The organism is Pseudarthrobacter kochi (assembly GCF_055412805.1).
On sequence record NZ_JBVAYV010000009.1, the window covers coordinates 54,758 to 105,729 of the forward strand.

The following is a 50,972-nucleotide window of genomic DNA, read 5'->3' on the forward strand; positions in this document are numbered from 1 at the left end:
AGGAAGACCAGCAGCCCCGGCAGCTGGGCGCCCGGCGCGCGCCGACCGGCCGCGGGTTCCCGGTTTCCGGATCCTGCGGTTACTGGTTGCTGATCGGGCGGCATGCTTCCAGCCTAACCGGTCTGTTCCGGGCGGCAGCATGGGCCCGGGCGGATAGACTTGAACCTGCATGTCCGCATGCCGCCGACGCTCGTACCGCAATGATTGGATGCCGCACCCTTGCGTGAATTCACCGCCCGTTTTGCCTCTGCCGAAGAGATCGCCAACTGGGACACCCACGTTACTGCGAACCCCAATGGCGGCAATCTCCTGCAATCGGAGGCCTTTGCCGGGGTCAAGCAGCACTTTGGCTGGAAGCCCCTGCACCTCGTGTACGAGACCGCCGACTACACGAGCTACAACCTTGTCCTGGAGAAGTCCTTCCCGCTGCTCGGCAAGCTCTGGTACCTGATCAAGGGCCCGGATGTGGCCGCTGTCGAGGATATCCCCGGCATCGCCGCAGCCAACGCCGAGTTCGTGAAGCGTGCCCGGCTGGGGGTCTTCGCCATCAAAATCGAGCCGGACATCGTGCGCTCCGAGACAGCCCGTCAGGTGATCGAAGGAGCCGGTCTGGTCAAGACCCACAACCTGCAGCCCAACGACTCGACGGCCTTGCTGGACATCTCCCCGGACGAGAACCAGCTGTTGCGCAACCTGCACTCGCGCGGCCGCAATGCCGTCCGCCGCGCCATCCGCGAGGGCGTGGAGGTCCACAACGTGGAACCCACAGACGAGAACTTCCATGCCATGTACGCGCTCATGACCAACACCGTGGAAGCCAAGTCCCAGGTCCGGGTCCGCGAATATGAGTACTACCGCCAGTTCTGGACCAACTTCATTAAGCGCGACCAGGGACGGCTGCTGTTCGTCTACGAGGACGGCGTGCCGTCAGTGGGTGCCTTTGTCATCAACTACGGCCGCAAGGGAACGTACAAGGACGGCGGCTCGCTGCAGAAGCGCAACCAGTACGGCGACTCCCACCTGGTGCAGTGGACGGCCATCAACCAGTTCAAGGAACTCGGATGCACCGAATACGATTTCTGCGGCACGCCCCCCAGCGACCAGCTCAAGGACACCTCCAACCCGTTCCACGGCCTGGGCCTGTTCAAGACCAGCTTCAGCAAGACCGTGACCGATTTTGTCGGCTGCTACGACCAGGTGCTGAGCCCACTGAAGTACAAGGCCTGGATGTCCGCCGGGGAGCGCGTCGCGCGCCAGCTCTACACCCGCCGCACGGGCCAGCAGTTTTACTAAACCGGCTGCCACGGAGATTTTGAGGACGCCGGAATGACCAAGGAAACCGACGGCCGCCGACGGCCGCACACCGACGGATTGCCCAAGACCGAGCCGATGTCTGCCTCGCAGGTGCGCCAGAATGCCGCCGGCAAGCGGATGCTGCGCCGTCTGGTCCAGGGGGAGAACCCGCCGACCGCTCCAATGAGCATCGTGGACCGCCTGGCGGGCAGCCCGTATGCCAACCCGATGATCCAGGTGGGCGGGGTGGACACTTCCGCCCGCAAGACCATCGACTTCGCGCTGCACCTGGCCGAGTCCATGTTCCGGTACGGTGCCGGCGCCCTCGAAGTGGAAACCAGCATCATCGCCATCACCGCCGCCCTGGGGCTGAAGAACATCGAGGTGGACATCACCAACCAGTCGGTGGCCATCAACTATGCCCCGAAGGACCAGACGCCCATCACTCTGCTACGCGTCGTGCGGTCGTGGACCAACAACTACGCCGGTCTCTCCCAGGTGCACCAGCTGGTCACCGAAATCGTGGCCGGCGGGGTGGGGCGTGAGGAGGCCGTGCGCCGGCTGGAGGAGATCACCCGCAGCGCCAAGCCCTTCCCGCGCTGGATGGTCACAGTGGCGTTCGGCGTCTTTTCCGCTGCCTTTGTCGGCGTGCTGGGCGGCGGACCCGGTGCGTCCGTGGTTGCTTTCCTGTCCAACCTGCTGGTCAGCCTGCTGGCCCGGCAGCTGGGCCGCTGGCGTACCCCGGACTTCTTCATCACGGCGGCCTGCTCGTTCCTGGTCACGTTTATCGCCCTGCTGCTGTGGCGGTTCGGCGGTCTGGTGGGGTTCCAGATCGCCCCCGAAATCGTGGTGGTCGGCGGCATCCTGCTGCTCCTGCCGACCGGCCGGCTGGTTTCCTCGGTGCAGGACGCGATTAACGGCTTCCCGGTCACGGCCGCCGGCCGGTTCGTCTCCACGATGTTGACTTTCGGCGCGCTCGTCGCGGGCATCGCCGTAGGATTCGTGGTGGGGGACATGATGGCGATGGAACCCATCGACGTCACCAAGACATTCCCGCCGGCGTATGACTTATGGGTGGTGGTCATTCTGATCGCCGTCGCAGTCCTGATGATCGGCATCACCGAACAGACCAGCTGGACCCTGCTCCTGCCGACCGCGGCCGTGGGCGTGGTGGGTTATCTGGTCCTGATCGGGGCTGACGCCCTGGGCATCGGGATGCGTTTTTCGCCCGCACTGGCAGCTGTGGTCATCGGGCTCACGGCCCGGGTGGTGGCACTCCGGATGGGCGCACCGCAGCTGGTCGTCGCTGTTCCCGCCGCCCTGATCCTGTTGCCGGGCCTCACTATATTCCGGTCCATGTATGTATTGACGATTGAGGAATCGGAGATCCTGCTGGGTGCGGGGGGCATGCTCAATGCCGGCGCCATCGTGATGGGCGTCGCGGCCGGCATCGTGCTCGGTGACACCCTGGCCCGGCCCCTGACCCGCAGCCTGGCCAGCAACGAACGACGCCGGGCGCGGCGCCGCTAGGTCCCGACGGCGTGGCGGCGGGCCTCGGCGTCGTGATGGCAAACGTGGGGAAAGTCCGCGGCGCCGTCAGATCTTCCCGATGGGGAGCTTCTTCTCGGCCTGGAAGTCGTCCTCCACCCTGCCCTTCGCCCAATAGCCGGACAGCGAAACCTGGGAGCGCTCCAGAGCCCGCTGGGCGTAGAACACGTCCCGCAGGATCTTCATGTAGCCGCGCTCCCCGTGCGCAAAGACCTGCACCCGGCCTTCAGGCCAGACGGAATCCCGCACGGCAGTGACCAGCAGGTCACTGGCGCCGGCAGGCACGCCGCCGCGCATAAGCCAGTGCAGCTCGACGCCGACCGGCGCGGCAATGTCCTGGATATCGGCGCCGCCATCCACCTCGAGGAAGGCAAGGCCACGGGCATCCGCCGGAAGCGATTCGATGGAGGCAGCGATGGCCGGCAGGGCGGATTCGTCGCCCGCGAACAGGTACCAGTCCACGGCCGGATCCGGGTTGTAGCCGCCCCCCGGGCCGGTGAAGACCAGGGCGTCGCCGGGCCGGGCGGACGCCGCCCACGGACCGGCGAGGCCTTCGTCGCCGTGGATCACGAAGTCGATGGCGATTTCCCCGGCCGCCTCGTCGACCCAGCGGACGGTGTAGGTCCTGGTGTGCGGCCACTGGTCGCGAGGCAAGGTCTCCCGGATCGCCCAGAGGTCCAGTGGCTCCGGGTACTCGACCCCGGGCTGCGGAAACACGATCTTGATGTACCGGTCCACGTAGGCGTTGTTCACGTAGCCGGCGAAACCCGGACCCCCGGCAATGATCCGGACCATGTGCGGCGAGAGCTGCTCGCGGCGCAGGACGGTGAGATTGGTCTGCGGGCGGGAATTCCGGGTGGCCGAGGTGGCGGCGGGGACTGAGGTCATGGGTCAAGCCTAGCTAAAGTGCCTGTGCGGAACCCTGACTGTTAAGCGGGCCAGGGGAGCGGCGGGAGTTCCCAATCCACAGTGCCATCGCCTTGTTCCTGGAGCAGGGTGTTGGTGTGGCTGAACGGCCGGGAGCCGAAGAAGCCCCGTGAGGCTGAGAGCGGACTCGGGTGGGCGCTGGCGAGCACCGGTGTGGGACCCAGCAGCGGCCGGACGGTCCCGGCGTCCCTGCCCCAGAGGATCGCCACGAGTGGCGCGCGGGAGCCGCCGGCTGTGACACGGTTGGCCACGGCACTGATCGCCGCTGCTGTGATGGCTTCCCAACCCTTGTTCCGGTGCGATCCTGCTGCCCCTGACCGGACGCTGAGGACCCTGTTGAGGAGCAGCACACCCTGTTCCGCCCAGCCACTGAGGTCACCGTGGATCCGCGGCGGCAGCCCCAGGTCGGCGTCGAGCTCTCTGTAAATGTTGGCAAGGCTGCGCGGGATGGGCCGGGTGGCGCCGTCCACAGCGAAGGACAGCCCGACGGCATGGCCGGGGGTCGGATACGGGTCCTGGCCCACTATCAAGACCCGGACGCCCGCCAGAGGCTGCCGGAACGCCCGCAAAACGTTCGACGGCGCCGGCAGGACATCGTGGCCCCCGGCAACTTCCCGGCCCAGGAAAGCCAGGACGTCGCGCAACTGCCCCTCGACCGGGGCCAGCGCCTCGGCCCAGCCGGCGGCCACGAGTTCATACAAGGGCAGGCTGGCCATCTCCTCGAAGCTGACGGACTGGCTCGACGCCGGCTCCAGCTCGAAAAGGGCATCGGAATCAGGCGAGTCGGAGTTAGGCACAGGGCCCATTCTCGCAGGGTGGCAAATGACAACCCTGTTATTCGCCCGTAGCATGGGGGAAGACTTTTCACCGGATCCAGCCGTAACGGAACAAGCAGGGAGTGTGTCATGGCCGAGCAAGCGCAAGAGCACCTGTCGACGGCGGAATCGCCTGCCGCCGGGACCAGCCCCGAGTCGCCGCTGAGCAGCCGGGACCAGCAGATGCTGGCGCTGGAACGGCAATGGTGGAAGTACGCCGGCGCCAAGGAACAAGCCATCCGCGAGCTCTTCGACCTCTCCGCCACGCACTACTACCAGATCCTCAATGCCCTCATCGACACCGAGGATGCACTGGCCCACGATCCCATGTTGGTGAAGAGATTGCGTAGACTACGTACGTCACGCCAACGTGCGCGGACTGCTCGCCGCTTAGGCTCAGACGCGTAAAAGCACAGCCGAATGCGCGGATTCCCGCGCGGAAGCCGGCGTGGTCAATTCGTCAGAAATCAGCAAGGACATCGTTTCACCATGACCAAATACGCTCGGGATGAATTTGATCGGGTCCCGGAGACCTCCGCACGTCAGGGTGTCCACCGGGCAGTTGCCGAATCCCGCCACCGCCGCCGTTTGGTTCCCATCCTGGCCGTCGGCGCCGCAGCCCTGGCCATCGGCCTCGTGGCCTTCCTGTTCATGCCGAAACTCGGCTTCACCTCGGCCGGAGACACCCTGGCGGTTTCGGCTGAGCAGAGCGGCAGCAGCGCCGCCGCGTCCCCCGCTCCCACGGCGTCCAGCGAGGCCCCCGCGAGCCAGACGGCCAGCGAGACGCCGTCCGCGCCTGCTGCGCCCCCCGCTACCCCCTCGGCGGTTGCCGCCATCGACAAGACCCAGCCGGTAGCAGTCTTCAACGGCACCACGACCGCCGGACTGGCGAACCGCGTGGGCAGTACGGTCTCCACCGCCGGCTGGACCCTCGGCACACTCGGAAACTGGGGCGGGGTGCCCCAGCAGCGCTCCGTGATCTTCTACAGCGGCGCCGCGCAGAAGGGCAATGCCCAGGCCCTCGGCCAGCTCCTCGGCATCCCCAGCATGGTGGACTCGGCCGAATTCCAACTGCCGCTCGTCGTCGTCCTGGCGCCCGGTTTCAAGTAATTCCTTCCGGTGACGCCTGAATACTATTGGCTGCCGGACCCGTCCCCGTTCTGCGCCACTGCCTGAGCCTGTGGGTACAGTATTTGCATTCCGCCGCCCACAATGTGGTGGGGCGCCCGCCAGCCGACTGAAAGTGTGATCACCATGGCATTGGGAACCGTCAAATGGTTCAACGCCGAAAAGGGCTACGGCTTCATCACCGTGGACGGCTCCGGGGCCGACGTCTTCGTGCACTGGTCAGCCATAGCGGGGGACGGCTACCGTGCCCTGGACGAGGGCCAACGCGTGGAACTCGAAGTCGGCGAGGGCGAAAAAGGGCCGCAGGCCGAAAGCGTCCGGCCCGCCCCGTGACCTTCACCGCCGCGTCGCACGGGCCGCAGGACCCTGCCGAAAAAGCCACCGCCCGAAAGGCCGCCGGCAGCACTGTCCGACGCCGGGCTGTGGCACTGCGGCTGGGCCGTGCCGCCGCCGTGGCAACAGCGGCCGCGCTGACCACCACCGCCTGCCTGGGGCCGACAGGCGGCGCCCGCGTGGAGCAGGCAGACGCGAGCGGTGACGGCACCCTGCGGATCGGGCTGATCCTTGACAACACCGGCCCGCAGAATTTCCTCAACGCCCCCCAGCTGGCCGCCGCGAAACTTGCGGTCAAGGAAATCAACGCTGGCGGCGGTCACAAGGGCAAGCCGGTGGAGTTGCTGCCGACAACCATCAGCGGGGACACCGCAGCGCAGGCAAAGGCGCTGGCTGCGGCCAAAGCCGACGTCGTCATCGGTCCGACGGACTCCAGCCGGGCGCCCGCCGCCATCGATGTCCTGGCCAATGCCAGGATCGCCATGATTTCGCCCGCGAACTCCGCCAGCGGGCTCAGCGGCTATGAGAGCAAGGGCTACTACTTCCGCACCTCGGCGGCCGACATCGCGCAGGCACCAGTCCTGGTCAAGCTCGCCAAGGACGGCGGCGCGGCAAGTATTGCCGTCGTGTACGAGGAAGGCAGCTACGGCAAGGACGTGTCCAACGCAGTGGCCGCCGCTGCCAAACAGTCCGGCCTCGGGACCGTCGCCGTCACCGCGTTCGCCCCGGGCCATGCGCAGCAGGCGGCCGCTGCCGCAAAAGCCGCGGCTCCCGACGCCGTCGTGCTTGTCGCCCGTGCAGGGGCCCAGGGCGCGATCGCCGAACTGAACAACGCCGGGGTTGCCGGGAAGAAACTCATTCTCAGCGACGGGGCGGTCAACCAGTACGGTTCCGGCCTCGGCTCCAGTGCCCTCGACGGTACGCGCGGGATCCTTCCGGGGACCTTTGCCTCCGCACACTTCCAGGGCGAACTGGTGTCCGTGGATCCGCAGCTGCAGGACATGACCTTCGCCGCGGAGACCTACGACGCCGTCAACCTCGCCGCCGTCGCGGCCGCCGCGGCGCAGGACGACGCCGGAGCCTCCATTGCGGCCGGCCTGATCGCTGTCTCGGGCGGCAAGGTCCAGACCTCCGGCAGCGGACCCTCCGGCGACGCCGCGGTGTGCAAGAACTACCAGGAGTGCCTCGACCTTCTCCGGGCCGGCAAGCGCCCCGACTACGATGGGGAATCCGGGCGGATCGGCTTCGATGCCCACGGTGACGTCAGCTCCGCAAACTACGTGGTCTATACCTATGGGGCGGACAACATGTCGACCATGAGCGGCAGTGAAACGGCCAGCAGCAGCGGCAGTTAATCGCCCGTAGCGTATTGAGTCGTGCCGGAGTGGCCCCAGCTGGCCGATACTGGCCTTCCGGCACGTCCACTGCTTGCACTCTCCCCGGGGGAGTGCTAATTATTGAGTTAGCACTCCCGCGTATTGACTGCTAAAACGACGCCCGGTTCGCCCGGCCGCGAAGTTGCAGCAGGCGATCCTGGAGCGAAAGAAACACCTGGCTGGGGTGAGATCCCTGGCCCAGCGGCATACAGAGGCCGCCGGGCAAGGATCGTCCGTCGCGGGCACCGCAGCTTAGGTTCATTCTTAACGACTGTCCCGAAAGGACTACTGCCGTTATGGCCAAGATCATTGCATTTGATGAAGAGGCACGCCGCGGTCTTGAGCGGGGCCTGAACATCCTCGCCGACGCCGTCAAGGTCACCCTCGGCCCGCGTGGACGCAACGTCGTCCTCGAAAAGAAGTGGGGCGCCCCCACGATCACCAACGATGGTGTTTCCATCGCCAAGGAGATCGAGCTGGACGATCCTTACGAGAAGATCGGCGCCGAGCTGGTCAAGGAAGTTGCCAAGAAGACGGATGACGTCGCTGGCGACGGAACCACCACCGCTACCGTGCTGGCTCAGGCCCTGGTCAAGGAAGGCCTGCGCAACGTCGCGGCCGGAGCTGATCCCCTGTCCCTCAAGCGCGGCATCGAAAAGGCTGTTGAAGCCGTCACCCGCGAGCTCCTGGCCTCCGCCAAGGAAATCGAAACCAAGGAAGAGATTGCCGCCACCGCGTCCATCTCTGCCGGTGACAACGAGATTGGCGCCCTGATTGCCGAGGCCCTGGATAAGGTCGGCAAGGAAGGTGTCATCACCGTCGAGGAGTCGAACACCTTCGGCCTCGAGCTGGAGCTCACCGAAGGCATGCGCTTCGACAAGGGCTACATCTCCGCTTACTTCGTCACCGACGCCGAGCGCCAGGAAACGGTCCTTGAGGATCCGTACATCCTGATCGTCAACTCCAAGATCTCCAACGTCAAGGAACTGGTTGCTGTCCTCGAAAAGGTCATGCAGTCCTCCAAGCCGCTGCTGATCATTGCCGAAGACATCGAGGGCGAGGCCCTGGCCACCCTGATCGTCAACAAGATCCGTGGCACCTTCAAGTCCGTCGCCGTCAAGGCTCCGGGCTTCGGCGACCGCCGCAAGGCGCAGCTCGCCGACATCGCCATCCTCACCGGTGGCCAGGTCATCTCCGAGGAAGTCGGCCTCAAGCTTGAGACCGCCGGCCTCGAACTCCTGGGCCGCGCCCGCAAGGTTGTTGTGACCAAGGACGAGACCACCATCGTCGAGGGGGCAGGCGACGCCGACCAGATCGCCGGCCGCGTCTCCCAGATCCGTTCCGAGATCGAGAACTCCGATTCGGACTACGACCGCGAGAAGCTGCAGGAACGCCTGGCCAAGCTGGCCGGCGGCGTTGCAGTCATCAAGGCCGGTGCCGCAACCGAGGTCGAGCTCAAGGAACGCAAGCACCGCATCGAGGACGCTGTCCGCAACGCGAAGGCTGCTGTTGAAGAGGGCATCGTCGCCGGCGGTGGTGTTGCCCTGATCCAGGCCGGCCTCAAGGCTTTCGCCAACCTGAACCTCACGGGTGACGAAGCAACCGGCGCGAACATCGTCCGCGTTGCCATCGACGCTCCGCTGAAGCAGATCGCCTTCAACGCCGGCCTCGAGCCCGGCGTTGTGGTCGACAAGGTCCGCGGCCTGCCCGCAGGCCACGGCCTGAACGCTGCAACCGGCGAATACGTCGACCTGCTGGCTGCCGGCATCAACGACCCGGTCAAGGTCACCCGCTCTGCACTGCAGAACGCGGCATCCATTGCCGGCTTGTTCCTCACCACCGAGGCCGTTGTGGCCGACAAGCCGGAGAAGAACGCTCCGGCCATGGGTGGCGGCGACGACATGGGCGGCATGGGAGGCATGGGCGGTTTCTAACCACCCGGCTTCCGGGGCCGGGAAACCGGCCCTGAATGTCCCGTTCAACGACGGCGGTCCCTCCTTCGGGTGGGGCCGCCGCCGGCGTTAATCCAGGCTTACTGCCGGCGGGGACAGCGTTGGCGGCGACGGTCTGGCAGGATGGTGCAGTGACAATTACAGCAGCAGCCGACGGTTCGGCTTTAGGAAATCCCGGCCCGGCCGGATGGGCCTGGTACGTGGACGACGACTGCTGGGGGGCCGGGGGATGGCCGCACGGCACCAACAACATGGGCGAGCTCATGGCCGTGCTGGACCTCTTCCGCTCCACAGCGCACCTGCCGGGCGAGGATCTGCACATCCTTTGCGACAGCCAGTACGTCATCAACTCCGTCACCAAATGGATGCCGGGCTGGAAGCGCAAGGGCTGGCGCAAGTCTGACGGCAAGCCCGTGATGAACGTCGAGCTGCTCAAGGAAATTGACCAGGCGCTGGTCGGCCGCAAGTACACGTTCGAATGGGTGCGCGGCCACGCCGGGCATGACCTTAACGAGGCAGCGGATGACCGCGCCAGGGCCGCTGCCACGGCTTACCAGCAGGGCGTGGCCGTGCGCCAGGGGCCAGGGTTCGGCGCCGCGGCCGGGGCACCGTCTTTGGCAGCCCCGCCAGCACCTGCGGGCGCGCAGGCGGTGCCCCAGGGCGCGCCGACCGGCCAGCAGCAGTTGTTCGCCGAGCCTTCGCTCTTCGACGAGCCGGACCTCTTCAGCGAGTTCGACGAGGACACTACGCCCGCCCCGGGCACGGACGCGAGCCCGGAAGCAATCGTCGAGGCACTGGAGCGTGAGCTCCTCCGGCCGGAAACGCGTGCCGACATCGGACGCACCGGTGTGCTGCTGCACCCGGATTTTACCGAAATCGGCAGCTCTGGCCGGATGTGGACCCGGGACGCCGTGATGATGTCCCTGGCGGAGCAGCCCGGCGGCCCCGCCGAGCTGGAGGTGCTCGGCGCAGACCGGCTGGGGGAGCAGGCCGTGCTCCTGACCTACCGCAGCCAAACCCGGTCGGGAACGGCGCTGCGCAGCTCCCTGTGGGTCCACGACGGCGCGCAATGGCGGCTCCGCTTCCACCAGGGCACCCCCGAGGCGTGAGCCGTTCTCCGGCGGACAGGCGGCCGGTCAGCTGAAACGCTGGGTGTTGTTCAGTTCGGCCTGGGCGTAGCTCACCGCTGCGGAGTTCAGCGCCAGGTTGATGGACGCCAGGGACGCCTCGACTTTTCCCTGGGTCAGGGTCCACTCGGACACCAGGGCATGGAAGTTGGTGGCCGCCGGGCCGCGCCACGTGGCCTGCAGCTCGTCGAGCCCGCGTTTCATGGCCTGCACGTCGGCGCTGATCCGGTCGACCGTGGCTTTGACGGTTGCCGACTTGAGCTCGAGGAGTTCAGTATCGACGGAGATAATGCTCATGGGATGACCTCTCTGCAGTGGATGCTCCGGGATATCCGGTCACCCCGAGCCTAGGAAATCCACCAGGTCCCCGGAAGCGGGTGGCCCGCCTATGTGGATAAGGCCGCAACGATCGCGAAAAGCCTAGTTCCCGGTACCGCCACCGGAGGAGGCCGTTTCACCGGCGACCGTGCTGTCGGCCGAACCGTCGTCCGCCGCCACCCCGTCCAGATAGGGCAGGCTGACCACCAGGGTCGCCCCGCCGCCATCGGTCTTCGCGGCCCTGACCGTGCCGGCATGCGAGCCGACAATGGCCGCGACAATAGCCAGTCCCAGACCGCTGCCGCCGGTCTCCCGCGTTCGGGAAGTGTCCGCCCGGTAAAACCGCTCAAAGATCCTCGCGGCTTCCTCATCGGGAACCCCCGGGCCGTGGTCGCGGACCTCGATCACGGACTGCCGGCGGCCGTCCGCGGCGGTCCGTACGCCGACGGCAAGTTCGATCGGCGTTCCCTCGGGCGTGTAGCGCAAGGCGTTGCCCACCAGATTCCCCACGACCTGCCGCAATTTAGCCTCGTCGCCAATGACCGGCGCCGGTGCCGGCGGACGGCCCTCCAGCCCGGCCAGTGAGATGGTGCGTCCGCGGTCGCTCGCCTGGGTGTCAACCACGGCGTCATTGGCAATCAGCAGCAGATCGGCGGGCTTCTGCTGCAACGGGCGCTGCTCGTCGATCCTGGCGAGCAGCAGCAGGTCCTCCACCATGGTCCCCATCCGCTTGGCTTCGCTTTCGATTCGGCCCATGGCAGTCGCCACGTCCGCCGGGGTGGCGAGGGCGCCTTGCCGGTACAGCTCGGAGAAGCCGCGGATCGTGACGAGGGGGGTGCGCAGTTCATGGGAGGCGTCGGCGGCGAAGCGGCGCATCTTCGCTTCCGAGGCCATCCGGGCGGCGAAGGCAGTTTCAATGTGGGCGAGCATTGCGTTAAGGGAGGTGCCCAGCCGGCCCACCTCAGTGTGGGGCGTGTCGACGTCGACACGCCGGGAGAGATCGCCGGCCGCAATGGCTGCAGCCGTTTTTTCGACCCGGGCCAGCGGCCGGAAGGACCGGGAGATGCTCCACGTGGCGATGAAAAATGCCAGGATAAGGGTCAGCAGCCCGACGCCGACCACCACCAGGACCGCGTGTTCCATCACGGAATCGACCGGCCACAAGGGGAGGCCGATGACAACGACGGAGGTTCGCTCATTGCTGTCGACGACGTTGAGGGCGACCACCCGCCAGTTGTGCCCGTCCGTTCCGCGGACCTGGAACGGGACCTGCTGGAGACCGACAACATCCGCGGGGCTGATACCGGTGATTTCCGGGTGTATTTTCTTGTCTCCGCCGAACGGCACAGGCTTCTGTCCCGGCGCGAACAGCATCAGCGAGTAGTCGGTAGGGATGTTCTGGTTCTGGTCCTGCAGTTGGCTAAAGGACTGTTGCTGCCGGACCGAGGCGACGGCGGCCCGGAGCTTGTCGTCGACCTGCCCCTGGAGGTAGCTGTGCAGCAGGGTCAGGGTTCCTGCACCGGTGGCAGTGAGGGCCACCAGCATCAGGGCGGTCATGATGGCGACCAGCTGTGACCTCAGCGACGCCGACTTCCAACGGTGGAGCAACAAGGTCAGCGCTTCTCGGCCGTCCGCAGCACGTAGCCCACACCCCGTTTGGTCTGGATGAGGGCCGGCGCGTCGGGATCGATGTCCACCTTGCGGCGCAGGTAGGAGATGTAAGACTCAACGATCGAGGCGTCTCCGTTGAAGTCGTATTCCCAAACGTGGTCCAGGATCTGGGCCTTGGACAGCACCCGGTTGGGGTTCAGCATGAGGTACCGCAGGAGCTTGAATTCGGTGGGGGACAACTCGATCACCGTCCCGCCGCGGCGGACTTCGTGGGCGTCGTCGTCGAGCTCCAGGTCGTCGACGCGGATCACCGCATCGTCATCCTGCAGGGGCTGCGTGCGGCGAAGAACAGCACGGATCCGTGCCACGACCTCGTCGAGGCTGAACGGTTTGGTGACATAGTCGTCGCCGCCCACCGTCAGCCCCATGACCTTGTCTTCGGTGTCGTCCTTGGCGGTCAAAAAAAGGACGGGAAAGTGCTTTCCTGCCGCGCGCAGCCGTCTGGTGACGGTGAAACCGTCCATATCGGGCAGCATCACGTCCAGGACCGCCAAGTCCGGGGCATGGAGTTCCGCGGCGGCCAGGGCTTCGCGGCCGTTGGACGCCGAGACGACTTCAAAGCCGGCAAAGCGCAGCGAGGTAGAGAGCAGCTCGCGGATGTTTGGTTCATCATCGACGACGAGCAGCTTGGCTTCGGGACCGTTCTTTTTCATAGTTCCCATGATCCTCCCAGAATCTGGGAGTTTTCTGAACACTGGATGTGTGTTGAGTGTGTACGGGGGGCGGCGACGGTAAGCACGGATACGGTCGGAGGGTCAAACTGCAGGGCAATACCATTCCCCTGCACGAGCACCGCCAGTAGAGTGACCCTATCGAAAACACTCTGCCGCGGCGGCTTGGGCGGTACTCAATGAAGAGGACACAAAGTGACGACTGAGAGCAACCCATTGGACAGTGCCGGACCTGCGGACCGGAGTATCCGCGACTGGGCAGATCTTGCCGAGGAGATGTGGTCGTATCTGACCGGCAAAGGCGCTGCCATCAACTACAACTTCATTGATATGACCATCGAAGTTCCCCGCGACATCGGCCCGGACGCGCCGCGCGCCACCTGGAAGCTGAACGGAAGCCTTCGAGTGACCACCAGCGATAAGGATGCCTTGGGTTCCGACGAGAACAGGGGCTGACCATGGCCCCGCGCTTCCGGGCCGACATCAAGCTGGATTTTTCCCTCCAGGAGGCAACCGGGGAACAGGCTCGCGGATCGGTGACGGCGGCCGGCAGCGAAGTCGTTGTCGCCCTGGACCGCATGGATGCCCTCCTGTCGCAACGGATGCCTACGCTCGGCGACATCAGGCCTTTGGCCAAAACGTTGTCAGAGCAGGGCCTGACGGTGATTGTCGAGGGGCCCGAGGGCAGAATCATCAGCCTCGGAGCCGTCGACGTGCCGGCGTCGCAGCGTGTGATCACCAGGTCACCCCACATCAAGTTGGGAAAGCTGGGAGCGCTGGCGCCGTTCCTGAAGCGGGGCCGGCGTGCGCCGGCCCGCAAGTTTTCGCTGCTTCCCCCCGGGACCCTGTTCCCGCTGCTGCCGACCGTCAAGCGCAGGATTGCCCGCCGCATTACCACCACCCACTACACCCGCGGCGGCGGACAGCCCCGGCTGATCTTTGTGCAGGACGCGCAGGCCTGGAATGGCCAGGTCCCCCGGGTATTTAGCCTTGCGGCGGACCGGGTGCGCATCGGCAGTGACGAATCCGCCGAACTGCAGCTTCCCGGACTCGACGGCGTGCATGCGGAAATAGTCCACAATGACCAGGACGAATACGTTCTGGTCCGGCACGGCAAAGTCACCGGAAGCTTCGGTCCGGGATCGTCCTCGGTGCTGCGCACCGGCGCCCGCCTCCAAATGGGTCAGTGGTGTCTGGCGTTCTTCCGGGAAGAATTTGCTGATCACGGGCGCCCCTTCGGCGGCCGCAGCGGCGGTGAGTTCGCCTACCAGCGTCCCCAGCGGGACCCGCGTACCGGCGCCCTGGAACGGGACGGGTCAACGTACACCCGCTAGCCCGGGGCCGTACCCGGATCAGTCGGAGGCAGAGCTGCTCCCCACGTCCTTGGCGTCCATGATCCGGTAGGCATAGCCCTGCTCGGCGAGGAAGCGCTGGCGCTTGGCCGCGAACTCCTGATCCAGGGTGTCCCTGGCCACGAGGGAGTAGAAGCGTGCGGCGCGGCCGTCCTTCTTAGGACGCAGCAGCCGGCCAAGGCGCTGGGCCTCCTCCTGCCGGGAACCGAAGGAACCCGAAACCTGGATCGCCACCGAAGCCTCCGGCAGGTCGATGGAGAAATTGGCGACCTTGGACACCACCAGGGTCTGCACCTCGCCGGCGCGGAAGGCATCAAAGAGCTTCTGGCGTTCCTTGACGGACGTGTCGCCTTTGATCACCGGCGCCTGCAGGCGTTCGCCGATCTCATCCAGCTGGTCGATGTACTGGCCGATCACCAGCAGCTGCTCGCCGGCATGCTCCGCTACGAGCCGTTCCACCACGACAGTCTTGGACTCGGACGTCGCGCAGAGCCGGTACTTATCCGCCTCCTCGGCCATCGCGTAGGCTACGCGTTCGTCCCGCGGCAGGTCGATCCGAACCTCCACGCAGTCGGCCGGTGCGATGTACCCCTGCGCCTCGATATCCTTCCACGGCGCGTCATAGCGCTTAGGGCCGATGAGGCTGAAGACTTCGCCCTCCCGGCCGTCCTCGCGGATCAGGGTGGCGGTGAGGCCGAGCCTGCGCCGAGCCTGCAGGTCCGCTGTCATCCGGAAGATCGGAGCCGGCAGCAGGTGGACCTCGTCGTAGATGATCAGCCCCCAGTCGTTACCGTCCAGGAGTTCCAAATGGGAGTAGAGTCCGCCGCGTTTGGTGGTCAGGACCTGGTAGGTGGCGATCGTGACCGGGCGGACTTCCTTGACGGAGCCGGAGTACTCGCCGATCTCCTCCTCGGTCAGGGAGGTCCGCTTGAGCAGCTCGTCCTTCCATTGCCGGGCGGACACCGTATTGGTCACCAGGATCAGGGTGGTGGTGGAACTGGTGGCCATCGCGGCGGCACCCACGAGCGTTTTGCCGGCTCCGCAGGGAAGCACGACGACGCCGCTGCCGCCGGCCCAGAAATTCTCCATCGCCAGCTGCTGGTACGGGCGCAGCTTCCACCCGGTTTCGTTGAGCAAGATCGGGTGCGGGGTGCCATCGACGTAGCCTGCGAGATCCTCGGCCGGCCAGCCGATCTTGAGCAGCAGCTGTTTCAGCTGCCCGCGCTGGGAGGAGTGCACCACAACCGTTTCGCCGTCGATCCTGGGGCCCAGCAGCGGGGCGATCTTCTTGGCACGGCTGATCTCTTCCAGGACCGGATAGTCCGAGGTGCGCATCACGAGGCCGTGCTGCGGGTCCTTCTCCAGCCGCAGCCGGCCGTACCGCGACATGGTCTCTTCAACGTCGATCAACAAGGAATGCGGAACCGGGAAACGGGAGTACTTCAGCAGGGTGTCCAGAACTTTTTCGGCGTCCAGGCCTGCCGCGCGGGCGTTCCAGAGGCCCAGCGGCGTGAGCCGGTAGCTGTGGATGTGCTCGGGTGCACGTTCCAGCTCGGCGAACGCGGCGATGGCGTGGCGGGCCTCGGTGGCAAGCTCGTGGTCCACCTCGAGCAGGATCGTTTTGTCGCTCTGGACGATCAGCGGTCCGTCATTCACTGGAGTAGTTCCTCTGCGGCCTCGACGTCAATAATGCGGTGGATGGACAGTACACGTTCGGTTTCCCGTGCCGGATCGAAGACCCGAACCCGTCCACCGCTCACGGCTACCGGAACAACCGTTTCGCGCACCGCATTCCCCATCCCGTCGACGACGTTCATGACCACCCGTTGTTTGAGTCGGATCGCCTTCTGCAGGGTCTCCAGGCCAAGCTGGGTCGCTTCTTCGCTGCCGGGGGCTGCGGCAGCAGGGCCGCCGGGGGTGGACGCAGCGGTACGTTCGCGGCGAAGCACCACCAGCTGGGCGTCGACGTCGGCCTCCGGAGGCGCGGTGCGCGGGGCGCTGTAGACCGGCCGGACACTTCCGGGCACGGCAGTGGTGCGGCGCAGCCGGATGCTCCCGGTCCCGGATTCTTCCACCGCGGGGGACAGCCCCAGGCTCCGGAGCAGCTGTGCGGTCTCCCGCGGGGCGGCGTGCGAGACCAGCACCGTGGGTGCGATCCGGACCAGGCCCAGTCCGGAGGCGCCGGGAGTGTTGAGCAGCTCAAGAAGGGCCGTTTCGTCGTCGCTCTGGATGAAGCTCGCCGCGGACCCCACCCGCAGCCTGGCGTGCCGGGCGGCGGTGTCCTCGATCAGGTACTTCAGCGGCTGCGGGATGGCCGTGGCCGAGTGCAGGCCCAGGAAGTCCAGCATGCCCTGGGCATCCTGGCCCGAGTCGAGCGCGCGCCGGACCGAGGATGCCGAGAAGCGGTAGATCGTGGCGGGCCCCTGGCCCTCGGCGTCGGCCATGGTGAGGAGCTTTTCGGTCAGGTCCGGCGCGAGGTAGCCCGGTGCCACTGCCGTGAGGTCGGCCTGGAGCAAGACGTGGTTCAGGGCGGCCGGCAGGTGTTCGCCCAGGATTCCCATCGCCTCATCGGGCTGTTCGGCCGCGATGGCCGCCCCGATCTGGCTCAGCGCACCCGAGCCAATGAGTCCCAGCAGCTCGGCCTCGGCCAGGACCCCCCGGATCAGCGAGCTGAAGCGCCGGGCCATCCGGGGCTGGGACCAGTCGGCGCGCTCCAGCACTGCGGCGGCGTCCAGCACCGGCGCCTGCCCGTCCGGGGCGGCGGCCTCCGCGGTCAGCTCAGCCAGGATTTCCAGGATCCGTTTCCGGACCACGGGGGCGTCCGGACGCTGGGCTTCGGCTGAGAGCGCGTTGATGGTGTTGCCGGTCAGGCCGCGGTGGAGGGCCGGGACCGCGGCCTGGCCGTTGACGGGCTGTCCCACGAGGGAGGGCGCCCGCTCGCTGGCGAGCCAGGCATTGACCAGCCAGAGCCACTGCTCCTGCCGCGGAAGCGTCAGCCACTCAAGCTGCGCGGGCTGGATCCAGGCGGAACTGTCCACGTCCAGCCGGATCAGGCCGGCGAGGGCGCACAATTCCGCGAGCACGCCGGCGTCGTGCATTTCGGTCCGCAGGGCGTCCGCCAGGCGCTTGAGTTCCCGGACGCCCACACCGCCGCTGCGCAGGGTGACGAGGGGCTGGTTACGGACGATGTAGAGCAGTTCGCCCACCAGCCGCAGGGTCTCGGCGATGGCGCCGAGTGCGGCGTTGCGGCGCAGTGCGGCGGACGTGGATCCCAGCCGCGGCGCAGGGGGAGTCAGCGCAAACTTCTCGATGACAAAGCCGCCCCGCAGAGAAACCCCGACGGTGTGCGGAAGCTCCACGTGGGCGGCGTCCAGCGGCACCAGCAGCCCGCGGGCCAGAAGCCAGTCCACCGGCCCGACGTCGGCGGCCTCGTGCAGCACGGACGCGCGCCGTTGCGCCTGGGGAACGGCGCCCATGGCCCAGTTCCCGAACCGTGCGAGCAGCGCCGTGGTGCGTTCCGGGGCGGTCTCCAGGATCTGCCGGAGGGATTCCGGCGTGGCCGTCCAGTGCTGCAGCGACAGTGCCGCCTCCATCGGGGTGGCCGCGGGGGAGACGGCCGCGCCGTTGTGGTGCAGTTCCCCGACCAGTTGAACGACGCGTTGCGCGAAGGCCGGCTGGAGCCGCACGAGTTCGGTGTAGCTGCGCCCCAGGCCTGCCGGGTAAATCCCGATCACGTCCTTGAGGCTGCCCACGGGCAAGTAGTAGCGCTGCTTAGTACCGGCGGCCGGCGTGGCGCCGTGCGGCGGTTCCGCCCGGTGGACCAAGGCCAGTTCCTGGAGCGAGTGCAGCATCTTCTCAAGCGCGGTGAGTGTGGCGCCATTGATCAGCTTCTTCAGCATCGGGGCGGAGGCGCTGTGCCCGGTGTCCGTGTTCGTGCATAAGTGCAGGGTTTCGAGGACCTGCATCTGCGGGCGGTTGAGTCGTTCCAGGGCGCGCTGGACGCTGACCCGGCCGCTGGCGCGGGCCGCGAGGGCCGCAAAGTCAGGCACGCCAGGGGAAATGAGGTCCGGCCGCGCGGAGAACAAGGCCCGCAGCGAGTCATCGCTGCGTGCCTGCAGTTCCTTGCTGAGCGCGCGGATCAGGGACATCAGTGCAACGCTACCTTCCGTCCGGCTTTCCGGTCCGTCGCCGGGACGCGGCGCCGTCGATCACGAGCAGGAGCATCAGCAGGAACGCCGCCGGGAGCCCGTAGAGGGCTGTGGACGTGATCCACACGGGCGGCACGGAATTGTTGAAGGCCATCGCCATCACGACGCCGACGGCCGTGAGCGACAGCACAGCCGCAACAGCCGCAACGATCAGCAGTGGCCGCCGGAAACGCAGTGGAGTCATGGAGCTAACGCTAACAGTCCGGCCTGTCCCGCGCCCCAAACGGCCAAAGTGGACTGGGCAGGATAACCTTGAAGGAACAGACCAACACGGTCCGGGCTGTCATACCCTGAACCCGCATATCCATGCGGATGCGGTGACCGCCGGCCGTGTCACCAGCAGAACGAAGAAGGTTGATTACGTGCCTACCGGCAAGGTCAAGTGGTATGACAAGGAAAAGGGCTTCGGATTCCTCACGGGCGAGGACGGCCAGGAAGTCTTCCTGCCGAAGTCCGCGCTGCCCGAGGGCGTAACCGAGCTCAAGGCCGGCACGCGGGTTGAATTCGGCGTGGCCGACGGCCGCAAGGGCGCCCAGGCCCTGGGCCTGCGCGTGCTGGACAAGACGCCGTCCATCGCCAAGGCCAAGCGGCCCAGCGCGAAGGATCTTGCCCCGCTGGTGCAGGACCTCGTCAGCGTCCTGGACAACCTGTCCGGAACGCTGTCCGCGGGCAAGTACCCGGAAGGCAACAAGGGCAAGGCGATCGCGGTCGCCCTGCGTAAGGTTGCCGACGAGCTGGACGCGTAGGACCCGGCGATGACTCCGGATCCCAAAAAAACCGGAACCAAAGACGGCGCCAGGCCACGCGCCGGGGTTCCCGTCTGGCGCACCGGCAAGCCCGATGCTTTCCTGGCGGCCGCCGTCGACGACGCGCGTGCTGCCCTCGAGGGCATCGCCTCCGCCGAACAGATCGGCCGGCATCTCGCGGCCAAGAGCGAAGGCGACCGACTGGTCACGCACCTGTTCGAGTCCAAGCTGGCCGGCTACGGCGGCTGGCAGTGGTACGCCGTGCTGACCCGGAACTCCAGGTCAAAGGTTGTGACAGTCGACGAGCTCGGTCTGCTGCCCTCCGAGGACTCGATCCTGGCACCTGAGTGGATCCCGTGGGCCGAGCGTGTCCGCCCGGGCGATGAGCAGGGCGACGAGGAAACCGCCGAAGCCGCCGGTGCGGCTCCGCTCCAGGACGCAGGCGAACCTGGCGACGCCGTCGGCGCCCCCGGCGAGGCGACCGGAGACTACGCTGACGACGCGCCGGAGGACGACTCGGACGACGCTGACGGCAACGCCGACGGCGCCGGCGACGAATACGACGCCGACGATGTTGACAACGACGATGTTGACGACGATGACCCCGAGACGGCTGCCGGCGACGACCCGGACGACGGACTGCCCGCAGCGCAGGCTGACTAGCGGTTGGAACCATCAGGGACGCTGCACGGTGAGGGCTGGACATGATGTCCACCTTCAAGTCCCTGCACATCCTGAACTACCGGATCTGGTTCATCGGGGCGGTCGTCTCCAACATCGGGACCTGGATGCAGCGCACGGCCCAGGACTGGTTGGTCTTTGACCACCTGACCGACCACGATGCCAGCGCCATGGGCATCACGATGGCCCTGCAGCTCGGTCCCCAGCTCTTCCTCGCCCCCGTGGCCGGGCTGGTTGCCGACCGCTTCAACCGCAAACAACTGCTCGTCCTGACCCAGTCCGCGATGGCTGTGCTGAGTGCAGGCCTGGGCATCCTCGTGATTTCCGGGGCCGCGCAGCTCTGGCATGTCTACGGCTTCGCGCTGCTGCTGGGCGTGGTGTCCGCACTCGATGCCCCCGTGCGGCAGACCTTCGTCTCCGAACTGGTCCGCGACGAGTACCTGCCCAACGCGGTGGCCCTCAACAGCGCCTCCTTCAATGTGGCCCGGATGATCGGACCCGCAGTGGCCGGCATCCTCACGGTTGCCGTGGGCCCGGGCTGGGTCTTCCTGATCAACACCCTGACCTTTGTGGCACTGCTCCTGAGCCTGTGGAAGATCCCCACCACCTCGCTGCGCCAGCTGCCCCGGGCCGCGGCCGGCAAAGGCCGGATCCGGGAAGGGCTGCGCTACGTCCGGTACCGGCCTGACATCGTGGTGGTGCTGGTCGCGGTCTTCATTGTGGGGACCCTGGGACTGAACTTCGTGCTGTTTATCGCGGCCATGGTCGGAACGGAATTCGGCCTGGATGCCAGCGCATTCGGCCTCATGAACTCCATCATGGCCATTGGCTCCGTCGCTGGAGCCCTGCTGTCGGCCGGCCGCAAGAAGCCCAGGCTGCGGTTCATCTTCGGCGCGGCCGGCGCCTTCGGTGTGGCCTCGGGCATCGCCGCGCTGGCCCCCAGCTACTTCTGGTTCGGCGTGGCGCTGGTTCCGGTGGGGCTCTTCGCCATCACGATGATGACTAGCGCCAACGGTTACGTGCAGACCACGACGGACCCTGTGATGCGCGGCCGGGTGATGGCGCTCTATATGGCAATCTTCATGGGCGGAACGCCCATCGGGGCGCCGTTTGTGGGGTGGGTCGCGAACGTCGCCGGTCCTCGCTGGTCCCTCAGCGTCGCAGCTGCTTCCGGGGTGATCGCTGCCCTGATCGGGCTCGTGTGGATCATCCGGGCCCAACACCTCCGGATCCGGTTCGACCGCCGCGCCCGCGGAATCCACCACTTCCGCGTCGTGTCCGACCGCACCGACGGAACCGGGCCGGGCGCCGGTGGAGGCCCCGACGGCAACGGCGCCGGCCGGGGACACAAACCGGACGACGCCGTCGAACGCTGACATAGCAGCGCGCGTGTTGCGGCGGAGCTGACTACTTCTTCAGCCCGCCCACGACGAAGTCGATGCACTCCAGCAGGGCCGACACGTCGTCCGGCTCGATCGCCACGAAGGTCGCGATCCGGAGCTGGTTGCGGCCCAGCTTGCGGTACGGCTCGGTGTCCACGATGCCGTTGGCGCGCAGCACCTTGGCGATCGCCGCGGCGTCTATGGAGTCGTCGAAGTCGATCGTCGCGATCACGTTGGAGCGGTCCTCAGCTTTCGCCACAAAGGGGGTGGCGTACTCCGAGGCCTCAGCCCAGCGGTAGATCCGTCCGGCCGAATCCGCCGTGCGCGCCGAGGCGAAGTCCAGGCCGCCGCTTGCGTTGAGCCACTGCACCTGGGCGTCCAGGGTGACCAGCGTGGCCAGGGCCGGGGTGTTGTAGGTCTGGTTCAGCCGCGAGTTGTCAATCGCCGTCTGGAGGTCCAGGAAGTCCGGAATCCAGCGGCCGCCGGCCTTGATCCGGGCCGCACGTTCCAGCGCTGCCGGGGAGAACAGGCCAAGCCACAGACCGCCGTCGGACGCGAAGTTTTTCTGCGGGGCGAAGTAGTAGACATCCGCTTCCGCAACGTCGACGTCCAGTCCGCCGGCAGCCGAGGTGGCGTCAACCAGGACGAGGGACCCTTCATCGGCGCCGGCCACACGCCGGACCGGAGCGGCGACACCGGTGGACGTCTCGTTCTGGGGCCAGGCGTAAACGTCAACGCCGGCCTCGGCCCGGGCCGCCGGCCGGGTCCCCGGCTCGGACTTGATGATGGAGGAATCGGCCAGGAACGGTGCCTTGTTGGTGGCGGAAGCGAACTTCGAGCCAAACTCGCCAAAGGACAAGTGCTGTGCCTTGTTCTCCACCAGGCCGAAGCTGGCGATGTCCCAGAACGCGGTCGATCCGCCGACGCCCAGGATGACCTCATAGCCCTCGGGAGCACGGAAGAACTGGCTGAGCCCGTTCCGGACCGACCCCACCAGGTTCTTGACCGGCGCCTGGCGGTGCGATGTTCCCAGCAGATTCGAGGCCGCGGCGAGTGCTTCCATCTGTTCCGGGCGGACCTTGGACGGCCCGGCGCCGAACCGGCCGTCCTTTGGAAGGAGGTTTGCGGGAATCGTGATGCTGGTGTCGCTCACAGTGGCTCCAATTTTTCGGCTGGTACAAAATGTGGCTCGGGAGGTGGCCCGGCAGGGTGGCTGCAGCGGAGCCTGTCGTTTCATTCTGCCTGACTGCCCCGCGGGGGAGGGAAAAAGGACCGTCACAGTCCGGTCATTGAGATTATCCGGAGTAATTCAAATTAGGCTAAGCTGGCCTGCGAACGTACGGCGGACCCCGCCAGGGCGCCAGCAGCACGCGGTACGGTGGGAATTACGCAAGGACGGCGCTCGAGGAGCTGAGCTGAATGACGGATCTGATCGATACAACCGAGATGTATCTTCGGACCATTCTGGAACTTGAAGAAGAAAACATCGTCGCCCTCCGAGCCCGCATCGCCGAGCGGCTGCGCCACTCCGGCCCCACCGTGTCCCAGACGGTCGGCCGGATGGAACGTGACGGACTGGTGGTTGTTTCCGGCGACCGGCACCTTGAACTGACGGAAACCGGCCGGAAACGCGCCATCGAAGTCATGCGCAAGCACCGTCTTGCCGAACGGCTGCTGGCTGACGTGATCGGGCTCGACTGGGCCTACGTCCACGAAGAAGCCTGCCGCTGGGAACACGTCATGAGCGAACGGGTCGAACGACGGATCTTCGAACTGCTCAACCACCCCACCGTCTCGCCCTATGGCAACCCGATTCCGGGCCTCGCGGAACTGGGAGGCCTGCCGTCCCAGACCCTCGCGGACGGCGTCGTGAACCTGCTCGAAGCCATGACCGGCTACGGGCCCGATTCCACGGTCAGGGTCAACCGGCTTGCCGAGCCCATCCAGGTGGAACCGGAACTGCTGGTCCAGCTCGATGAGGGCGGCATCCGCCCGGGCGCCCTGGTCTCGCTGGAGCGTGTGGGGGAGTACATCTCGGTGCGGGTCCCCGACGTCGAAGGTGCCCTGGAACTTCCGCCCGAGGTCGCGGCCCACGTCTTTGTTACCGTCAGTTAACAGGAGTTATCCCGGGACTGGGACTACCCATGAGTTGTGCACAGGGCCGATAACGGATTTATCTCTGGACGGCTTAATCGCCTATAGTTGATCACCAGTACCGATACCAAAGCGTTATCTGATCCGAAGCCGAGCTCTGCCAGCGGATCAGTCGCCGAATCACCTTCTGGCAGAGGCGGGGGAACCACTTCTGGCTGTTCAACAGCCTTGGGGTGAAGTCCGTCAGCGGCAAGCACACTCGACCGAGGGACTCCCCTGGATGCCCCTGCGCCTGGATGCTTGCCACGGCGGACCGGGTCTTTGATCTCTCTGACCCGAATCCGACAGCTAACTCCGCAGGCTTCTCCAGAGAGGAACCGTTCTTGACCACCCAGACCGCCAGGGGCCGACGTCGCGCGTCCGGTCCCGCCCCGGAGCCGCGTCCGGCCGTCGCCGTCATGGCAGACCGCCCCCGTGACGCGCACCGTGATGAACGACGAGGCCGCCGCAGCCCGTTCCGTCAGGTAACGGACTTTGCCGCCGCCAGCGGCGTTGGTCAAAAGGCCGGCATTGCGCTGGCCGCCACGGGTCTGGTCCTCACCGTCACTGTCCCCGCGACGGGCCCCGTGGTGGCCACGAACGCGGGTTCCTCCTCCGGATCCGTCTCGGCCGCCGTCCAGCCGGACGTCACCGCCGCCGAGGCCAAGATCGACTTCAACCGCACCGCGATCACCACCCAGGGTGACCCGGACGGAAAGCTCAAGCAGTTGCTGGGCGCCCAGTCCGTCGGCTCCATCACCCGGGCAGCCTCCTCGGGCAGCCTCGGCGCGCCCCTGGACCAGATGAAGACCGCGTCGCCCTTCGGCTACCGCGTCAGCCCCATCACCGGCGGCTCCGGGGAATTCCACCGCGGCCAGGACTACTCGGCCCAGTGCGGTACTGCCGTCCACGCTGCCGCGAGCGGCACCGTGACCTTCGCGGGATGGCATCCCTACGGTGGCGGAAACCGGGTGGTGATCGATCACGGCAACGGCCTGGAGACCACCTACAACCACTTGTCCTCGTCCAGCGTCAAGGTGGGCCAGCAGGTCTCCCGCGGCGATGTCGTGGCGCTCAGCGGCACCACCGGCGCCTCTACGGGCTGCCACCTGCACTTCGAGGTCATGGTCAACGGCGAAGTCGTTGACCCGACCGGCTGGCTCTGACAAAGCTGATGGGAAGCTCTCGCATTCTTGTGACACGCCGTGATCCGAATGTGACATTGGGCCCCGACTGCTGTACCGTTTGACCTACGCCAACTTTTCCGAAGTTGGCGCTCTTGAGTGGATTGCCTAGCTCTGCCACCGCTCAAGGTCCGTTCGCATTACATCGTCTGGCAGGGGCGGGGGAACCAATTTTGGTCTTCGCAAGAAGACCTTGGGGTTAAGTCGCAAAGCTTCCCAGGAAGCAGCGCGGCCGGGTGACTCCCATCCGAATCCGACAGCTCACCTCGCAGGCATTGGGAGAGGCTACTTTCGTGTCTTCACGCCACAATGCTGCGCGTCACCGCGCTTGCGCGGCTCTAACGAGTCCGCTGGAATCCAACCTCCGTGCCGCCCTTGCCGGCGCCCGGAACGGATCCCGCACCGCCGTCTCAATCTCTGCTGAGTCCGGCCCGCAGGCCATGCACCTGCATGCAGTTCCCGCTTTTGGCGCGTCTTCGCAGTACACCCTTCGCTAAGTAACCCATTTCGGGGCGATCCGGCGTACCCCCAAGATGCCGGAGCGTCCTCAGCCTGCGCCTGAAAAGCGCGGACCCAGGATCACGAAAGAGAGAACTTAATGACTACTCGTGCAAACGCACGGCACCGCGCCGAGGTCACCAAGACCAACTCGCTGGCCGTCATTGCCAAGGCTGTCGGCGACAACGCCGGCGGCATGGGCCGCCAGGCCGCAGTTATCGCTGCCGCTTCCGGCCTCGTCCTGACCAGCGGTATCGCAGCCAACGCTGCTGAGGCCAACGTCCAGCGCGAATCCACTTCGGCTTCCACGCTCGAAGTCCAGTCGGCCACCCCGGCGACCATCTCGGCAGCTTCAACCATCGCCATCTCCTACGAGAAGCCGGCCGTCACCACTTCTCCGGCGCCGGTCGTCGAGGCCCCGAAGCCCGTCGTGAAGGTCCAGGAGACTCCCGCGGCCAACACCGCCGACACCGCCAAGACCGCCAGCACCAAAGTCGGCGCCGCCGGCACCGCTGCCCCGGCCGTCGCCAGCGGCATGGGCGCCACGATCGCCGCCGCTGCCTACGCCCAGATCGGCGTCAGCCAGGACTGCACCGCACTCGCCACGAACGCTCTGGCTGCTGCGGGCATCAACTACCACGGCTGGCCGGCAGGTTACCTGTCCCTCGGCCGCACCGTGAGCGCCGCCGAGGCACAGCCGGGCGACCTCGCGTACTACCAGAACGGTGGCGCCGGCATGGCCCACATCGCTGTATACGTCGGCAACGGCATGGCCGTTCACGGCGGCTGGAACGGTGGAACCACGTCCCTGCAGACCGTCAACGTCGGCTCCGGCCCGGTCTTCATCCGCGTCGGCGGCTAAGACAGCAGCTGTAGCAAAGTAAGCAAAGCACAGGACCCCTGCCATTCGGCGGGGGTCCTTTGCGTTGCCGGGGCGTGAACTTCAGCCGACACAGGTCGCGGCAGGCAAAAAAAGATTCGGCGAATTGGCATGTCCATGTTTACTCTTGTTTTGTCGATCCATAGCCCGACTATGCAGAGGGCAGCCGGCCCTCGTGCCCCTGGCGGGTGCGGCCGTGAAGAGGTATGCGGATGCGCACACTCGTTCTGAATGCTGGATATGAGCCGCTGGCGGTTGTGACCTTCCGCCGGGCGCTCGTCCTTGTGCTGACTGGAAAGGCCAGTGTCGTGGCGGAAGGCGACGATCCCGTCGTCGGGCCGCAGGACGTCCTTGGCCGGCCGTCGGTGATTCTCCTGAATCGCTACATCAGGCCCCGGTACAACACGATGACGGCGGTGAGCCGCCGGGGAGTGCTCCGACGGGACGGACACCGCTGCGCGTACTGCGGCAAAGCGGCCCACACCATCGATCATGTCCAGCCCAAATCCAGGGGCGGTGCGGATTCCTGGGAAAACCTCGTCGCTGCCTGCCTGCGGTGCAACAACGCCAAAGGCGACCACACCCCGGGCGAAATGGGATGGAAGCTCAGCTTCAGCCCGGCACCTCCCAAGGGCACCACGTGGCAAATCAAGGAGCTGGAGAAGCCGACGCCGGCCTGGGATCCGTTCCTGCTGTTGGAATCCGCTGCCTGACGCAGCCCGCCGCTGCCTTGCCTTTAGTGCCTGACCGTCTGGCCCGGACCGCGCTAGGCTGGGCCGGTGGAATTCGATGCTGTCATTCTTTCCGGGGGCCGGTCCGCCCGGCTGGGAGGCGTTCCCAAGTCCGGGCTGATGCACGACGGCGCCACCCTCCTGGAGCGCGCGCTGCAGGCCGCCCGCGGCGCGGCGGCCGTCGCCGTCGTCGGGCCCGACTCGGGGACCCTGCCGGAAGGGGTGCTGAACTGCCGCGAGGATCCGCCCTTTGCCGGCCCTGCAGCTGCCGTTGCCGCCGGGCTGTCCGCCCTGGAACAGCACCGCCGTAGGGACCCCCGGCACCCGGGCGCGGCCCCGTTCACCCTTGTCCTCGGCGTCGATATGCCCCGGGCGGGCGCCGCCGTCCAGGCGCTGCGGGAAGCGGCCGCGGGTGCCCCGCCGGGCGACGGGCTGATGGCGGTCTCTGCTGACGGGCGCCGGCAGCCGCTGGTCGGCCTATATGGCACAGCTGCGCTACAACACTGCGTCGACGAGGCCCGGCAGCGCGGCGCGCTGGAGAATGCCTCCGTATTCGCCCTTCTTGCTACGCTGAAGGTGCGCGAAGTCAGCGTCCCCAGAGGGTCCACGGATGATGTGGATACTTGGGACGATGCCTCCGCATTAGGGGTAAGCGGCCCACCCGAGGGGCAGGGCCGCGACAGCCTTGGCCGCGGCCGCCACCATCCAGGCATCCGGTCCGGGGCTCCCCAGCTGAACTCGACCTTGGAGGCAAACGGTGAAGAGCCAGGATGAAACACTGGAAGACTGGTGCCGTGCCCTGCTTCAGGCCCTGGAACTGGACGGCGTCGAGGTTGACGTGAACGAGGTCCTGGCCCTGGCCGGGGTGGCAGCACACTCGGTGGTGCGCCCGGCCGCTCCTTTGACGACTTTCATTGCCGGTTTCGCGGCCGGCCTGGCCTCCGGCTCCGGCCAGGCCACAGATGCCGTCGCAATGCGGGCCGCGATGGGCGTTGCCCGCAAACTCGCCAACGACTACGCAGCCAACGAAGCCCCCGGAGCATGACACCTGCACCCCCTCACGGCAGCGCAGCTGCCGCACGGGATGAGCCTGCAGGGGGCGCCCCTGCCGAAGGCCCGGCCGAGACAGTTGCCAGCCGCTCCGAGGACGGCCCGGCCGCAACGGCAGGCGAACCGGAACCCGAGGCGCACCGGCACCTCGCGCACACCTGGCCGGAAGCCTGGCAACTCGCCTTCGACTGCGCAACTCCCATCCCCGCCGCACCGGTTGTCCTTCGTGCCGCCTTGGGCCGGACGCTTGCCGCCGACGTGGAAGCGCTTGTGGACATGCCGCATTACGCCTCCTCCGCCATGGACGGCTGGGCCGTCAACGGCAGCGGACCGTGGATCCTCGCGGAGCCCGGCCAGCGGCTGGCCCCGCACCAGGCAAGCCCGATTGTCACTGGCGGGCTGATGCCTCCCGGAGCGAAGGCCGTGCTGCGCAGCGAAAGCGGCAGGATTGCGGCCGACGAGGACGGGCTCCCGGTCCTGCAGCTCGGCGGCGCCGCCAAGCCCGGCGAGCCGCGGAACGGCGAGCACATCCGGAACGCCGCCCAGGAAGCCGCCGCCGGCGAAGTGCTGATCAAGCGCGGCACCGTGCTTAACCCCGCCCATCTGGCCCTCGCCGCACTCGCCGGGCACGACAGCCTCCCGGTCCTGGGCAAAGCCGTGGTCCGGCTGGTGTTCACCGGCTCCGAGGTGGTCACAGCAGGGATCCCGCAGCCGGGGGAGGTACGCGACACGTTCGGCCCCCAGCTCGCGGGGGTCGTGGAAATGCTCGGGGGGAGCTGTGCCGGCGAAACGAAGATTGGCGACAGCTACAAGGAGTGGCTCGCCGCCCTCGAGGACACCGACCCGGGGGCTGCCGACCCGGTGCCGCTTTCTTCTCGTTCTGTCGCTGAGCTGTTGCCCGCCGACGTCGTCATCACCACCGGCGGCACGGGCCGGTCCGGCACCGACCACCTGCGCCGTGCGGTGGCCGAGCTCGGCGGACGCCTGCTGATCGACGGCATCGCCATGCGCCCCGGCCATCCTGCCGTGCTGGCGGAACTGCCGGACGGCAGGTTCATCATCGGGCTGCCGGGCAACCCGCTTGCGGCCATGATGGCACTCTCAACCATCGGGGCGCCGCTACTGGCGGCGCTGGGGCACCGGCCCCTGCCGCCCGTCACCGAGGTCCCCTGCGGCTCCACGATCGACGCGGACCCCGGCCGGACCCGGCTGATGCCGTTCCGGCTCCTGTACGGCATGGCTTCTCCGGCGCAGCACACCGGCCCGGGGATGATGCGCGGGCTGGCCGCAGCCGACGGCGTACTGGTGGTCCCGCCGCATGGAGTGCAGCTGGGCGAACCCGTGCCCGCCTTCACCCTTCCCTGGGGGCCGCCCCTGCCGGATTTGGCGGCGGCGAAAGAAAAAGCCGCCCCCAAACGGTCTGCCCGGAAGCCTGCAGGCACCGGCGGGCCCGTGGACTGGAGTGAACTGCTGGGCTGACGCCCGGCCTTGAACGCGCGCTGGCCACCCGGCCCAGCGCTTGCCATGATGGAGCTATGTTGGTTAGGAGTACCTGATGGGCCGTGTCACGCAGCGCCGCAAGGTGCACAAGTATGTCCTGGACGGATCCCCCCAGGCTCTCGAATTCCCGGTCCGGCACCGGGAGGACGTGCTCGCCGTCGAGGAGCCGCTGGAAATCCGGATCGGCAGCCTGTCCTTCTCCGTCACGATGCGGACCCCGGGGAACGACTTCGACCTCGTCGCCGGCTTCCTCGTCTCCGAAGGCGTCATCTGGAGCCCCGAACAGCTCGTCTCGCTGCGGTTCTGCGCCGGCGAGGACGAAGACGGCGTCCAGACGTTCAACGTTGTGGAAGCCCAGCTGAGGCCCGACGTCGTCCGCCCCGACACCGGTCGGAACGTCTACACCTCCAGCTCGTGCGGCATCTGCGGCACGGACTCGATTGAGGCAGTGCACAAGTCCTCGCATTTCAGCCCAGCCGACGACCCGCTGGTGGTCCCCGTGGCCACCCTCGCTGGGCTTCCGGACCAGCTGCGGGAAGCCCAGGCCGTCTTCGACGTCACCGGCGGTGTGCATGCAGCCGGCCTGTTCCGGACCGCCGCCGACGGCTCCGCCGAGCTGCTGTGCCTGCGCGAGGACGTGGGTCGCCACAATGCCGTGGACAAGGTGGTCGGCTGGGCCCTGCGCGAGGGCCTGCTGCCGCTGCGCGGAACCGTGCTCCAGGTTTCCGGGCGGGCGTCCTTCGAACTGGTGCAGAAGGCTGCCCTGGCCGGCATTCCGGTCCTGGCCGCGGTCAGCGCGCCGTCGAGCCTGGCCGTCGAGCTGGCCGAGTCCAGCGGCCTCACGCTGGCCGGCTTCAGCCGTGGCACCTCGCTGAACGTGTATGCGGGCGCCCACCGCGTGGGCGTGCCCGCACCCGTCGGCGGCTAGCATCCCCTGGACGCCGCTTGGCCTGGGGCTGGCGGCGAAGTAAGTTTTATCCATCGATTGGATGCATTTCAGCGTCATCCACGCCAGCGCGAAGAGGAACACATTGCACGACGACCGCCGTCTCACGGAAGTCCGGCTGGACCGCTTTGTCCGCGAACGCATCGTCCCCGCGGTCTATCCGCGCACCGTGCCGCTCACCCTGAGCAGCTGGGATGTCCCGGATGAGCCCGTCCCGGTCATGGAGGCGCTCCGGCAAAAGTTCACGTCCCAGGAGCACGGAGCGGCCTGGGGGAGGCCGTGGAGCACAAAGTGGTTGCGGCTGCAGGGGCAGGTTCCGGACGGCTGGGGCACGGCGGCGGACACCTCGGTGGAAGTGATCGTCGACCTGGGGTTCAGCAGTGACCTTCCCGGCTTCCAATGCGAGGGAATCGCCTGGCGGCCGGACGGGACCATCGTGAAGGCCATTTCCCCCCGCAACCAGTACATTCCGCTGAAGCTCCTGGGCAGCAGGATGTCCGTCGATTTCTACGTCGAGGCAGCCGCCAACCCCGATCTGTCGCAGGGCTGGACCTTCGCGGCCACCCCCTACGGCGACAAGGCGACCTCGGGCGACGAACCGAAGTACCGTCTCGGCAGGATCGTCATCGCAGAACTCAACCAGGCAGTCTGGGAGCTGCAACAGGACATCTGGACCCTCAGCGGCCTCATGCACGAACTGCCGATGGAGCTGCCCCGCCGTCACGAAATCCTGCGCGCGCTCGAACGCATGCTGGACGTCATGGATCCCGATGACGTGCCGGGTACGGCGGGCGCGGGGCGAGAGGCCCTGGCCGGCGTCCTGGCCCGGCCGGCCTACGCCTCGGCCCACCGCCTGCTCGCCACCGGACATGCGCATATTGACTCCGCCTGGCTCTGGCCCGTCCGCGAAACGATCCGCAAGTGCGCCCGCACCTTCTCCAACGTGGTGGCGCTGATGGACGAGGATCCCGGGTTCGTATTTTCCTGTTCCTCGGCGCAGCAGCTGGCCTGGATCAAGGAGCTGTATCCGGAGCTGTTCGGGCGGATCCGCGAGAAGGTCACCATGGGCCAGTTCGTCCCCGTGGGCGGCATGTGGGTGGAGGCGGACACCAACATGCCCGGCGGCGAGGCCATCGCACGCCAGTTCCTGGAGGGGAAGAGCTTCTTTCTGGCCGAGTTCGGCGTGGAATGTGAGGAAGCGTGGCTTCCCGACACGTTCGGCTATTCGGCGGCCATGCCGCAGATCGTCAAGGCCGCCGGCAGCAAGTGGTTCCTGACCCAGAAGATCTCCTGGAACCAGGTTAACCGGATGCCGCACCACTCCTTCAACTGGGAGGGAATCGACGGCACCCGGCTCTTCACGCATTTTCCGCCGGTGGACAGCTACAGCTCCGAACTCAGCGGCCGGGAGCTCGCCCACGCCGAGCGGAACTACCGCGACCACGGCCGCGGCACCACCTCGCTGGTCCCGTTCGGCTACGGCGACGGCGGCGGCGGCCCCACCCGCGAGATGCTGGCAGCGGCGCGACGCACCGCGGACCTGGAGGGGTCGCCAAAGGTGGAACTCGGATCGTCGGCCAGCTTCTTCGCCCGTGCCCAGGCCGAGTACGAGGCGCTCCCCGTCTGGGTCGGTGAGATGTACCTCGAACTGCACCGCGGCACGTACACAAGCCAGGCCAAGACAAAACTGGGAAACCGGCGCAGCGAACACCTCCTGCGGGAAGCCGAACTCTGGTGCGCCACAGCCGCCGTTCGCGCCGGGTACCCGTACCCGGCGGCCGAGCTGAAGCGGCTCTGGCGCCTGGTCCTGCTGCAACAGTTCCATGACATCCTCCCCGGCAGCTCCATCGCCTGGGTGCACCAGGACGCCGAGCGGAACTACGCCGCCGTCGGCGAGCAGCTCGAGGCGATCATCGCCGACGCCGCCGCGGCGCTGTTGGGCGCCGGGGACACTGACTTCCTGCTCAATGCCGCCCCGCATGGGCGCCATGGCGTCCCGGCGCTGGCCGCGGCCGAGCCGCTCGCTGCCGGGCAGCCGGTGCGGGCCACCGAAGCCGCCGGCGGCTACATCCTGGACAACGGAATCATCCGCGCAGTCATCAACGCCGACGGTCTGCTGGCATCCCTGATCGACTATGCCAGCGGTCGCGATGCGATCGCTACCGGGCAGTTCGGCAACCTGCTCGAGCTGCACCGGGACACCCCCAACGAATGGGACGCCTGGGACATTGACGCCTTTTACCGCCGCAATGTCATCCCGTTGACCGACGCGCGCTCGGTGACGCTGGAGTCCGGCGGCGCGGACGCCGCCGTCGTCGTGGAGCGGCTGGCCGGCTCCTCGCCGGTCACCCAGCGGATATCGCTGGAACCGGGCGCCGGGTCGTTGGCGATTTCGACGGCGGTGGACTGGCAGGAAAGCGAAAAGCTGCTCAAGCTGGGATTCGGACTCGACGTCCGGGCGGACCGCTCAGCGTCGGAGACCCAGTTCGGCCACGTGTTCCGGCCGACGCACCTCAACACGTCCTGGGAAGCCGCGAAATTCGAGATCTGCGCCCACCGCTGGATCCACGTCGCCGAACCCGGCTACGGGGTGGCCGTTTCCAACTCCTCGACGTACGGCCATGACGTCACCCGGAACATCCGAGAGGAGGACGGCGGTACGACCACCACGGTGCGGCTCTCGCTGCTGCGTGCGCCCAGGTTCCCGGACCCCGGTGCGGACCGCGGCCGGCACGAACTGCACGTCACCATCCGGCCCGGCGCCAGCATCGCCGACGCCGTGGAAGAGGGGTACCGCACGAACCTGGCCCCGCGAGTGCTCAAAGGCGCCCACGGGGTCGAACCGCTCGTTACAGTTTCCAACCCGGCCCTCGTGGTGGAGGCCGTGAAGCTCGCGGAGGACGGGTCCGGCGACGTGATTGTGCGCATCTACGAATCGCTGGGTGAGCGGTCCGCGGGGAGTGTGAGGGCCGACTTCGGCGTCCGCAACGTCCAGGCGGTGGATTTGCTGGAGCGGGCGGCGGCTGCGCCGGGCGTGACATTTGAGGGGGCCTCGGCGGAACTGGCGCTGCGGCCCTTCCAGCTGGTGACGTTGAGGTTTGTGCGCTGAGGACCCGGCGTCCGGAAAAGGCCAGGGAGCGGGAGCCGGTCCGGGGGGCCCGGGAATGGGCTGTCAACTGGAAATGGGCCGTTAAACAGGCTGAGTGGGAGCGGTCCAGCCGGACCGCTACCACTCATCCCCCCAATGGCGCTTGGGCGGCTGCCTCGGCTCCGCACGGACTGTTCCCGTTCACGAAGCGAATGCCGCCTTCACACATTCATGATTCTCTCACGATCTAATGATTTTGTGAATGCCTAGCCGGGGTTCCGACTTAATGTTGCCTTAGCGTTACCAGATGGGTTCGCAATCAGCCCGGAGAACCAGAAGACGGCAAGGCCCGCGACGTAGCCCAGGACCGCTGCGTAGTTGACGAAGTGCTGTCCACCAGCCCAGCTGGACGGGGCGAAAGAGGCCGGAAGGCTCATGGCTGCGAAGCTGGCGCCCAGCAGGACCAGCAGGGCGCCGGCCCGGACCAGACGCGGGAGTTGGATCCTGAGGGGCGCCAGCAGGGGAGGGATCAGGATGAGCGAGACGTAAGCGGGGTACGTGCGGCCGGCAGCGGCGTAGAGGGGAGCCAGAGCAGAGTTCCCGTCGCCTCCCGCCGATGCCGCCTCCAGCCCCGCCGGTGTCCCGTACCTATGCACTAGAAAGAACGTCGCCGTCACGGCCAGGCAGCTAAGCCCCAACGCCCAACGGCCGATTCCCCCGGAGGTGAGCTTGTAGCCTCTTGCTGCGCCGAGACCCCTGGTGACGCGAAGCCCGACAAGCAGGACAGTCGCGAAGACGAGAAAGCGCAGGACCAGGCTCGTGGCACCCCCTCCGCCCAGGGCGCCGTCAATCCTCGCGTAGAGTTCGGAGACGGCGAGCAGGCTGCACAGTGTCGCCAGCAGGAGGATTCCGAAAACGGTTCTGTTCCGGCCCCGCAGAGCGTCCGGCACCCTGAGGAGAAGGGCCGCGCAGCACACCGCCAGAGTCACCCACTCCAGGGTTGCCATCATCAGGATTCTCCCAAGTCGCTCCGCAGCTCAGCTCACAGTCAGTATCCGGTCAAGTCAGTCTGCGCCTTGGGCGTCTTCCTGGCCACTATCTTCGACAACCAGATCACGGCCAGTCCGACGACGAGGCACAAAATGGCGGTGTAGCTGAAGACAAAGCGCAGATATGCCAGGGATGCAGGGATCACCGGGGACAGGAGGCTCAGTGTAATGGCTACGGTACCAACCGCGACCAGGCCGGCGCCGAACCGCACCAGGCCAGGCAGCCTGCTGCGGACCGCCCTCACCATGGCAGGAAAGAGGGCAAGCGTAATGAAAGCGGGATAGAGGCGCCCGGCGGCTCCGTAGTACTCCACGAGGGCCGCATTGCGCGCGTCCTTGTCGTAGACCGCGATTAATCCGGCGGATGAACCCGCCGTGTCCATCATCAGGAAGACCACCACAACCGCCACCGACGCGGCCCCCGCAAACGCGATCCCGGGCCGGCCGGTTATCAACCGGAGGGCGTCGTCGGCGCCGAAACCACGGGCGATTCTGAGTCCCAGCGCGAAGACGGTGCCAAAGATGATGAAGCGCAGAAGCAGGTTGGCAAGGTTCATGCCGCCCAGGACCCTGTCCACGGCCAGGTACGGCGCGTCAATGCTCAACAGGATAGCCACGGTCATAAACGCGTAGACGAAGAACAGTGATCTGTTCTCCCCCCGGAGGGCACTCGGAATCCGCGCCGCCGCGACGAGAGCGCAGACCGCCAGGGTGGTCCACTGCAGGATCGCGATCATCCGAGGTTCTCCCATATCTTTTTTGTTTGTTCCTGTTCCTGCTCCTGGCGGCGCAGGGTCCTGCCGAGCGACAGCAAGCGGTCGCCGGCCAAAGCCGTGAGTTCGCCATCGGAGAGGGCGTCCAGGGCGGCCTGCTTTGCCTCCGGAGCCCAGCCGGCATCGGTCTCCGTCAGCAGGCCCGTAGCCACCAGTCCGCCTGTGAATCCTACGCCCGCGGCGCGTGCGGTCGCGACCGCCAGCTCCGGGGAGAGCCTGTTCGCGGTCAGCTGGGCCGAATAGTTCTGCGGCGCGACCCCGGTGGCGGCCGAAACCCGGTGCCGCAATTCGCCGTCGTCAATCGCGTCCACCCAGTTCCGGACCGACGTGGCGTGCGGAGCCGGCCCAAGCGCCGGCGTCAACGAGCTGCCGTCGTCCCCGTAGCCGCCGTACGCCGGGGACGAGCGGGAAATGACCGCGCGCAGCAAGTCCATGGTAGCGATCTGGCTGACCAGTTCGGCCGCGGTCGGCGGCTGCGGCTGACCGGCCAGTCCCGCATAGCTGTCGAACGAGCTGAGGTCTTCCAGCGGGCTGCGTCCCAGCGCACGGCTGATGCTGACCAGGGTGGTTTCCGCGACTTTTCCGCGGACCAGCTGCTGGGCGAGCGTGGTGCGCTTGATCCCGGAGATCCTGCAGATGTCGGCCGTGCTTGCAGTGGGGGCAACGACATGGAGCCAGAGTTGAAACGCCTTGGCGGGTAAGGGCATCTATGGCTTCCTGCGGAGTCGAATGGAAGTGCGGCTTCTGGGGTTCGGCGGAGCGGGGACTGCGTTGATTTTACCGGAGGTGCTGATTCAACTATGCTAAATGCTCGAGCCCGCTGGTCCGTACACCCCCCAAGTCCGGACCAGCGGGTTCTTTTAATGCCCGGCGGCCGCTGGCCGGCCGGACGGCCCTTTGGCTGGCCGTAGTGGGCTGCGGTGAGAGAATGGACTAATGACTGCAACCCTTGTTGCCAAGGACCTCTCCGGTGGACACGACCACCGCACACTCTTCTCCAAACTCTCCCTGACCGTCGCGCCGGGCGACGTCGTCGGCGTCGTAGGCGCCAACGGCGCGGGCAAGTCCACCCTGCTCCGGCTGCTCGCCGGCGTCGACGTGCCGCAGGAAGGAACCGTCAGCCTGGCCCCGGCAGACGCGTTCGTGGGCTGGCTCCCGCAGGAACACGAACGGATCGGCGGCGAAACCGTGGCCGGCTATATCGCCCGGCGCACAGGCTGCGGCCAGGCGACGGCGGAGATGGAATCCACCGCGGAGGCGCTGGGGACCGGCGCCCCTGGCTCCGAGGATGCGTACTCGGTGGCCTTCGACCGCTGGATGGCGTCCGGCGCCGCGGACCTGGAAGACCGGATTCCGCCGGTGCTGGCGGACCTAGGCCTCGACGTGGGCCCCGGCGCTGCGATGACAGGGCTCTCGGGCGGCCAGGCGGCCCGGGTGGCGCTCGCGGCCCTGCTGCTGAGCCGCTTCGACATCGTGCTCCTGGATGAGCCCACCAACGACCTTGACCTCAACGGACTGGCCAAACTCGAGTCCTTCGTGCAGGGCCTCCGCGGCGGCGTCGTGCTGGTCTCCCACGACCGTGAGTTCCTCGCCCGCTGCGTGACCACCGTCGTGGAACTGGACCTGGCGCAGAGCGCCGTCGCGGTCTACGACGGCGGCTACGAGGCCTACCTTGAGGAACGGTCCGTGGCGCGCCGGCATGCCCGCGAACGCTACGAAGAGTTTGCCAACACCAAGGCCGATCTCGTCTCCCGTGCCCGCACCCAGCGCGAGTGGAGTTCCCAGGGTGTCCGGAACGCCATGAAGAAGAATCCGGACAATGACAAGATCCGGCGTGCGGCCAGTACGGAATCCTCGGAGAAGCAGGGCCAGAAGGTCCGCCAGATGGAATCCCGCATTGCCCGGCTCGAAGAGGTCGAAGAACCCCGCAAGGAGTGGCAGCTGCAGTTCAGCATTGGACAGGCGCCCCGTTCCAGCGCCGTCGTGGCGACACTCCGCGACGCCGTCGTCCATCAGGGGGACTTCACCCTCGGGCCGGTGAACCTGCAGCTCAACGCCGGGGAACGGATCGGCATCACCGGCCCCAACGGCGCCGGCAAATCCACCCTGCTCCGCCTGCTGCTGGGCATCCAGCGGCCGGATTCCGGCGACGCCTCCATGGGCGCCTCCGTGGCGGTCGGCGAGATCGACCAGGCCCGCGGGCTGCTGGCCGGCGGGCGGAAACTGGCAGACGCCGTCGAAGCCGTGCTGCCGGACCAGACCCCGGCCGAAGTCCGGACCCTGCTGGCCAAGTTCGGCCTCAAGGCGGACCACACCTCGCGCCCGGTGGATTCCCTGTCGCCGGGGGAACGGACCCGGGCCGCGCTGGCACTGCTGCAGGCCCGCGGCGTGAACCTCCTGGTGCTCGACGAGCCCACCAACCACCTGGACCTCCCCGCGATCGAACAACTCGAAGAAGCCCTGGACAGCTATGAGGGCGCCCTGCTGCTGGTCACGCACGACCGCCGGCTGCTGGAAAACGTCCGCCTCGACGCGCGCTGGAACGTGGACAGCGGCGTCGTCACCGAACTGCTGGGCCACACCGCCGCGAAAGGCACCAACACATGAGCATGGACCGGGTAGCCTGGAGCTCCCTCTACAACATCACGCGCGCCTCGAGCGGCTCCAAGCCGTTCTCGAAGGAGACGCTCAAACGTGTCTTCGGCTTCGCCCGGCCGCACAAGGCGAAACTGATCGCGTTTGTGCTCCTGTCGATCGTGATGGCCGTGCTGGCCGTCGCCACCCCGGTCCTCGCCGGGCAGGTGGTTGACGCGATCATCGCCGGCGCGGCCACCGAGGTTGTGGTCTGGCTGGCCGTGCTGATCGCCATCGTGGCAGTCGCCGAGGCCGGGCTGGGACTCGTCACGCGCTGGCTGTCCTCCACCATCGGCGAGGGCGTGATTGTCGACCTTCGCACCAAGGTCTTCGACCACGTCCAGAAGATGCCGATCGCCTTCTTCACCCGCACGCGCACCGGGGCGCTCGTGAGCCGGCTCAACAATGACGTGATTGGCGCCCAGTCGGCCTTCGCCGGGACCCTGTCCGGCGTGGTCAGCAACGTCGTGGCCCTTGCCCTGACCCTCGTGGTGATGCTGGGCAAGTCCTGGCTCATCACCGTCCTCGCCATGATCCTGCTGCCGATCTTCCTGATCCCCGCCCGCCGGATGGGCTCCAAACTGGCCGACCTGCGCCGCGAAGCCGCCGAGCACAACGCCTCCATGGGCACCCAGATGACCGAGCGGTTCTCGGCCCCCGGCGCCACCCTGGTGAAGCTCTTCGGCCGCCCGGATGAGGAATCCCGGGAATTCGCCGTCCGCGCCGGCCGCGTGCGCGACATCGGCATCCGGACGGCGATGCTGCAGTTCACCTTCGTGACCGCACTGACGCTGGTCTCGGCGCTGGCCCTCGCCCTGGTCTACGGCCTCGGCGGCTTCCTGGCGCTGCAGGGGCAGCTGGCCGCGGGCGACGTCGTGGTGTTGGCACTGCTGCTTACCCGCCTCTACGCGCCGCTCACGGCGCTCTCCAACGCCCGGGTCGAGATCATGAGCGCCCTGGTCAGCTTCGAGCGCGTCTTCGAGATCCTGGACCTCAAGCCGCTCATCCAGCAGAAGCCCGACGCGGTGTCGTCCCCTGCCGGGCCGCTGTCCGTGGAGTTCGACGACGTCCGCTTCTCCTACCCGTCGGCGGACAAGGTCTCGCTCGCCTCACTGGAGGACGTGTCCACCCTCGACACCCGCGGCGGCGAAGAAGTGCTGCACGGCATCAGTTTCCGGGTCGAACCCGGCCAGACGGTCGCGCTGGTGGGCTCCTCGGGCGCCGGCAAGTCCACCATCGCGCAGCTGCTGTCGCGCCTGTACGACGTCGATTCCGGCGCGGTCCGCTTCGGCGGAACCGTGCCGGGCACCGGGGTGGACGTCCGTGACCTCACCTTCGATTCGATGCGGCACACCCTTGGCATGGTGACCCAGGACGGGCACCTGTTCCACGAGAGCATCGCCTCCAACCTGCGCCTGGCCCGCCCGGACGCCAGCGACGAGCTCATGTGGGATGTCCTGCGGCAGGCCCGGCTGGAAGACATGATCCGCTCGCTCCCGGACGGCCTGGATACGGTGGTGGGGGAGCGCGGCTACCGGCTTTCCGGCGGCGAACGCCAGCGCCTCACCATCGCCCGCCTGCTCATCGCACAGCCGCGCGTCGTGATCCTGGACGAGGCCACCGCGGCCCTGGACTCCACCAACGAAGCCGCTGTCCAGGAGGCGCTCGGCGCGGCGCTCGAGGGCCGCACCGCCGTCGTGATTGCGCACCGTCTCTCCACTATCCGGGCCGCCGACGCCATCCTGGTGGTGGAGGACGGCAGGATCGTCGAGCGCGGAACGCACAGCGAGCTGCTGGCCGCCGAGGGCCGGTATGCCGAGCTGTACCGGACCCAGTTCAGCGAAGCCAGCGCCGTCGCGGAAGACGCCGTTCCCGGGCTCTAACCGGACCGGCCTTAGCCGGCCGGACTCTAACCGGCCGGGCCCGCGAGGGCCGGCAGCACGTGGTCGGTGAGCAGCGGAGCGAGGTCGTGCGGCAGTTCCCCGGCCAGGTCCAGCCAGCGGATCTCGGCGATTTCTGCGGCGGGACGGGCCTGCCACACGCCCGGGGCCGTGAAGACCGTGGCCTGGATCTGCGTCGCGGCCTCATTGGCGGCGTCCGCGTACCAGATTCCGAGGAACACGAGCTCGTCGGCAGCGAGGACGATGCCGACCTCTTCGGCCAGTTCCCGCACGGCCGCCTGGGCGGCTGTCTCGCCCGCCTCGGGTTTGCCGCCGGGATGCATGAACTTGTCCGTACCCCGCTTGCGGACGGTGAGGAGCCGTCCTGACACGTCGAAGACACAGACGGCGGAGACGACAATGAGCGGGTTCATCATGCGGGGTCCGCGGTGCGGCGCAGGAACGACGTGAGCAGCTGGTCCTTGGCCGGCCCGGTGACGTCCCACTCGTAGCGGAAGTCGTCCGGTCCGGTCCTGGTGTAGCTCACACGGTAGCTGTCGGGGTCGCACCAGTGCTGGTCGTGGCTGTTCTGCGGGCCGAAGCCCATGCGGTGGAACGGGCGGCCGTCGGGGAAGAGCATGTCCATCGTGTCCGGCGCGCCTGTGGGCCGCAGCAGGTACTCCCGGCTGGCAGGGCCGGTGAACGGTGTGCCGGCTGGTCCGCCAGGGACGGACGACCAGGCAACGGTGCCGTCTTCGCGGAACCGGAGGCCGCCGTCGTCGTCCATTGCTGTGAAGCGGACGACGCCGGTGAAGGTTCCCCGGCTGCCGGTGGACCTGTCCAGCAGGGTCCGGTCCACGCTCCAGCTGCCCAGAAGGTAGGCACGAAGATCGAAGGCCGGAGCGTCGCCCGGGGACTGGGGGTTCAAGTGCCCTCGATTGGAATCGAACCAACGACACCGGCTTTAGGAGAGCCGTGCTCTATCCACTGAGCTACGAGGGCGTGCATCCGTGCCGGCCGGCTGCTGGCCGGCCCGTTCGGACACGGATATAAGCATACAAGGTGAGGCGCCGTACTACGCTCTTGGCATGACCGCCCCAGCTGATTCGCCGTCCCAGGACATCATCTACATCCCTGACCTGCCGTCCACCCGGTTCTACGCCGGCGCCCTGGCACTGCTCAGCGTGCTGCAGTACTTCGTCGCGGAGGCCGCCGTTATCGGTGCGTGGACGGGGCAGCAGCCGTACAGCCGCCGGACGGGGTACATCAGCGACCTGGGTGCCGTGGGCTGCGGGGGTTTCGACGGCCGGGACGTCTGTTCGCCGGCGCACGTACTGATGAACGCCTCGTTTGTGGTCCAGGGCATCGGCATGATGGTCGGCGCACTGCTGCTCAGTGCCGCGCTGTTGTGCACGGCAGCGCGGCACGGGGTGCGGTTCACGCTGCTGCCGGCCACGCGGATTCCGTGGGCGGCTGCCATCGCCGCACGCGCCCTCACCGCCGTCGCCGGCGCCGGAACCGTGCTGGTGGGGCTGGTCCCCGAGGACGCGGGCTCCCGGTGGCACGCTGTCGGCGCCATTATGTACTTCGCCGCAGGGGCCCTGGCGCTGGTGATCCTGGGCTGGCTATGGCTCCGGCAGACGCCGCTGGGCTGGTTCATCGCCGCCTGCGGGCTCGTGTCCCTCGGTGCCCTCATCACGGGCGGTGTGACGGGGATGGACGTGCCCGAACCCGGCACCCTCGAGCGGCTGATGGGATACCCCATCACGATCGGGGCAGCCGCCGTGGGACTGGTGGTCGCCCAACGGGTGGGGGAGCAGCGGGCCGCCGTGAGGCAGGCCCGGGCCGTGACGGCGCGCTGACCCGAGCCGCGCCCCCGGAATGGTCCCGGAAACGCCTATTTGCCGAGGAATGTCCGGTAACTGCTCAAAGACCCGGTCCCGGAATACCCCAGATCGGCGGGCGAGACCGCCGACGCTCCATCGGCAGAAATCACCTGGATTGCCAGGTTCACTTCCGGGTCGCCGGCTGCGGCGGCCACAATCGCCGGGAAGGCATCCCGGAGCACGCCCATCATTGTTTCCCGGTCCGAGGTGTCGGCATGCATGAAGACGTCACCGCTGCGGCCCATGCCGCCGGAGGACTTGTAGCTGGCGTCCACCGCGGCCACGTGAGCCAGCGACTCGACCGCCGCTTTGTACTTGGCAGCATAGTCAGTGTCCGAGGTTCCCGGGTTTGCCCCGCAACCCGACAGGACCATGGCCAGCAGACCCACGGTCAGTGCGGTGAAGATCTTTCGCATGTTTCGACTCTATTCTTTTCGGCCGATGCCGGATGTCGTTGACCGGACCTGGCTGGGTTCAGCCGTGATGAACGCCTGGGTTGACGGCTCATTCCGGTAGGCAGCGAGGGCACCCGACGATTCGTTGGCCTCGACGGATGTGACGTAAGCGTTGTAGTCGTGATTGGCCACAACGTCGCCCATTCCGGAGCCGCGCGGGCTGGGGAGGGTCACGACGGTGGCGCCGTTACTGCTTTCCCAGGGAAACGGGACAGGGCCCCCGGGCTTTGAGTTGCCAAGATCCAGGCGTGGCACGACGTCGAACGGGTGCTGCAACGCGAGTGTCTTCACGTCGCTGGGGATGCGGGTCGAGTCGATCGGGGAGCCGTAGGTCATGACATTGGTGACGTTGAAGCGGCTCCGGAATTCCGGGTCAGCCGCAAGGTTGGCGGCAGTCATCCCGCCCTGTGAGTGCCCCACCAGCATGACCGGCGCGCCACTTGGAATCCCGGCCTGCCGCATCGCCATCCCGACGGCCTGCGAAGCCGTTGACATGTTGCCGGCCGCGGAGGACAAATTCCCCACGGTATCCATGGGGTTGGAGCCCGAGCGAACGTTCCACTCCGAGGTGCCCGGGATGGTCACGATGTACGCCGGCCCGTTGCCCTTGTCCACGGCCGTAATCCGGACTGCCGCGTCGGGCGTCCCGGCCTTGCCGCCGTCGTCGTAGGCCGCCGTGACTCCTCCCATGATCTGTGCGAGGCTGCTGGGCACGGGGGTGCTGCGGTGGCCGTTCTGCGCCGGGTCCGGGCCGACGCCCAGGGTTTGCGGGTCACCGGCCACCGGCGAACCGTCATCGAGGATGTGCGGGTGGATGAACCCGCCGGTGGACAGGGCGACGTTGGCGTTCATCCCGGCGGCCAGCAGCCCCGTTCCGCCTGCGAGCAGTTCAGTGATCGACGGCGGCTCGCCCGTGCTGAGGAAATCCCAGCCCAGGCCGCCCATGTCGCACAGCCCGTCAAACACGTCGCCGCCCGCGTCGCCCAGATTGGATACTGCCCCGGAGGCCTGGTGTGCCAGCCAGCCCAGGCCGTCGCTGACCTTGCCGCCGACGGTGTCGATGATTTCACCGGTTCCGTCCCACAGGTCGCCGGCAGCTTCGCCGGCATCCGCCAGGAAGCTGCCAATGAGGGTGGTCACCGCGTTGCCGCCGCTGGGCTGGCCGCCGCCGGGCTGGCCGCCGCCGGGCTGGCCGGCACCGGTGTGTCCGGAGCTGGCGTCCTGCTGCTGGCGGACATTCTCCCGTACGGCGTCAGAGGCTGCCCGCAACGCGTCCGAGGTGGCCAGCAGCATCCTGCTGTGGGCCTTCCAGTCGCTGCGGAACTGCTCGCCATCGGGCCCCCGCCACGGGGCGGCAGCGATGAACGGTGTCAATTGCCCGCTCAGCTGCGCGAAGCGCTGGCTGGCACGCGTGAGTTCCCTGGCAAAATGCTCACCTTGCTCCGGGTCCATTCCGTGCAGGCTCATGATGCCGGCTCCGCGCTGGTGCGGCGGGCCAGGAAATCGTGGGCGCCGACCGTGTGCCAGACAAGCTGGCGGGCGATGTCGCCACTCGCCGCTTCCACCATCACCAGGCGGCGTGCCCCGGCAGGCCCGGTGGTGCGGACGGAATACAAGCTGTCGGACAGCGCCCAGACTCCGGCCGCGCGGTACGGCAACCCGGTGCCGGCTGCCTGGGACTGCACATCCAGGTAGACCGTGGCTTTCGCCGCGGCCACGGCGGCGGCGACGCCCGGGGGAATATCGTCGGACCCGCCGCGGGCCAGTGCGGTGGCGTCGGCTGCCGAGAGCGTGGTCTTCCCGCCGTCCCGTCCGGGAACCGGACCGGAATCCGCGGAGCCGGTCTCCGGGCCCGCTGCCCCGGCAATTAGTTCCGGGAACGGGGGCATCGACCGGGCCATCACCGGCCACAGGACCGCCTCCGCCAGCAGGGTGACGGTGACGGCGTCGGCGACGCTGGCCGCGGCGACCCTTCCGTCCGCGGCTGTGGCGACCGGGCGGGTAAATTCGACGGCGAGCCCCCGGCCATCGAAGAGGTTCACCCGGCAGTGCGTCGAGGCGCCGCCGGAGCGTGCCACCAGGCTCAGCCGGATCGGCGCAGTTGCGCCCTGGCCCAGCGCCTGCAGCCACTGCGGCCGGATTCTTCCGGTGGAGTCCGTGATCCCGGCGGTGTTCAGCTCGCGGGCCATTCCGGCCAGGGTTAGGTCGTCCACCCCCGCCAGGATGGCGGCCCCCGGTCCGGGAGTGGAGCCCGCCAGGTCCACGCCGGCTTCGAGCCGCAGCGTTTCCGTGGCGCTCTGCACGGCCAGGGCCCAGGCGAGGCTGGACATCCGGTAGGTGGTTGTCCCAGGTATCACTGCAGAATCTGGCATGTCGGAGACCTTCGGTTCGAACCGGTCGAAGGCTCAACCAGCAATGAGAGGCACGCTACAGCAGGGGATAGCCGGGGGGCCATGGGGACAACTTCCCTCCCCACGGCCCCCGGCTGCGCATGCTGGTCTTTACGGCGTCGGCGTCGGCGTCGGCGTCGGCGTCGGGGACGCGGCGGGCGACGCGGACGCCGCCGCCATCAGCTTCAACAGCTCCTCATCGCGCAGCTTCGTCCACGGCGACTCGGGTGCACCCTGCATCGCAGCCTCGGGGCTGTCCGTCTGGTTCCACCACTTTGCTTCGTAAACCCGGCCCTCGAAGAGCACACGATCGCTCTTGCGGTAGACCCTGGCCGGTTCCCATTGCGGCGCGGTGCCGGCGGGGGCGGTCAGCTGCGGGGTCGGCCTGTCACCGGGCAGGACCGGGCCGATGATCCGCCAGGGGGTTGCGGCGCCCTGGAGGACGGGGTTGTCCGGGGCTTCGTTCCGCGTCCACCACTTGGCCTCATAGACGTTGGAGTGCCAGACGATCCGCTCGCCGGTTGTGTAGGCAGCGCCTTCGTTCCAGACCGGATACGGGCTGGTGGAAGGATCATCGGCTGCTGCGGGTGCCCGTGTGGGCTGTACCGATGACTCCGGCGGGGTTGCCGTGTTCCCGGTTGCGCCCGGGGAAGCTGCGACGCCGGCGCCCAGGATGGTGGCAAACGAGGCTGCGCCCTGCTCGACGCCGCTGCAGCCGTCGGACACCTTCTTGACATCGGGGTAGTTCGGGCTGCAGGTCCGGTCACGGTTCAGGGACCACATGGACAGTCTGCCGACGCCCTTGGCGCTCGCGTATCCGCTGAGTTCCTCCGCGTCCTTGAGGGTGAAGATTTCACCGGCAATGTCGTTCTGGCCGATCATCGGCGTCAGCCCGATCTTGCGCCACACGGTCTCGCTGCCCAGCTCGCTGCCGGCAGCCTGGTACAGGCTGGTGAGCTGCCGGTGAGTCGCCTCCGCTGCCGAGGCAGCGTTCTCGAACATCGAACGGTCCGGGAGCCGGCTTCCGCCGTAGTCCATCGTCATGATGTTCACCCCGGCGAGATCGGTCCCCGAGGCGATCGTCCGGCGCACGGCGTCGGTGCCTGCCGTCGTCAAACCGTTGGGGTCTGCCGGCAGGGTCAGCCAGACATTGAGGTCCTTCCCGCTTCCGCGGCGGTCCTTCTGGAGTGCCGCTACCGCTGCCGCGCGGCGGTCCAGGGAGGCGACATCGCTGAGGGCCTCGCCCTCGATGTCCAGATCGATGCTGCTGACGTTGTACCGTTCCACCACGGCGCGGTACGCGGCCTGCAGCTTGCCCGGGTCAGTGCAACCCGTGGCAAGTTCGTTGTTGATCAGGCCGCCGAAGGAGATAGCAACTGTCCCGCCCAGCTGCTGGAGCCGGGCAACCCTCCGGTCCAGGTCCAGGGCAGACCCTGCCTCGTCAAGGGAATAGGCGGCGCCCCAGCTCGGCGTACACGCGTCACCGGCGTCCGACACGATAAAGGACAGCAGTACCTTCTCCGCCGCCTTGGATACCGGGTCCTCGAAGGCATAGCGTGGAGTTGCCGTAACGTCCACATATCCGGAAAAAATGGACGGAATAGCCTGTGCTGCCCTGACGTCCTTGAAGTTGCCCCACGCGGTCACGCCGCCGGCGGTGACCGCCACGACGACACCGGCGAGAACGCCCAGCCGGACGAGCGATAATTTACGGCCTGGGAATCTTTCGGACACAGGGCCCCCTTATGACTTTATTGCGAACCGCCGGGCACACGCCGACCATCGGGATCAGCGCGTCATATTCCGGAGTGTCTGATGTCCGGCAACGGTCTGACCTTGCATTATCCTAAGGGCACTCACTGGAATATTCCGGTGCGCCGGGCGCTGTGTTACATGTGCGCGCGTTCAAACAGCGACTTTGCAGTCTATGGGGACCAATGTCTGATCAGCTAGTCTTGCCGCGCCCTGACGCAGAAAGCGTCTCCACCGAGCAAAAAGACGTGGGTCGCCGCCGTCAGTGGGGGGCTGAAAGGCGCTCCGAGCCGCTTTCGATCGTTCATCCGCGGCCGTCACGCCGGAAGATCATTCTCGGCCGGCTCGGAATTCTTACGACCCTGCTCGCCTGGGTCAGCTACGTCATTTCGACCATTCTGCGGGAGCTGGCCGATAACCCGAATGCCGGGTTCAGGTTCCAATTTGAGACTGTCTCGTACCTGATTGTCGTAACATTCCTGACATTTTCGGCGCTCATGTACTTGATGGCCCGGCAAGGTGCCCTTTATCGATTCCGGGACCATTCCCGGGTTCCGCGCGGAGAATTGGATCGCCACTTCGCCGAATATGCCGAAGGCATTACGGTGCTGGTCCCCTCCTACGCCGAAGAGCCCCAAGTGGTGCGGGCCACGCTTTGGTCCGCCGCCCTGCAGGAATTCCCCGATCTCAAAGTTGTGCTGCTGGTCGACGATCCGCCCAACCCCACGGACCCCGGGGACCTCGCCAAGCTGGAAAAAACCCGGGCGCTGACGGCAGAAATCTCCGCTGCGATGAGCGTTCCCGCGGCCCGGTTCAACACCGCCCTGGCGGACGCCCGTCGCCGGGCCAAGACGGACCCCCGGAACGAACCCGCCGAGCTGGCATCGCTGATCGCCGAGTATGAGGCCGCCGCCGATTGGCTGGAGGCAATGGCAGCCGGCGAGCTGGTGGATGACCACGTCGACGAGTTCTTCGTGGACCTTGTCCTGATGGGTCTGGCCCGCGAACTGCGGCTCGTCCTGGTCGGGCTGAACGCAGCCCTGGCGCAGAAAACCTCGCCGTCGTGGTCCCGGCGCGAAGAGCTGTACCTCCGCCTGACCTGGATCTTCAACGTCTCCACCGAAACGTTCGAGCGGAAGAAGTACGCGAGCCTCTCCCACGAGGCCAACAAGGCGATGAACCTCAATGCCTACATTTCCCTGATGGGACACTCCTGGCGGGAAGAGATGACCGCCGACGGCGTGGTCCTGCGCAAAGTCGAGGGCGATGCGGAGTTTGCAGGCACTGACCGGGTCCTGGAGTTCCCGGACACCACCTACCTCCTGACCCTCGACGCCGACTCGCTCCTTCTGCGCGACTACTGCCTCCGCCTGGTCTACTTCCTGGAATCGGCCGGCAACGAACAGGTCGCCGTGACCCAGACTCCGTACTCCTCTTTCCGCGGTGCGCCCACCCGGATCGAGCGCGTCGCGGGAGCCACCACCGACATCCAGCACATCCTCCACCAGGGAATGACCTACTACGGGGCCACTTTCTGGGTCGGCGCGAATGCCGTCATCCGCAAGCGGGCCCTCGAGGACATTGTTGAAGTGGAGACCAACGGTGCCTTCGAAGTCCGGACGTACATCCAGGACCGCACGGTCATCGAGGACACAGAGTCCAGCATCGACCTTGGCCAGCACGGCTGGACCCTGGTGAACTACCCGGAACGCCTCAGCTACAGCGCCACGCCGCCGGACTTCGGCTCGCTGGTGGTCCAGCGCCGCCGCTGGGCCAACGGCGGACTGCTGATCCTGCCCAAGCTTTGGGCCCAGCTCCTCCAGAGCCGTTCCGACCGCCGCAAGATCCTGTTCCGGGAAGTCCTCCTGCGCGTGAACTACATGGCGTCCATCGCCTGGGCGAGCTTCGGCCTGCTCTTCCTGCTGGCGTACCCTTACGACAGCCGGCTGCTGAGCCCCATCGTGTTCCTCGCCGCCCTGCCCTACTTCCTGGCCATGGGCAGCGATCTGCGGGACTGCGGGCACCGCTTCAGCGACATCCTCCGGATCTACGGCTTCAACCTGGTCCTGCTTCCGGTGAACCTTGCCGGCGTACTCAAGTCGCTGCAGCAGGCCGTCACCGGCGACAAGATTCCGTTTGCCCGCACCCCGAAGGTCAAGAACCGCACCGCGGCCCCGGCCATCTACGTCCTCACCCCCTACGCGATCGTCGCCTTCTCCGTGCTGACCGTTTGGCGCGACGCCCAGTTGGGCAACTGGGGCAACGTGGCATTCGCCTCGCTGAACGCCGTCCTGGCTGCCGGCGCAATCCGGGCCTACATCGGCGTGCGCAACTCTGTGGTGGATGTGTTCCTCGGTATGGTCAACTGGCTGTACGTCACTCCGCGGACCAAGCAAGTGAAGGAGAGCCTCGTGGTTGAGAAGACAGCCGAGGAGGTCGACTGGGAGACCATTCTTTACCATGGCGACCGCCGGCTTAACCGGGACCTCCGCGGGTCAACCGACCGCCGTCGTCGAATTGCTGTCCGGTGAGCGTCGACGCCCTCGCCGGGCCCGATGAGCGGATACCAGACGAGTCTGCGGGAGCTGTTCGCGCGTCAGCGGTGACGCCCGCAGGTGCGCCGATCGGCGTCCGCATGCTCGACGGCGGCATCATCGAGGTCGCGCTTCCCGCCAACGGGGAAATCGCCGGTCCCGAGGCGCGAACGGCCGGGGCCACGGTCCGCGCCCTGGCGAACGGCCGGCGCATGCCGGTGCTGCTGGTCATCACGGGGGTCTTGGGTGTCAGCGTCGAGGCACGGCACGTCTACTCCACATCGATCGCGGCGTCCGCGTTTGCGCTCGTCGGCGAAAGCCCGGTCGACCGGGTGATTGCGCACTACCTGCTGCGGTCGAAGACCGAGTCGATCCCGGCGCGGTTCTTCACGTCCGAGGCTGAGGCCACTGATTGGTTAGGGCAGTACGCGAGTGAAGAATGATCCTCCGGACCCCAGGCTGCACGCCCTCGTCGAAGGTATCGTCCGGATAGCGGGCGGTGACCTGACGACCAGGATTCCCCACTCCGGTGCCAGGGACGACGTCGCCGCGGTCATTGCCGGGATCAACCTGATGGCTGACGACCTGCAGACCATTTACCAGGAACTTGAAGAGCGCGTCGAAAGCCGAACGGCGATGTTGCGGGACGCCCAGGTCGAGCTCGAGCGGATGGCCCTGACGGACCCGCTGACCCAGCTGGCCAACAGGACAGCGCTCAACTCCGTCCTCAGCCACGCACTTGCCGAGACGTCCCGGGGCGAAATGCCGCCGGCGCTGCTGGTCCTGGATCTCGACTCGTTCAAAGGCATCAACGACACGCTGGGACACAGCGCCGGCGACGACGTCCTCCGGGTGATCTCGCGACGGCTCCAGAATGCCGTCCGGGAGACGGACACCGTCGCCCGCCTCGGCGGCGACGAGTTCGCCGTCATGCTTCCGAAGTCGAACCTGGTCCGGGCCCGACGGGTCGCCAACAGGATCCTCAAGGCCCTCGGCGAGAGCCTGGAGATCGGGGACCTGCGGATTACCTGTGGCACCAGCATCGGACTGCGGGTGGCCGAGCCAGGGCAGTCGGTCGATGATCTTGTCATGGAAGCTGACACGGCGATGTACGCGGCCAAGGCCCAGCCGCACAGCAGCATCAAGGTGTTCGAACCGGCGTTGCTCTATGCCCGCCGGCTGCAGAGCGTCATGATCACTGAGATGCGCGAGGCGATCCGCCAGGACCAGCTCACGCTGCATTACCAGCCGGTGGTGGAACTGGCCACCGGCAGGATTGAAGGCGTTGAGGCGCTGGTGCGCTGGAACCACCCGGAACGCGGGCTTCTGATGCCCGATTCGTTCATCCCGCTGGCCGAAGAGACAGGGATGATCGTGGACCTTGGCCACTGGGTCCTGAAGAACGCGGTGCGCCAGCTGCGGCAGTGGCAGCAGGAACAGAACGTGGACGGGAAATTCAACGTCCGTGTCAACATCTCAACCACCGAGCTGCAAAACCTGGATCTGATCGAACATGTCCGCGATATCCTCCGCGAAACGGGAGTGGACGCCGCCAACCTCATCGTGGAGTTGACGGAGTCCATGGCCGTCAACGGCGGGGACGTGGACAAGTACTCCCTGAGCGGGCTGCGGCGACTGGGCGTCCAGCTGGAAATTGACGACTTCGGCACCGGGTACTCGTCCATCAGCTACCTGCGGAAACTGCCGGTCAACGTGGTCAAGATCGACAAGAGCCTGATCGACGGGCTGGGCACCGACGTGGAGCAAAGCAACTTCGTCGAGGCGGTGCTGCATCTCATCCACGCCTGCGGGCTCAAGGCGGTTGCCGAGGGCATCGAGACGGCGGAGCAGGCGGCCGAGCTGATCCGGCTGGGCTGCGCGAGCGGCCAGGGCTACTACTTCGGCAGGCCCGTCCCGGCGTCGGACCTTGAGGCGATGCTTGTGCGTCCGGGGGCTGCGCCGGAATAGCCGGCTCTTCAAGGTTCCCGGGGAAACAGGTTCGTGTTGTAGCAAGCAGAGGACTCGTGGTCCTGCTGGGATGAGTGTTCCTACGCATTCAACCTGAACAGGAACCACGAGCC

General features: G+C 67.1%; 47 protein-coding genes, 1 tRNA gene and 2 riboswitches (1 of these 50 cut by a window edge). Of the genes, 28 read left to right on the top strand and 20 right to left on the bottom strand.

Translation table 11 applies throughout. The features are described from left to right. Positions 1 to 104: the 5' end (the start) of a TspO/MBR family protein gene (locus ACZY0Y_RS07055; RefSeq protein ID WP_463880926.1), read on the bottom strand. Its footprint begins 451 nt before the window's first position; the window shows 104 of its 555 coding nt (coding positions 1-104); the start codon lies at positions 102 to 104; its stop codon lies beyond the left edge, outside the window. A gap of 115 nt (positions 105 to 219) precedes the next feature. On the opposite strand from ACZY0Y_RS07055, the gene ACZY0Y_RS07060 reads away from it, so the two are divergent. After that, positions 220 to 1,293 (top strand): lipid II:glycine glycyltransferase FemX, encoded by a 1,074-nt coding sequence (locus ACZY0Y_RS07060; RefSeq protein WP_463880924.1) that lies wholly within the window; start codon positions 220 to 222, stop codon positions 1,291 to 1,293. A gap of 33 nt (positions 1,294 to 1,326) precedes the next feature. Beyond that, positions 1,327 to 2,823, top strand: a complete 1,497-nt coding sequence (locus ACZY0Y_RS07065) for a threonine/serine exporter family protein (RefSeq protein WP_463957214.1) — start codon at positions 1,327 to 1,329, stop codon at positions 2,821 to 2,823. Positions 2,824 to 2,889: 66 nt separating this feature from the next. Here ACZY0Y_RS07065 and ACZY0Y_RS07070 read toward each other — a convergent pair whose 3' ends face one another. Together ACZY0Y_RS07070 and ACZY0Y_RS07075 are read right to left on the bottom strand one after the other, a co-directional pair. Continuing rightward, complete coding sequence (locus ACZY0Y_RS07070; protein WP_463957215.1) at positions 2,890 to 3,729, bottom strand: siderophore-interacting protein; 840 nt, start codon at positions 3,727 to 3,729, stop codon at positions 2,890 to 2,892. A 41-nt stretch (positions 3,730 to 3,770) separates the two neighbouring features. Next, a complete protein-coding gene (locus ACZY0Y_RS07075) occupies positions 3,771 to 4,574 on the bottom strand; it encodes a uracil-DNA glycosylase (protein ID WP_463957216.1) in 804 nt (267 codons plus the stop codon). 99 nt (positions 4,575 to 4,673) lie between these two features. On the opposite strand from ACZY0Y_RS07075, the gene ACZY0Y_RS07080 reads away from it, so the two are divergent. The 6 genes from ACZY0Y_RS07080 to ACZY0Y_RS07105 all read left to right on the top strand — a co-directional run bounded on the left by ACZY0Y_RS07080 (position 4,674) and on the right by ACZY0Y_RS07105 (position 10,481). Next, positions 4,674 to 4,991 (top strand): DUF3263 domain-containing protein, encoded by a 318-nt coding sequence (locus ACZY0Y_RS07080; RefSeq protein WP_463880913.1) that lies wholly within the window; start codon positions 4,674 to 4,676, stop codon positions 4,989 to 4,991. An 81-nt stretch (positions 4,992 to 5,072) separates the two neighbouring features. After that, entirely contained in the window at positions 5,073 to 5,693 is a 621-nt protein-coding gene (locus ACZY0Y_RS07085) for a LytR C-terminal domain-containing protein (RefSeq protein ID WP_463880911.1), read from the top strand. A gap of 144 nt (positions 5,694 to 5,837) precedes the next feature. After that, positions 5,838 to 6,044: a cold-shock protein gene (locus tag ACZY0Y_RS07090; RefSeq protein WP_463880909.1), complete on the top strand. Its 207-nt coding sequence runs from the start codon at positions 5,838 to 5,840 to the stop codon at positions 6,042 to 6,044. Between the two features lie 95 nt (positions 6,045 to 6,139). Then, positions 6,140 to 7,399 (top strand): ABC transporter substrate-binding protein, encoded by a 1,260-nt coding sequence (locus ACZY0Y_RS07095; protein ID WP_463957241.1) that lies wholly within the window; start codon positions 6,140 to 6,142, stop codon positions 7,397 to 7,399. 317 nt (positions 7,400 to 7,716) lie between these two features. Next, positions 7,717 to 9,354 (top strand): chaperonin GroEL, encoded by a 1,638-nt coding sequence (gene groL / locus ACZY0Y_RS07100; RefSeq protein ID WP_463880906.1) that lies wholly within the window; start codon positions 7,717 to 7,719, stop codon positions 9,352 to 9,354. A gap of 149 nt (positions 9,355 to 9,503) precedes the next feature. Then, positions 9,504 to 10,481: an RNase H family protein gene (locus ACZY0Y_RS07105; RefSeq protein WP_463957217.1), complete on the top strand. Its 978-nt coding sequence runs from the start codon at positions 9,504 to 9,506 to the stop codon at positions 10,479 to 10,481. Between the two features lie 27 nt (positions 10,482 to 10,508). Here the strand turns inward: ACZY0Y_RS07105 and ACZY0Y_RS07110 are convergent, their stop codons facing one another. The 3 genes from ACZY0Y_RS07110 to ACZY0Y_RS07120 all read right to left on the bottom strand — a co-directional run bounded on the left by ACZY0Y_RS07110 (position 10,509) and on the right by ACZY0Y_RS07120 (position 13,141). Then, a complete protein-coding gene (locus ACZY0Y_RS07110; RefSeq protein ID WP_463880900.1) occupies positions 10,509 to 10,796 on the bottom strand; it encodes a WXG100 family type VII secretion target in 288 nt (95 codons plus the stop codon). Positions 10,797 to 10,919: 123 nt separating this feature from the next. Beyond that, positions 10,920 to 12,425, bottom strand: a complete 1,506-nt coding sequence (locus ACZY0Y_RS07115) for a sensor histidine kinase (RefSeq protein WP_463881068.1) — start codon at positions 12,423 to 12,425, stop codon at positions 10,920 to 10,922. Between the two features lie 5 nt (positions 12,426 to 12,430). Next, the gene (locus ACZY0Y_RS07120) at positions 12,431 to 13,141 is read right to left on the bottom strand and encodes a response regulator transcription factor (protein WP_226776377.1); all 711 of its coding nucleotides are present in this window, start codon (positions 13,139 to 13,141) and stop codon (positions 12,431 to 12,433) included. 213 nt (positions 13,142 to 13,354) lie between these two features. Between ACZY0Y_RS07120 and ACZY0Y_RS07125 the strand changes: the two genes are divergently transcribed. Then, entirely contained in the window at positions 13,355 to 13,615 is a 261-nt protein-coding gene (locus ACZY0Y_RS07125; protein WP_463880898.1) for a hypothetical protein, read from the top strand. 2 nt (positions 13,616 to 13,617) lie between these two features. Continuing rightward, positions 13,618 to 14,493: an FHA domain-containing protein gene (locus tag ACZY0Y_RS07130; RefSeq protein ID WP_463957218.1), complete on the top strand. Its 876-nt coding sequence runs from the start codon at positions 13,618 to 13,620 to the stop codon at positions 14,491 to 14,493. Positions 14,494 to 14,511: 18 nt separating this feature from the next. Here ACZY0Y_RS07130 and ACZY0Y_RS07135 read toward each other — a convergent pair whose 3' ends face one another. The 3 genes from ACZY0Y_RS07135 to ACZY0Y_RS07145 are packed head-to-tail and all read right to left on the bottom strand — an operon-like array spanning position 14,512 to position 18,903. After that, entirely contained in the window at positions 14,512 to 16,167 is a 1,656-nt protein-coding gene (locus ACZY0Y_RS07135) for a DNA repair helicase XPB (protein WP_226776380.1), read from the bottom strand. Next, a complete protein-coding gene (locus tag ACZY0Y_RS07140; RefSeq protein ID WP_463957219.1) occupies positions 16,164 to 18,659 on the bottom strand; it encodes a helicase-associated domain-containing protein in 2,496 nt (831 codons plus the stop codon). The genes ACZY0Y_RS07135 and ACZY0Y_RS07140 overlap by 4 nt, the downstream gene beginning before the upstream one ends. Positions 18,660 to 18,669: 10 nt before the next feature. Then, positions 18,670 to 18,903, bottom strand: coding sequence for a hypothetical protein (locus ACZY0Y_RS07145; protein WP_463880890.1), 234 nt, complete (start codon positions 18,901 to 18,903; stop codon positions 18,670 to 18,672). Positions 18,904 to 19,081: 178 nt separating this feature from the next. Between ACZY0Y_RS07145 and ACZY0Y_RS07150 the strand changes: the two genes are divergently transcribed. The 3 genes from ACZY0Y_RS07150 to ACZY0Y_RS07160 are packed head-to-tail and all read left to right on the top strand — an operon-like array spanning position 19,082 to position 21,522. Next, positions 19,082 to 19,465, top strand: a complete 384-nt coding sequence (locus ACZY0Y_RS07150) for a cold-shock protein (protein ID WP_463880887.1) — start codon at positions 19,082 to 19,084, stop codon at positions 19,463 to 19,465. 9 nt (positions 19,466 to 19,474) lie between these two features. Next, complete coding sequence (locus tag ACZY0Y_RS07155) at positions 19,475 to 20,128, top strand: DUF3027 domain-containing protein (RefSeq protein ID WP_463957220.1); 654 nt, start codon at positions 19,475 to 19,477, stop codon at positions 20,126 to 20,128. 44 nt (positions 20,129 to 20,172) lie between these two features. Further along, complete coding sequence (locus ACZY0Y_RS07160; protein ID WP_463957242.1) at positions 20,173 to 21,522, top strand: MFS transporter; 1,350 nt, start codon at positions 20,173 to 20,175, stop codon at positions 21,520 to 21,522. A 31-nt stretch (positions 21,523 to 21,553) separates the two neighbouring features. Here ACZY0Y_RS07160 and serC read toward each other — a convergent pair whose 3' ends face one another. Continuing rightward, complete coding sequence (gene serC / locus ACZY0Y_RS07165) at positions 21,554 to 22,681, bottom strand: phosphoserine transaminase (RefSeq protein ID WP_463957221.1); 1,128 nt, start codon at positions 22,679 to 22,681, stop codon at positions 21,554 to 21,556. A 266-nt stretch (positions 22,682 to 22,947) separates the two neighbouring features. Here serC and ACZY0Y_RS07170 point away from each other — a divergent pair, with 266 nt between their 5' ends. From ACZY0Y_RS07170 to ACZY0Y_RS07210, 9 genes are all read left to right on the top strand, one after another. Beyond that, on the top strand, positions 22,948 to 23,643 hold the full coding sequence (locus ACZY0Y_RS07170) for an iron-dependent transcriptional repressor DtxR (protein WP_463880878.1): 696 nt from the start codon (positions 22,948 to 22,950) through the stop codon (positions 23,641 to 23,643). Positions 23,644 to 23,785: 142 nt separating this feature from the next. Next, positions 23,786 to 24,001, top strand: a riboswitch (cyclic di-AMP (ydaO/yuaA leader). 4 nt (positions 24,002 to 24,005) lie between these two features. Beyond that, positions 24,006 to 24,827, top strand: coding sequence for a M23 family metallopeptidase (locus ACZY0Y_RS07175; protein WP_463880875.1), 822 nt, complete (start codon positions 24,006 to 24,008; stop codon positions 24,825 to 24,827). Positions 24,828 to 24,964: 137 nt separating this feature from the next. Next, positions 24,965 to 25,134, top strand: a riboswitch (cyclic di-AMP (ydaO/yuaA leader). Positions 25,135 to 25,443: 309 nt separating this feature from the next. Beyond that, positions 25,444 to 26,205 carry an NlpC/P60 family protein gene (locus ACZY0Y_RS07180; RefSeq protein WP_463957222.1) on the top strand — a complete coding sequence of 254 codons (762 nt, stop codon included), beginning with the start codon at positions 25,444 to 25,446 and terminating at the stop codon, positions 26,203 to 26,205. 230 nt (positions 26,206 to 26,435) lie between these two features. Next, entirely contained in the window at positions 26,436 to 26,936 is a 501-nt protein-coding gene (locus ACZY0Y_RS07185; RefSeq protein ID WP_463957223.1) for an HNH endonuclease, read from the top strand. A gap of 66 nt (positions 26,937 to 27,002) precedes the next feature. Beyond that, the gene (gene mobA / locus ACZY0Y_RS07190) at positions 27,003 to 27,728 is read left to right on the top strand and encodes a molybdenum cofactor guanylyltransferase (protein ID WP_463957224.1); all 726 of its coding nucleotides are present in this window, start codon (positions 27,003 to 27,005) and stop codon (positions 27,726 to 27,728) included. Beyond that, positions 27,712 to 27,999 carry a DUF6457 domain-containing protein gene (locus tag ACZY0Y_RS07195; RefSeq protein WP_463880865.1) on the top strand — a complete coding sequence of 96 codons (288 nt, stop codon included), beginning with the start codon at positions 27,712 to 27,714 and terminating at the stop codon, positions 27,997 to 27,999. The genes mobA and ACZY0Y_RS07195 overlap by 17 nt, the downstream gene beginning before the upstream one ends. Beyond that, positions 27,996 to 29,483, top strand: a complete 1,488-nt coding sequence (locus tag ACZY0Y_RS07200; RefSeq protein WP_463957225.1) for a molybdopterin molybdotransferase MoeA — start codon at positions 27,996 to 27,998, stop codon at positions 29,481 to 29,483. Before ACZY0Y_RS07195 ends, ACZY0Y_RS07200 begins: the two co-directional genes overlap by 4 nt. A gap of 76 nt (positions 29,484 to 29,559) precedes the next feature. Then, positions 29,560 to 30,432: a formate dehydrogenase accessory sulfurtransferase FdhD gene (fdhD, locus tag ACZY0Y_RS07205; RefSeq protein ID WP_463880860.1), complete on the top strand. Its 873-nt coding sequence runs from the start codon at positions 29,560 to 29,562 to the stop codon at positions 30,430 to 30,432. A 103-nt stretch (positions 30,433 to 30,535) separates the two neighbouring features. Continuing rightward, on the top strand, positions 30,536 to 33,559 hold the full coding sequence (locus ACZY0Y_RS07210) for an alpha-mannosidase (protein ID WP_463957243.1): 3,024 nt from the start codon (positions 30,536 to 30,538) through the stop codon (positions 33,557 to 33,559). 245 nt (positions 33,560 to 33,804) lie between these two features. On the opposite strand, the gene ACZY0Y_RS07215 is transcribed toward ACZY0Y_RS07210, so the two are convergent. The 3 genes from ACZY0Y_RS07215 to ACZY0Y_RS07225 are packed head-to-tail and all read right to left on the bottom strand — an operon-like array spanning position 33,805 to position 36,067. Then, entirely contained in the window at positions 33,805 to 34,548 is a 744-nt protein-coding gene (locus tag ACZY0Y_RS07215) for a hypothetical protein (protein ID WP_463957226.1), read from the bottom strand. A gap of 38 nt (positions 34,549 to 34,586) precedes the next feature. Further along, positions 34,587 to 35,339 (bottom strand): hypothetical protein, encoded by a 753-nt coding sequence (locus ACZY0Y_RS07220; RefSeq protein ID WP_463957227.1) that lies wholly within the window; start codon positions 35,337 to 35,339, stop codon positions 34,587 to 34,589. Beyond that, entirely contained in the window at positions 35,321 to 36,067 is a 747-nt protein-coding gene (locus ACZY0Y_RS07225; protein ID WP_463957228.1) for a hypothetical protein, read from the bottom strand. The genes ACZY0Y_RS07220 and ACZY0Y_RS07225 overlap by 19 nt, the downstream gene beginning before the upstream one ends. A 229-nt stretch (positions 36,068 to 36,296) precedes the next feature. On the opposite strand from ACZY0Y_RS07225, the gene ACZY0Y_RS07230 reads away from it, so the two are divergent. Further along, positions 36,297 to 37,967, top strand: coding sequence for an ABC-F family ATP-binding cassette domain-containing protein (locus ACZY0Y_RS07230; protein ID WP_463957229.1), 1,671 nt, complete (start codon positions 36,297 to 36,299; stop codon positions 37,965 to 37,967). Beyond that, a complete protein-coding gene (locus ACZY0Y_RS07235; RefSeq protein WP_463880843.1) occupies positions 37,964 to 39,877 on the top strand; it encodes an ABC transporter ATP-binding protein in 1,914 nt (637 codons plus the stop codon). Before ACZY0Y_RS07230 ends, ACZY0Y_RS07235 begins: the two co-directional genes overlap by 4 nt. Positions 39,878 to 39,903: 26 nt before the next feature. On the opposite strand, the gene ACZY0Y_RS07240 is transcribed toward ACZY0Y_RS07235, so the two are convergent. The 3 genes from ACZY0Y_RS07240 to ACZY0Y_RS07250 form a co-directional block, all read right to left on the bottom strand. Then, the gene (locus ACZY0Y_RS07240) at positions 39,904 to 40,308 is read right to left on the bottom strand and encodes an NUDIX hydrolase (protein WP_463881063.1); all 405 of its coding nucleotides are present in this window, start codon (positions 40,306 to 40,308) and stop codon (positions 39,904 to 39,906) included. After that, complete coding sequence (locus ACZY0Y_RS07245) at positions 40,308 to 40,802, bottom strand: DUF6314 family protein (protein ID WP_463957230.1); 495 nt, start codon at positions 40,800 to 40,802, stop codon at positions 40,308 to 40,310. Before ACZY0Y_RS07245 ends, ACZY0Y_RS07240 begins: the two co-directional genes overlap by 1 nt. 1 nt (position 40,803) lies before the next feature. Beyond that, positions 40,804 to 40,876, bottom strand: a tRNA-Arg gene (locus ACZY0Y_RS07250). 86 nt (positions 40,877 to 40,962) lie between these two features. On the opposite strand from ACZY0Y_RS07250, the gene ACZY0Y_RS07255 reads away from it, so the two are divergent. After that, positions 40,963 to 41,736, top strand: a complete 774-nt coding sequence (locus ACZY0Y_RS07255) for a DUF998 domain-containing protein (RefSeq protein ID WP_463957231.1) — start codon at positions 40,963 to 40,965, stop codon at positions 41,734 to 41,736. 35 nt (positions 41,737 to 41,771) lie between these two features. Here ACZY0Y_RS07255 and ACZY0Y_RS07260 read toward each other — a convergent pair whose 3' ends face one another. From ACZY0Y_RS07260 to ACZY0Y_RS07275, 4 genes are all read right to left on the bottom strand, one after another. After that, the gene (locus tag ACZY0Y_RS07260) at positions 41,772 to 42,176 is read right to left on the bottom strand and encodes a hypothetical protein (protein ID WP_463957232.1); all 405 of its coding nucleotides are present in this window, start codon (positions 42,174 to 42,176) and stop codon (positions 41,772 to 41,774) included. A 9-nt stretch (positions 42,177 to 42,185) separates the two neighbouring features. Next, a complete protein-coding gene (locus ACZY0Y_RS07265; RefSeq protein ID WP_463957233.1) occupies positions 42,186 to 43,682 on the bottom strand; it encodes a PGAP1-like alpha/beta domain-containing protein in 1,497 nt (498 codons plus the stop codon). Then, positions 43,679 to 44,587 (bottom strand): hypothetical protein, encoded by a 909-nt coding sequence (locus ACZY0Y_RS07270; RefSeq protein WP_463957234.1) that lies wholly within the window; start codon positions 44,585 to 44,587, stop codon positions 43,679 to 43,681. Before ACZY0Y_RS07270 ends, ACZY0Y_RS07265 begins: the two co-directional genes overlap by 4 nt. Positions 44,588 to 44,716: 129 nt before the next feature. Beyond that, positions 44,717 to 46,339 (bottom strand): chitinase, encoded by a 1,623-nt coding sequence (locus ACZY0Y_RS07275; RefSeq protein ID WP_463957235.1) that lies wholly within the window; start codon positions 46,337 to 46,339, stop codon positions 44,717 to 44,719. Positions 46,340 to 46,542: 203 nt separating this feature from the next. Between ACZY0Y_RS07275 and ACZY0Y_RS07280 the strand changes: the two genes are divergently transcribed. The 3 genes from ACZY0Y_RS07280 to ACZY0Y_RS07290 all read left to right on the top strand — a co-directional run bounded on the left by ACZY0Y_RS07280 (position 46,543) and on the right by ACZY0Y_RS07290 (position 50,859). After that, positions 46,543 to 48,888, top strand: coding sequence for a glycosyltransferase family 2 protein (locus tag ACZY0Y_RS07280; RefSeq protein ID WP_463957236.1), 2,346 nt, complete (start codon positions 46,543 to 46,545; stop codon positions 48,886 to 48,888). Positions 48,889 to 48,959: 71 nt separating this feature from the next. Continuing rightward, a complete protein-coding gene (locus ACZY0Y_RS07285; protein ID WP_463957237.1) occupies positions 48,960 to 49,334 on the top strand; it encodes a DUF7793 family protein in 375 nt (124 codons plus the stop codon). After that, entirely contained in the window at positions 49,324 to 50,859 is a 1,536-nt protein-coding gene (locus ACZY0Y_RS07290) for a putative bifunctional diguanylate cyclase/phosphodiesterase (RefSeq protein WP_463957238.1), read from the top strand. The genes ACZY0Y_RS07285 and ACZY0Y_RS07290 overlap by 11 nt, the downstream gene beginning before the upstream one ends. Positions 50,860 to 50,972 lie beyond the last annotated feature (113 nt).

What these genes read in the sequence shown, in the direction of transcription:
- ACZY0Y_RS07265 (WP_463957233.1), bottom strand. Translation starts at nt 43,682, where the DNA reads ATGAGCCTGCACGGAATGGACCCGGAGCAAGGTGAGCATTTTGCCAGG.
- ACZY0Y_RS07185 (WP_463957223.1), top strand. Translation starts at nt 26,436, where the DNA reads ATGCGCACACTCGTTCTGAATGCTGGATATGAGCCGCTGGCGGTTGTG.
- ACZY0Y_RS07240 (WP_463881063.1), bottom strand. Translation starts at nt 40,308, where the DNA reads ATGAACCCGCTCATTGTCGTCTCCGCCGTCTGTGTCTTCGACGTGTCA.
- ACZY0Y_RS07110 (WP_463880900.1), bottom strand. Translation starts at nt 10,796, where the DNA reads ATGAGCATTATCTCCGTCGATACTGAACTCCTCGAGCTCAAGTCGGCA.
- ACZY0Y_RS07120 (WP_226776377.1), bottom strand. Translation starts at nt 13,141, where the DNA reads ATGAAAAAGAACGGTCCCGAAGCCAAGCTGCTCGTCGTCGATGATGAA.
- ACZY0Y_RS07140 (WP_463957219.1), bottom strand. Translation starts at nt 18,659, where the DNA reads ATGTCCCTGATCCGCGCGCTCAGCAAGGAACTGCAGGCACGCAGCGAT.
- ACZY0Y_RS07145 (WP_463880890.1), bottom strand. Translation starts at nt 18,903, where the DNA reads ATGACTCCACTGCGTTTCCGGCGGCCACTGCTGATCGTTGCGGCTGTT.
- ACZY0Y_RS07155 (WP_463957220.1), top strand. Translation starts at nt 19,475, where the DNA reads ATGACTCCGGATCCCAAAAAAACCGGAACCAAAGACGGCGCCAGGCCA.
- ACZY0Y_RS07215 (WP_463957226.1), bottom strand. Translation starts at nt 34,548, where the DNA reads ATGATGGCAACCCTGGAGTGGGTGACTCTGGCGGTGTGCTGCGCGGCC.
- ACZY0Y_RS07080 (WP_463880913.1), top strand. Translation starts at nt 4,674, where the DNA reads ATGGCCGAGCAAGCGCAAGAGCACCTGTCGACGGCGGAATCGCCTGCC.
- ACZY0Y_RS07180 (WP_463957222.1), top strand. Translation starts at nt 25,444, where the DNA reads ATGACTACTCGTGCAAACGCACGGCACCGCGCCGAGGTCACCAAGACC.
- ACZY0Y_RS07085 (WP_463880911.1), top strand. Translation starts at nt 5,073, where the DNA reads ATGACCAAATACGCTCGGGATGAATTTGATCGGGTCCCGGAGACCTCC.
- ACZY0Y_RS07270 (WP_463957234.1), bottom strand. Translation starts at nt 44,587, where the DNA reads ATGCCAGATTCTGCAGTGATACCTGGGACAACCACCTACCGGATGTCC.
- groL (WP_463880906.1), top strand. Translation starts at nt 7,717, where the DNA reads ATGGCCAAGATCATTGCATTTGATGAAGAGGCACGCCGCGGTCTTGAG.
- ACZY0Y_RS07075 (WP_463957216.1), bottom strand. Translation starts at nt 4,574, where the DNA reads ATGGGCCCTGTGCCTAACTCCGACTCGCCTGATTCCGATGCCCTTTTC.
- ACZY0Y_RS07065 (WP_463957214.1), top strand. Translation starts at nt 1,327, where the DNA reads ATGACCAAGGAAACCGACGGCCGCCGACGGCCGCACACCGACGGATTG.
- ACZY0Y_RS07090 (WP_463880909.1), top strand. Translation starts at nt 5,838, where the DNA reads ATGGCATTGGGAACCGTCAAATGGTTCAACGCCGAAAAGGGCTACGGC.
- fdhD (WP_463880860.1), top strand. Translation starts at nt 29,560, where the DNA reads ATGGGCCGTGTCACGCAGCGCCGCAAGGTGCACAAGTATGTCCTGGAC.
- ACZY0Y_RS07220 (WP_463957227.1), bottom strand. Translation starts at nt 35,339, where the DNA reads ATGGGAGAACCTCGGATGATCGCGATCCTGCAGTGGACCACCCTGGCG.
- ACZY0Y_RS07230 (WP_463957229.1), top strand. Translation starts at nt 36,297, where the DNA reads ATGACTGCAACCCTTGTTGCCAAGGACCTCTCCGGTGGACACGACCAC.
- ACZY0Y_RS07130 (WP_463957218.1), top strand. Translation starts at nt 13,618, where the DNA reads ATGGCCCCGCGCTTCCGGGCCGACATCAAGCTGGATTTTTCCCTCCAG.
- ACZY0Y_RS07200 (WP_463957225.1), top strand. Translation starts at nt 27,996, where the DNA reads ATGACACCTGCACCCCCTCACGGCAGCGCAGCTGCCGCACGGGATGAG.
- ACZY0Y_RS07160 (WP_463957242.1), top strand. Translation starts at nt 20,173, where the DNA reads ATGTCCACCTTCAAGTCCCTGCACATCCTGAACTACCGGATCTGGTTC.
- ACZY0Y_RS07260 (WP_463957232.1), bottom strand. Translation starts at nt 42,176, where the DNA reads ATGCGAAAGATCTTCACCGCACTGACCGTGGGTCTGCTGGCCATGGTC.
- ACZY0Y_RS07170 (WP_463880878.1), top strand. Translation starts at nt 22,948, where the DNA reads ATGACGGATCTGATCGATACAACCGAGATGTATCTTCGGACCATTCTG.
- ACZY0Y_RS07235 (WP_463880843.1), top strand. Translation starts at nt 37,964, where the DNA reads ATGAGCATGGACCGGGTAGCCTGGAGCTCCCTCTACAACATCACGCGC.
- ACZY0Y_RS07225 (WP_463957228.1), bottom strand. Translation starts at nt 36,067, where the DNA reads ATGCCCTTACCCGCCAAGGCGTTTCAACTCTGGCTCCATGTCGTTGCC.
- ACZY0Y_RS07255 (WP_463957231.1), top strand. Translation starts at nt 40,963, where the DNA reads ATGACCGCCCCAGCTGATTCGCCGTCCCAGGACATCATCTACATCCCT.
- ACZY0Y_RS07070 (WP_463957215.1), bottom strand. Translation starts at nt 3,729, where the DNA reads ATGACCTCAGTCCCCGCCGCCACCTCGGCCACCCGGAATTCCCGCCCG.
- ACZY0Y_RS07280 (WP_463957236.1), top strand. Translation starts at nt 46,543, where the DNA reads ATGTCTGATCAGCTAGTCTTGCCGCGCCCTGACGCAGAAAGCGTCTCC.